Source organism: Tolypothrix sp. VBCCA 56010, from assembly GCF_050875635.1.
Classification (GTDB): domain Bacteria; phylum Cyanobacteriota; class Cyanobacteriia; order Cyanobacteriales; family Nostocaceae; genus Hassallia.
Map to the genome: position 1 here is coordinate 1 of NZ_JBPAOH010000040.1, position 52,580 is coordinate 52,580.

Sequence of the window (52,580 nt, forward strand, 5' to 3'; positions counted from 1 at the left end):
AAAGTGAGAGGAGGGAGGAGGGGGGGAGGGGGGGACAAGGGGAGGGGGAGAAAGAATTATTCTCCTTGTCTCCTTGTCTCCTTGTCTCCTTGTCTCCTTGTCTCCTTGTCTCCCACTCCCCCTCTCCCCCCCTCTCCCTATCCCCCCCTCCCCCCCTCCTCCCTTCGCGTCCTTCGTGCCTAGCCTTCGGCAACGGCAAAGCCGAACGCGGTTCGTTTTCCCTAACTCAAAAACAACTCCTTAATCCCCGTACTACCAATTTCTATCGCCAACGCAGCCAACAAAAAACCCAAAAGCTGAGTAATAATCACCTCACCTTCTGCACCAATCCACTTATCGATATAATTACAGAAGCGCAAAATCAACCAAGTAACAAACATCGCCGACAAAATACCCAGCGTCACGCTTAAATTAGGATTCGCGGCTGACGACATTAACAGCATTACCGTCGTCAGCGTACCGGGTCCGGCTAACAATGGCAAAGCTAGCGGTGTAATTGCTACATCTCTCTCTTCGTCGAGTATAGGAGTATTTAATTCACCCTGAAGCATTTGTAAAGCAATTAATAGCAGCAACAGTCCCCCAGCTATCCGCAAAGACCCCATGCTGACATCTAAATAACTTAAAATAAATTGACCGCCAAAAGCAAAGACCAAAAGAACAGCGATCGCTATCACTACCCCTTTATCTATTACTTTATTTCTTTGCTGCGGTTCCATCCCCTTAGTCAGAACTAAAATTATCGGTATATTACCCACTGCATCCGCAAGAACAAACACAGCAACAAAGGTTTTAACGAAAACAGAAATATCCACAGCAGAGACTTTATCAAGGTTTTCTAACAACCTAACCTCAAACTCGTTGATTATTCCACAACCCGTAGGAAGATTGATATAAGCGTAAGTTTCAGCATGTTCGTTCGTTAGCAAATTCGGGGAAGATAAAGCAATGGGGATAAAGTCTGTCTTTGCAACTACCAAAGTAAAGATATATTTGATAATCTATCCCTGACAACTCCACTATTCGTTATTGGATTTATGAAGTCATACTTAGCCGCCGCTATTCAAATGACCAGTGTGTCAAATCTGGAAAAAAACTTGGCACAGGCAGAAGAATTTATCGATTTAGCCGTCCATCAAGGTGCGGAATTAGTGAGTTTGCCAGAAAATTTTTCGTTTATGGGCGAAGAAAAGGATAAACTTGCTCAAGTTGATGCGATCGCCAAAGAATCGGAAATATTCCTCAAAAAAATGGCGCAGCGCTATCAAGTTACCATTCTCGGCGGCAGCTATCCAGTACCTGTAGATAACATCGGCAAAGTCTACAATACTTCCACACTCATCGACCCCAACGGTCAAGAAATTGCCCACTACCAAAAGGTACATTTATTTGATGTGAATGTCCCAGACGGCAATACTTACCGCGAATCTAGTACGGTAATGGCTGGTCAGCAAATACCCCCGATTTATTTTGACGAAAAACTCGGTAATATCGGACTTTCTGTTTGCTACGATGTCCGCTTTCCGGAACTTTACCGCCATTTATCTCACAAAGGGGCAGATATTCTATTTATTCCGGCAGCTTTCACCGCTTTTACTGGTAAAGATCATTGGCAAGTATTACTACAAGCGCGGGCAATTGAAAACACCGCTTATGTCATCGCACCAGCGCAAACTGGAATAAATTACGCTCGTCGTCAAACCCACGGACACGCGATGATTATCGATCCTTGGGGTACGATTTTAGCCGATGCTGGTGAAAAACCGGGAGTAGCGATCGCCGAAATAAATCCTTCGAGGCTAGAACAAGTACGCCGTCAAATGCCCAGCTTACAACATCGCGTATTTATCTAGCTGGTTATTTGCCAAAATTTACAGTTCGATCGCCTTGTGGGATGGTAAACTCTCAATCTCAACAAAAAACTGGCGTTGCTGAATTAAGTTATGAAATCTCTAATTTCTAGTAGAGACGATCGAGATCGAACGTCAAAAAATGCAAATCAGCAACGTCAAAAAATAAATGCGATCGCACTTGTATGTAAACCAATGAAAACTTCAATTAAGTTTTTTTTCCTTACTGCTGTTGTTTCACTGCTTTGGGCATGTGGTAATGACACCGCACAAACAACTCCCGCTAATTCCCCAACCGCTACAAACTCTAATTCCCCAAACGCTACATCAACTGCTGGCACTAAAATTCAAGTAACTGCCACAGAGATGAAGTTTCAATTATCTCAGTCAACAGTCCCAGCCGGACCGGTGGAATTTGAAACGACTAACAAAGGTAAAATTCCTCACGAAATGGTAGTGATTAAAACAGACTTACCACTAGATAAGCTACCACTTGAAGGCGATAAGCTTGACGAAGATAAAGCCGGAAAAGAAATTGGCGAGATTGAAGAAGACGACCTCAAAAGCGGTGTCACAAAAACACTCAAAGTTAACTTAACCCCCGGTAAATATCTCATCGTCTGCAACTTACCCGGACACTTTAAAGCCGGAATGAGAACCTTCCTCACTGTCCAATAACACCAAAAAACCGGGTAATATTCCAACCCGGTTAAATAATCTTAATATGAAAAACCCGTAGTGAGCGCACAGAGCGCTCATTTTACCTTAAACCTTAGCAGTAGCCTTGGTAACAGCGTTAAGTTCGCCCTTAGCATACTTAGCAGCAAAATCATCCAAAGAGATTTGCTTAATCTTGCTAGCGTTACCAGTGGTACCAAATTGCTGATAGCGTTCAGCACAAACCTTCTGCATATACTTAATCGAAGGTTTGAGGAAGTGACGGGGGTCAAATTCCTTGGGATTTGCAGCCAAAGCTTCACGCACAGCAGCAGTAATCGCCAAACGGTTATCAGTATCGATGTTTACCTTACGTACACCGCTCTTGATACCTTTTTGGATTTCTTCTACAGGTACACCGTAAGTTTCGGGAATTGCACCGCCATACTGGTTGATGATAGCGAGCAAATCTTCGGGAACCGAAGAAGAACCGTGCATTACCAAGTGAGTGTTAGGTAAACGGCTGTGAATTTCTTCGATGCGGCTGATTGCTAAAATTTCTCCGGTCGGCTTGCGGGTAAACTTGTAAGCACCGTGGCTAGTACCAATCGCAACAGCCAAAGCATCTACTTGAGTTTGCTCTACAAAGTCTACTGCTTGGTCGGGGTCAGTTAAAAGTTGATCTCGGTCGAGTTTACCCTCGAAACCGTGACCATCTTCAGCTTCACCCATACCAGATTCGAGAGAACCCAAGCAACCGAGTTCACCTTCAACGCTGGCACCTACAGCGTGAGCTACTTTTACCACTTCGCGGGTAACGTTGACATTGTACTCATAGCTTGCTGGTGACTTCGCATCTTCTTCCAGCGAACCATCCATCATCACGCTGGTGAAGCCGTTACGAATCGCCGAATAGCAAGTTGCAGGGCTGTTACCATGATCTTGGTGCATGGTAATGGGGATATGAGGGTAGGTTTCTACTGCTGCTAAAATCAAGTGGCGTAAGAAGTTTTCCCCAGCATAAGAACGAGCGCCACGAGAAGCTTGTAAAATCACGGGGCTATCTGTCTCTAGAGCAGCCTTCATGATTGCCTGAATCTGCTCCATGTTGTTCACGTTATACGCCGGAATGCCGTAACCGTTTTCAGCCGCGTGATCCAACAGCAGCCGCATTGGTACGAGCGCCATAGATAGTCCTCCTAATGTGGTAGTCAGCTAGTCGGTTTGAGACAAGCGCAATTATTACGCTAATCTTAATAGTTTTTTCAACTTATTAGGAAATTATAACTAGTGTCGGGTGCTAATGCTGAAAAACTTTACCAGCTTCAAGCCTGATTATAAGGGAATGGTGACTGCAAGAAGTCAACTATAAACAATCAAAGGCGATCGCGTAAGTGATAAAAGTTGCCCAACCGTTCTCAAACAAACCCCAAACGCAACATACGAGCGATCGCACTACTGTTACTCAAAATCCGTGAATTAGTCTTTTAATATGGGTCGCCCGGGATTCGAACCCGGAACTAATCGGTTAAAAGCCGAGTACTCTACCGTTGAGTTAGCGACCCGTTGAGTTTTAAACTCGCAACTTTGTCATTCTACCACATCTATCTATAGTTTTGTAAAGGGGTTTAGAAAAAATTTGCTGTCAACTTGATCGATGCCGAACAACTGGCTCCAGGTTCAAGTATAGTCAGGTGTTCGCCAGTATTGATAGAGTTTCGAGCAGCGCTCCACGGTTCCAGACAGTAGAAATCTTTGCCTTTCAGCGTCCAAAAAACCAAAATCGGAAAAGCATCATCGTAATCTAGAGTCAATTTTAACTTGCGGCTGCGGTCTGTCACACTAGCAGATTGACTTGTTAGCTGTTTAAAAGCAACGTCAATTTCATCGCGGTTGAAGTCAAAATTTCCGTTAAAAGAATGTATTTCCTTGGTTTTCTGGTCTTGATACTCACTCGAAGGAATTTCAAATTCTAGCTGAGTTTTATCATTCGTCACAAAGTACGGATGAAACCCAAAAGAAAAAGGCATCGGTGAAGATGATTTATTTGTATAATTCTGCTGAACTTCTAAGATATTACCTTGCATCTGGTAGGTAAAAGCCAGTTCAAAGTCAAAAGGATAAACCGATCTTGTTTGCTCGTTGCTATTGAGGACTACGGTAAGGCTAGCTTTATCTTGAGTCACTTGATTCGTAACATCCCAAGGCAAATCACGAGCAAATCCATGTTGTTTTAGAGTATATTGCTTGCCTTGATAAGTGTAAGTATTATCCGGTAAGTTGCCGCAGATAGGAAATAAAATCGGATTCCCACCTCTAACGCTCAATTCAGGATTAGTAAAGCGTTCCGCATCCAGGTAGAAAATTTCTTCACCATTTACGCGCCATTTGGTGATGATACCACCGCGTTCCGGTACAACCTCTAATTGTGAATTAGTGCTTTCATCCTTGAGGATGTAGGTTTTGTATTGTTGCTCTTGAAGTGCGATCGCAAACATTGCTTTCCTTTATTTATTGATTAGTCAAGTCGAACAGTCGTCTCCTATCAGTTAAGCTATAGCTAATTGGTCATCTCTGTTGCTTATTATGTACCAAGTAGACCGATCCAAAAATGCTAACAATTGCTTTCATTTTCTTCTTGCTTCAACCTGGAAGCGTCGGCGCTACCCAGTCCACAAGCTGACACGACCGATCTGGCCGCCTGCTGCAAATTAATCGCAGCATTTAAATCTCTGTCACATTCAAAACCACAATTCTCACACTGGAAAACTCGTTCTTTTAGTGACAGAGATTGTTTTTTAGTACCACATCTGGAGCAAGTTTTACTACTGGGATAAAACCTATCTAAAACTACTAACTTACTACCATAAAGTTGGGTTTTATATTGCATCTGTCGGCGGAATTCATAAAAACCCATATCGGCAATAGATGCAGCTAATTTACCGTTAGCCATCATCCCTGACACATTCAAATCTTCCATCCCAATCACTGCGTGGTTTTTGCTGATCTGAGTTGTGATTTTATGCAATGTGTCTGTACGGAGATTGGCGATTTTTCGATGTATCCTAGCTACTCCAATAGCGGCTTTTCTGTGGTTATTTGAAGAAAGTTGTTTGTGACGATTAAGCCACTGTAGATGAGCCAGTTTTTTCGAGTATTTCTTATAACTCTTTGCACCGTCAAACACTTGTCCTGATGATGTAATTGCTAGATGATTTATCCCCAAGTCTATTCCTACAAAGTCTACTGATTTAGGGGTTGTGGTGGGTTCTATTTCCATCCGGAATGATATAAACCATCTGTCTGCTTGTCTACTGACTGTGATTGTTTTTGGTTTCAACCCTTTGGGTAAATTCTCATAGGTTTTCATCCATCCAATCACAGGTACTTTGATTTTTCTGTGGTCTACATGAATCTTTCCATCAAGAGTAAAACTATCATGTATACCTTTCTTTTTAAAGTTGGGAAATCCATGAATCTTTTTGAAGAAGGATTTGAAGGCATCAGATAGTTGTTTAAGTGCAAACTGTGGGGCACATTTTGACACCTCATAGTACCAAGGTAATCGTGATTTGATGGATGCTACTAACCATTTATGTAAATCAATCGCTGTGGGGAATTTAATTCTTTCATTAGGATTGGCTTTGTTGTATGACAACACCTGTTGACATAAGGCTAGTCCTTGATTCCATGCGTGTCTAGCGACACCTGCGTGTTTAGCTAATAGCAGGCGTTGGTGTTTGTTGATTTTAAGTTCTGTTTTAAATCCTAATAGCATATATAGGTTACGATACCAGAAACCGGATTTCTTCTGCTACTAGTAAACAAAGTTAATAAAAGTGATTGATTGGTAGTAAAACAGCAACTAGTTATGAACCCTCCTCTTCCTCCAAAAGAAGTTCTACCAACGATGTACGATCTTCCGAGTGAAGATCCAAAGGAGCCAGGTTTGCCCGACGAATTTCATGATTTTCAACCTCAACTGTTGCGAGAAACCTTTCATCCGCCTAATTATCGACCAGATAAGGTGTTCGTCGCCAGCGATTTAAATCTTTATTACGATATACGTCATCCTTTGTGGTACAAGCGTCCTGACTGGTTTGGAGTAGTTGGCAACTCCAAATTATACGAAGATAGAGATTTACGCTTAAGTTATGTAATTTGGCAAGAGGGTGTAAGCCCCTTTGTGGTAGTTGAGTTACTTTCCCCTGGTACAGAAAAAGAAGATTTGGGGCAAACTTTACGCTCTGTAGATGAACCACCGACAAAATGGCAAGTCTATGAGCAAATTCTACGTGTTCCTTATTACATAATCTTTGACCGCTACACAGATAGGTTAAGAGCCTTTATGCTTCAGGCAGACCGTTATGTGGAAATGAACTTAGAAGAAACACGTATTTGGATGCCAACTTTAAAACTAGGTTTAGGACTGTGGCAGGGTACTTATCAAGGCATTGAGCGGCTCTGGTTGCGTTGGTATTATGCCAATGGAAATTGGATATCAACTCCAGGAGAAGAGATGCTACAAGAGCGTCAAAGGACAGTGCAAGAGCGTCAAAGAGCCGAGCAAGAGCGTCAAAGAGCCGATCGCTTGGCAGCGCGTTTAAGAGAATTGGGTATTAACCCGGATGAGGTGTAGGGGAGTGGGGGAGCGGGGGAGTGGGGGGACAAGGGGGCAGGGGGCAGGGGAGGCAGGGGAAGCAGGGGAAGCAGGGGGAGCAGGGGGAGAGGAATTTTACCCAATGCCCCATGCCCCATGCCCCATGCCCCATGCCCAATTCCCTTTTATTCGTCTTCTGCAAAGACAAAGCGATATAATTCGCTGCTATCGGGTTCGGGACTGCTTTCGGCAAATTTCACGGCTTCGGCAATTCTTTCTGTGATTTTGCGATCGATTGCTTTGAGTTCTTCGGCAGAGGCTAAATTTTGCTCTACTAAATGATTAGCTAACTTCTTAATTGGGTCACGAGCAAACCAAAATTCTTTTTCGGCTTGCGATCGCATTTCATCTGGGTCAGCCAATGAGTGACCCCGGAAACGGTAAGTTAAAGCTTCAATTAATGTCGGACCTTCACCAGCACGAGCGCGGGCAACAGCTTCTTCGGCTACTGCTCGCACGGCTAGTACATCCATACCGTCTACTTCCACGCCTACCATGTTGAATACACTGGCTTTTTTGTAAATCTCTGGCTGGGAAGTTGCGCGATCGTGAGCCATACCGATCGCCCATTTATTATTTTCTACCACAAAAAGAATCGGCAGTTTCCATAAAGCCGCCATATTCAATGTCTCGAAAAACTGACCGTTATTTGCCGCACCATCGCCAAAAAAGCAAGCTGTTACTTGGTCTGCGCTTTCATCTTTTAAAACTTCGCGCCGATATTTACTCTGAAAAGCCGCTCCCGCTGCTACAGGAATACCTTCAGCCACAAAAGCATAACCACCCAGCAAGCGATGTTCCGCAGAAAACATGTGCATCGAACCACCGCGTCCTTTACTACAGCCGGTGGCTTTACCAAATAATTCCGCCATTACCTCTTTTGCTGGTACTCCCGCACTCAAAGCATGAACGTGGTCGCGGTAAGTACTGCAAACGTAATCTTCACCCGGTCGCATCGCTTGGATAACACCAGTGGAAACCGCTTCTTGACCGTTGTACAGATGGACAAAACCAAACATTTTGCCTCTATAGTACATCTCGGCGCACTTATCTTCAAAGACGCGCCCTAAAACCATATCTTCGTACAACCGTAACCCAACTTCTTTGGTAATCTGCGCGGATGCTGCCGTAAATGTGGGTAATGTGCGTTCTTGAACCATTATTTTGTTAGTATCCCTGTGGTAAAACTTAAAGTTACTATCTTAGATAAGTTGCTCACATTCGCCGTAAGCTTGTACAAAGATAACGTTGTTAGGAGTTAACAAGTTACAAATTCACTCTCAATGGCTGCTAAAAAGTAAATAGTTTTTAATTTGATTTTTAATTTTCACTGCTCCTTGGAAGTTAGCATCTGCGGAACTTCCGCAGTTTGGACTTTTCACCACTCACCCTTATAGGTTATCAGTCAAAATAGCAAGATTTCTGCATATCGATTAACAATTTAGATAAATTGGCGGCGGCAATTTATATACTTATGTAAATAGTTGTATTTACAACAAAGTTATGATAAACTACGCTACGCTTGTTATCAAGATTAAATTTCTCTAGCGGTGCTTCTCTGTTTTGACTACCGGGGAAAGTTCCTCAGAATTGTTTGCAGGAATACAAACTATCGATCTCACGCTCGATGGTTATATTTATACTCCTGCGAGCAGAAGATTTATGGTACTACGCCGTGGTGTAGTATTGTTTAATGTCTAAAATTGATGACAAATCGGTAAAAAATAAAAATTTAATAATTTAGCAGCAATAAGGCAAAAGATTAAGTAGTATACAAATTTATTTTCACTTCACACTATGAAGGTGTGTCAAGAAGATAATGTGATGGCACGGTTTTACATGCCGGGAATGCTCAAAATGAATGATGTCGATCGTGCAGCAGGGGAAGTAAGCCGTGCGAATTCCGCTAGATTACTACCGAATTTTAGGATTACCGTTGGCGGCAAATGATGAACAATTGCGGCAAGCGTACAGCGATCGCATTGTCCAACTACCGCGACGTGAGTATTCGTCAAGTGCAATCACTTCCAGAAAACAACTTTTAGAAGAAGCGATCGTGGTATTATCAAATCCCAAAGAACGTAGCAGTTACGACCAGCTTTATTTGGCAAACGTCTACGACCCGGAAGGAAGCACGACAACTAGTGCAGTAGCAGTCGAAAATCGCCTGCAAGAGAACAACGGTACTACCGAAGCTAAAAGTCTGGGCATTGACATTTCCCAAGATGAATTAGTTGGTGCTTTACTAATTCTGCAAGAGCTTGGCGAATACGAACTTGTAGTCAAATTAGGTCGTCCCTACCTGGTTAATAAAAATGGATCGGTAAGTGGCGCAAATGTCAATAGTCTGACCAACGAAGAATATTATGAACGTCCAGAACGTCCAGATATTATTCTCACCGTTGCCCTTGCCTGTTTAGAACTCGGTCGTGAAGAATGGCAGCAAGGTCATTATGAAAACGCAGCGCTTTCCTTAGAAACAGGTCAAGATTTGTTAATCAAGGAAAATTTATTTCCCAGCGTGCGATCGGAAATTCAAGCAGACCTTTGTAAATTACGACCATATCGAATTCTAGAATTACTGGCACTACCTCAAGAAAAAACCGCCGAACGACGTCAAGGCTTGGAATTATTACAAAACGTTTTAGAAGAGCGCGGAGGAATTGATGGTACTGGCAATGACCAATCTGGTTTAAATATAGATGACTTTTTGCGATTTATCCAGCAACTACGCTACCACTTAACAGCCGCAGAACAACAGAAAATATTTGAAGCTGAAAGTAAACGTCCCTCGGCAGTCGCTACATATTTGGCTGTGTATGCCTTGATAGCGCGGGGATTTGCTCAACGTCAACCTGCTTTGATTCGTCAAGCAAGGCAAATGCTGACACGTCTGGGCAAGCGTCAGGATGTACATTTAGAACAGTCCTTATGTGCTTTACTTTTGGGGCAAACAGAACTTGCAACTCGTTCTTTAGAACTTAGTCAAGAATACGAAGCTCTAGCTTTTATTCGCGAAAAATCTCAAGACTCTCCTGACATGCTGCCGGGACTGTGCTTGTATGGAGAACGGTGGTTGCATAACGAAGTGTTTCCTCACTTTCGAGATTTGGTAAATAACCAAGCTTCTCTAAAAGAATACTTTGCCGATGAACAGGTGCAAGCTTATTTAGAAGGTTTGCCAACGGAAGTACAAAAAAGCAATGATGTAACTAATCGGCAGTCTTCTTTTGAAACACAAACAAATACTTACCCCCACCGCAGTAATTCAACTGCGAGTTATCGTCACTCCAGCACAACAGAGAACGGGGAAGTTTTAGAAATACCAACTAAAGTAAAATCAGTTCATTCAAACTACTCACCACCCAGCTTTACAACATCTACATCTGTTAATGCAACAGAGCAAAGTAGTGTGGCACAGGTTGCGAGTGGTGAACGTATTGCTTCTAGAACAAATCATAATTTGAATGGTTCGGCATCTGTTAATGCACCCGTTCAAACGAATAAGCGAAGAAGGCGAAAACCCGCTCATTCTCAACCACAGCAAAGTCCTAACACTAAGATAGGAAAAACGCGCTTAGTGTGGATGATATTTGGCTCTTTTGCTGGTATTATAGTTTTGTGGTTTTTGCTCACCACATCTTTTGGATTATTAAAAAATCTGTTTTCGCCTGCACCATCTTTAAAAGGCGAACAGTTGTCTGTGCAACTTAATGAACCACCAATACCGATTCCTGACCCAAATAGCAAGCCACTGTCACCACCAGGAATTTTGACAGAAACCACGGCACAGGAAGTAGTTCAAAGTTGGCTATCTAGTAAATCCGCAGCTTTGGGAGTCAATCACGACGTTGACAGTTTAGATCAGATTTTAATCGGTTCAACTTTATCTAAATGGCAGGCAATTGTTCAACAGGATAAGATTGAAAACCGCTATCGCAAATACACCCACACTGTAAAGGTGGAATCTGTAAAGACAACTGAAACTAACCAAAATAATGCGACGGTAGACGCTACGGTGACTGAGTTAGCAGAGTTTTATGATAACGGGCAAATTAATCAGCAAAAGTCTTATAACGAAAAAGTTCGTGTTAGATATAATTTGGTTCGTGTAGATAATAGCTGGCGCATCAAGGATATGTCAGTTCTCAATAAAACAAGTGAAAGCTAATAAGAGCATTATGACTAAACTCAACCATATATAGTATTTGTAGGGTGCGTTAGCGTTTCGCATAACGCACCCTACTACGTAATATGAAAATAATGTTAAGATATATTAAGAAAAGTTAAATATAGATGTAACTCTTGCTTTCTTCCTTCGGTAAACTCTATTATACTTAAAATCTACGGTAATTCGCTCAAGATGCCGTATATATAAGGTGTATTATGAGCAGATGGCAATTGAGACAATCAGTAGGTAGAGCGATTCTCCTTTGGAGACACTTCGCGATCGCGCAAATGCAGACTTATGTAATGAAAAGTTTGTACTTCATCCAGCTATTGTCTGAACGAATTACCAGAAGCTGGTCAAAAAGGCACGTGCATTTTCTATGTTTATTTGCCGTAGGTGTAGTTTTGAGCATGGCAATAACTGCCTGTGGAAATGCTTCAGCTTCCAATGATATTAAACTGCGGCTGGTTTCCTTTTCTGTTACAAAAGCTGCTCACGACCAAATAATCCCAAAATTTATTCAGAAATGGAAGAAAGAACATAACCAAAACGTCACTTTTGAGACTAATTATGGTGGTTCTGGCGCTCAGGCTGCTGCTGTTATCGGGGGTTTGCAAGAAGCAGATATAGTACACCTAGCGCTTCCCTTGGATGTGAATAAAATCCAACAAGCAGGTTTGATTAAATCAAATTGGGAAAACAGAGCGCCAAGAAATGGTATTGTTAGTAGATCGGTAGCGGCAATTGTTACCCGCGAAGGCAATCCCAAAGGTATTAATACTTGGGCAGACTTAGCAAAAGATGGGGTGAAAGTAATTGCTGCCGATCCGAAAACTTCTGGGATTGCGATTTGGCAATTTTTAGCTTTTTGGGGTTCGGTGACTCAAGCCGGAGGTGACGATGCAACAGCATTAGATTACGTTACCAAAGTTTATAAAAATGCTCCGTTTTTGACAAAAGATGCGCGTGAAGCTAGCGATTTATTTTTCCAAAGAAATGAAGGGGATGTCTTAGTTAACTACGAAAATGAGGTAATTTTAGCGGAAACAAATGGATTGAAATTACCTTATGTTGTACCACCAGTAAATATTTCCATTGACAACCCAGTAGTGGTAGTTGATAAAAATGTCGATAAACATAAAACAAGAGAAGTTGCACAAGCATTTGTTGATTATCTTTATTCAACAGAAGCCCAACGCGAATTTGGTAAATTAAGATATCGTCCTGTCAATCCTACCGTTACCCAAGAAGTCGCATCACAGTATCCCCAAATCGAAACTTTATTTACCGCTCAAGATTTAGGCGGATGGGATATTATTCAGAAAAAATTCTTTGGGGATGGCGCACTTTTTGATCAAGTTAAGGCTAAAAGTAAAGCCTAGATATTATACCAACCATTTTATATATTAAATGTGGGATTGATAAAAGCCGATGAGTTTTACCAATAACTTGAAAAAAAGCCTCGCCTTTATATCTTTGATATTGACATCATACAGCCTAACAGCTTGCAGCAATCAAGGAAGCCAACAACAGGTAAGTATTGATGGTGCTGCGGTAGGTTTTCCTATCTCTCTTGCAGTTGCAGAAGAATACCACAAACAAAACGATAACGCTGTAGTTAGTGTTGCTTCCAGTGGAACTGGTGGGGGTGTTAGCAAATTTTGCGCTGGAGAAATTGATATTGTTGCGGCTTCTCGTACTATTAAAGATGAAGAAGTAGCCAAATGTAAAAAGAAGAAGATTGAATTTGTAGAATTACCTATTGCGTTGGATGGAATCGCCGTAATTGTTAATCGTCAAAATGATTTTGCCAAATGTCTGACGATTGCCGAACTCAAAAAAATGTGGAGTTCTAAATCAGATGGTAAAGTATTAACTTGGAATCAAATTAATCCGAAGTTTCCCAAAGAAAAAATGAAGCTTTACGCTCCAGCTTCGGATACGGGAACATTTGATTATTTTACCCAAGCTATTACAGGTAAAGCCAAAAATAGTCGCACAGATTATACTCCCACTCAAAATCAAAATAACCTTGTTCAAGGAGTTGTAGGTGATAAATATTCTCTTGCTTATGTAGGGATTTCTTATTACATCCAAAACCAAGATAAGCTGAATCTAGTTGCTGTTGAAAGTCCTCAAGGCAAGTGTGAAAAACCTGTTCCAGTTGATAATGTAGTGAAGAATATCTATACACCTTTATCTCGTCCTCTTTTCATCTACGTAAGTAAAAAATCTCTGGATAAAAAACCATCAGTAAAACAGTTTGTCGATTTCTATCTAGAAAATTCTTGGAAATGGGTAGATAGCGTTGGTTATGTAGCGCTACCTGATGAAGCTTACATGAAGGTAAAACAAAAGTTTGCCACAGGTGAAACTGGTACTAAATTTAAAAAAGCAAAACCAGGTCAACCAATCACGAATTTCATTTAATTTTTAGTATCGGGAATTATGCAAGCTACAAATCAAGATAATTTTCACCACTCTAGAGAATCACTAGAAAAGAAAGCATCGGAAGATATCCAAGAAAAAATTGTTGCGGCAATTTTATTTTGCTGTGCTTTAATTTCCATTGTTACTACATTTGGTATTGTCTTCATTATCTTCCAGGTAACATTTGAGTTTTTTCAAGAAGTTTCTTTTGCTGATTTCTTTTTGGATACTAAATGGACTCCTTTATTTGCAGAAAGACATTTTGGCGTTTGGCCGCTGATTAATGGTACGTTATTAACTACAGCGATCGCTATGTCAGTTGCGATTCCTTTAGGTTTATGTTCTGCTATCTATTTAAGTGAATATGCACCACCAAAAGTAGCAGCAATTCTCCGTCCAGCAGTTGAACTTTTAGCAGGGATACCTACAGTTGTTTACGGCTACTTTGCACTGTTATTTGTCACCCCACTGCTCCGGAATTTTCTGCCCTTGGAAATTTTCAACGCTTTAAGTGCGGGGTTAATGATGGGAGTAATGATTACTCCCACAGTTGGTTCTATCAGCTTAGATGCTATCAAAGCAGTACCGCGTTCTTTACGCGAAGGTGCTTACGCTTTAGGTATCACTAAACTCGAATCCATTTTTAAAGTTGTTTTACCAGCAGCACTTTCTGGAATTAGCGCTTCGATTATTTTAGGGATTTCCCGTGCTGTGGGTGAAACCATGACTGTTGTTATAGCTGCCGGACAACAGCCGAAAATAACAGTTAACCTGATGGAATCAGTCGAAACGCTGACAGCATATATGGCGCAAATTTCTGGTGGAGACAGTCCGCGTGGCAGTCTTAATTTTAAAACTTTATACGCTGTAGGTGCTGTTTTGTTTATACTCACCCTGAGTTTAAATATTATTAGTTACTGGATTTCTAATCGCTTTAAAGAAAAGTACGATTAATAAACATGTCTACCACATACAGACCAAACAATCCTCTAGATCGAGAGAGAGAATTTACTGATAATGTCGAAAGTAGAGAAAGCTTAGGTAAAGTCTTTGAAATAATTTTTCTTTTGGGGTTGCTAGTTGGCTTATTTGTTCTAGCTTTGCTAATTTTTGATATCTCTAAAGATGGTTTAGTCAGGTTTTTCAGTCCAGGTTTTTTGACAGAAACTCCTTCGCGTTTTCCAGACCAAGGGGGTATTCGTCCGGCAATAATTGGTAGTATCCTTTTAGGAATTACTGTGATTTTGACTGCTGTACCAATTGGTGTAGGAGCAGCTTTATATCTGGAAGAATACGCACCAAAAACCTGGTGGACAACGATTATCGAGATTAATATAAGCAATTTGGCGGGAGTGCCTTCTATTGTCTATGGGTTGCTAGGTTTAGGAGTTTTCAATTATTTACTAGGATTTGGTCCAACTTTAATTTCTGGTGCGTTGACTTTATCTTTGCTATCTTTACCAGTAATTATTGTGACGGCAAGAGAAGCAATTCGCTCAGTTCCAGATTCTTTAAGAAATGCTTCTTACGGGTTGGGTGTAACCAAATGGCAAACTATTAGCAGTCATGTTTTGCCTTATGCCGTTCCTGGTATTCTCACAGGAGTAATTATTTCTGTATCTCGTGCTATTGGTGATGCAGCTTCTTTGATTGTGGTTGGTGCTGTTAGTTTTCTCACATTTAATCCTGGTTTATTCCAAAGATTTATGGCACTACCCATTCAAATTTTCAGTTATATTACTCGTCCCGAAGCGGGTTTTGCTAACGCTGCTGCCGCAACAATTATTACTTTGATTCTCTTGATTTTGGCTCTGAATGGAATAGCAATTTATGTGAGACAACGCTTTTCTATAGATTAATCAAGCATTTTTCCAGAGGATATAAACACAAATGCACTTACAGTACCTCTGTTTGATAACGATAGAGGTTTAAAAAGCAAATTTGGCAGTTACAGACATTAGGACAGAGAAATAATGACTTATAGCAACAATAAAAGTAGCCAGAGCAATACTACTTTCAGCCAACAAGATGAAGCCGTATTTAATGCTGAGGGTGTAAAAGTATTTTATAGCGGCTTCTTGGCACTTCAAGATGTCTACATGGATATTCCTGATAAGCAAATCATTGCTTTTATTGGACCTTCTGGCTGCGGTAAAAGTACCCTTCTACGTTGCTTTAATCGGATGAATGATTTAATCCCAGGAGCAAAAGTTGAAGGTAGACTAAATTATCGCGATCGCAATATTTACGATCCGAAAATTAATTCAGTTAAATTGCGACGACAAGTAGGAATGGTTTTCCAAAGACCAAATCCTTTTCCCAAGTCAATATACGAAAATATTGCCTTTGGACCGCGTTCTAATGGTTATAAAGGTAATATGGATGAATTAGTCGAAGATTCCCTCAGACGCGCTGCAATATGGAATGAAGTTAAAGACAAACTGAAATCAAAAGGTACAGCTTTATCTGGTGGACAACAGCAACGGTTGTGCATTGCGCGAGCGATCGCCATGAAACCAGATGTATTATTGATGGATGAACCTTGTTCTGCTCTCGACCCAATTTCTAGCCGTCAAGTTGAAGAACTCTGCTTAGAACTGAAGCAACAATACACCATCATCATGGTGACTCACAATATGCAACAAGCTTCGAGGGTAGCAGATTGGACGGCGTTTTTTAATACAGAAACCGATAAACATGGCAAACGCTACGGAAGATTAGTTGAGTTTAGTCCGACAAGGCAAATCTTTGAGTCTCCCAAAACTCAAGAAGCATCAGAATATATTAGTGGACGCTTCGGTTAAGCGATGATTTCTAGGACTTACGCACCATCTGCTGTGAAACCCGGTTTCTTCGTTCGTATTTGGTTGCGAAACAGACGATTTTTGCTAGAAACCGGGTTTCTTTGCGTAAGTCCTGATTTCTACTATGTTACTCCTGTCACGCTCGAAGATTACCTATTTAACGAACCACGAAGACACGAAGGACACGAAGGAAGAAGAAAAAGAAGATAGGTAATCTTGTAGCGGGAAGGGAGTAACTCGCAGTCAAATTTAGATGAATCTCAAAAAGCGCGATCGCGATCGCCTAAACTCTTGCAGTCAAGGCAGTTTTTTGATTGCCGCTGTGTTGGGTAATACAGGTTTTATCGGGTTGGCGATCGCACCTTTTTTAATCGATTTCGATTTTGATTTTGAACCGCAGATAAACGCCGATGGACGCGGATAAAGAAATTTATGCAAGTAACTATCTATAAATAGTTATATGCCGATGTAGTTTAAAGACTAGGTTTGGAGCTAATGTCAGCAAAGGATGACATTAGCTCTCTATTTTGGGGTTGAAAAATGGGCTTTTTCGCCCTAATGTCATGAAAACATAACTTTACGATCCCCAAATGGCTGATAAATTCGTGAAAACGACAAAAACGGGTCTTGAGACCCCTTGATCCCTATGCGGGTTTGTTAGTTAATATTCATTAACAAAGGGACTTTTCCGATCCCAAATAAATGCCGATCGCATTTGTAGGGAATTTCAAAGAAAGTAGACCTTAATTTAAAAACCGACTAAAAAAATCTCAAAACTGGGCAAAAACCACTCCTTCAGGAATAAGAAATTCATCTGGATTGGATGGCATTTATTACACCACTCTTTAGCCAGGGGAAATCATTTACCTTTTAAACTACTGGAGGTCAAAATCATGGCAAAAGAACGCCCACCGCTAGAAGAGATGACACTAAGGCAACTACGTAGAGTTGCTAGCGAATACAGTATCTCTCGCTATAGCCGGATGCGTAAATCGCAATTGCTGGCATCGATTCAAGAAGTTCAGCGCAGTAAAGTTTCGCTCACCCCATCTCGTTCACCGGAGGCACAGGAAACCGTGGAAGCAGCAAAATTTGAATTAGGTCAAATAGATCGTAATGGTGGGTCTTTGGCAGATGTTGATGAAGGACTTGCCGATTTGCCAGCTGGTTACGGAGAAAGCCGGATTGTGCTGATGCCGCGAGATCCTCAGTGGGCTTACACTTACTGGGATGTTTCCAACGAACACAAAGAAGAACTGCGTCGCCAAGGTGGACAACAATTAGCACTGCGGATTTATGATGTTACCGACATCAATATTGAATACCAAAGCCCCCACAGCATTCAAGAATATCCTTCTGATGAATTAGCGCGGGAATGGTATTTACCGGTGCCAGTGAGCGATCGCGATTATGTGCTTGATATCGGTTATCGTTGTGCTGATGGTCGCTGGTTAATATTGGCGCGATCGGCACCAGTACACATTCCTCCCGTCTATCCTTCTGACTGGATTGAAGACGTTTTCATCACAGTCAACTTTGAAGAAGATTTGGCTGGCAAAACCCAGTATGAACTGGTTCCCCCATCCAAGAAAGTTGCCGAAACAACCGCTTATGGCACTGCTTACGCTAACGGTAGCAATCCTATCTATGACCAAATCTTTGGCATGGCTGAATCTGCCGAAGCAATGCGGGTTGCTGGTTCTATATTCGGCTCGATGCATCAAACTTCCGTCCACGAACAAACCATCAGTTCCTACATATTCCCCTCTGGTGTAGGTATGTGGGCAGTTCCCACCACATCTGGTTTAACCATGTCTGGTGTAGGAATGTCCGGTGCTGGCTTCTCTGGAGACGTGCCGATGCGTCCGCGTCAGTTCTGGTTAATTGCTGATGCTGAGTTGATTGTTTACGGTGCAACCGAACCCGATGCTACTGTAACAATTGGTGGTCGTCCGATTAAGCTGAATCCAGATGGTACATTCCGCTTCCAGATGTCCTTCCAGGATGGTTTAATTGACTATCCGATTAAGGCTGTCGCTGTTGATGGTGAACAAACACGGTCAATTCAAATGAAATTTACCCGCGAGACACCATCTCGCAATACCAACACCAAAGATGAAGCTGTTGTTGAGTGGTTCTCTTAATTTTGGATTTTGGATTAACTAAAATCGACATTTAAACTTTTCCCCCGCTATGGTTATGCTGTAGCGGGGGTTTTTATATCATGTTTTTTAATCACACATATTGTAAAGACGTTCCGATGGAACGTCTCTACGACGGTTGCAATGTTTTTATTAATGTTAATTAAGGGGACATGATATCATTGCCATCCGGAAATCAGCAAAACGACGGTGTATTATTTCCTGCTTGTTAATATGTGTGAGGAGAAAAAATGCTGCTTCGTGTGTGGCGATCGCGCTTTATTATCTTTATTGTTGGATGTATCACCTTGTTAATCGCGGTAAGTTTCAGCGTGCGTGTTCTAGCTGAAAATAATTCCACCATCACTCAACATCCAGTAATTGCCGCTCAAGCACCAGATTTAGGACGACATTTCCGAGAATTTAAACTCTCAGGATCGATCTTAATTTACGACTTGAACAAGAACCGCACCTATGAACACAATCCTCAACGTAACGCGACTGCAATGACTCCCGGTTCAACGTTTAAAATTTTTAATGCAATGGTGGCATTAGAAACTGGTATCATGCCCAATGATGTCGCTGTCCTTACCTGGGATGGAATTCGCCGAGATATCGATGTTTGGAATCAGGATACGAATTTGCGTCAAGCTTTCAAAGATTCAACTGTCTGGTTTTATCAAGTTCTCGCACGTCGAGCCGGACATGAGCGGATGCAGCAATTTATCGATAAAGTAGGTTATGGCAACCGTCAGATTGGTACCGCTGAAGATATTGATCGCTTTTGGTTGCAGGGACCATTGAAAATTACACCGGCATCACAGATTGAGTTTTTGCAAAGATTATATCGAAACAAGCTGCCCTTCTCGCAACGGACAATGGATTTGGTTAAAGATATTATGGTGCGAGAACAGACTCCAGATTATACACTGCGGGGAAAAACTGGATGGTTAAACAGCACTAAACCAGAATTGGGTTGGTTTGTCGGCTATTTAGAAAAAAACAAAAATGTCTATTTCTTCGCAACAACCATTGACATGAATAAAGCAACAGACGCACCAGCCAGGATTGAAATTACACGACGCAGCCTGAAAGATTTGGGCTTGCTGTAGAACAGAAGTTTAGTTAAGAAAATTAAATTGTAGGGTGCGTTAGCTGAAAGCGTAACGCACCTTACTTAGACTGTTGATGGTGCCGTACTCTCGCAGCTAACACACCCTACACTGCTTTTACGTTTATTTACATACATTGAATTTTTCTCGCCGACTTACTTAGCGTTTGAGCGCTATGTCAAAAGCTTACTTAATATATCGATGAAAACAAGACTTTTATTCTCTATTTTTGTGGTAGCGATCGCTTTCTTATCTAGCTGTAAAAATTTGCAAGGCAATTCAACAGTTGAAGCTGAAAAAACTTGCTTTGGTGACGATGCAAAATTCAGTCTAGAATTCTTAAAAACTAATAATCAAGGTGATAAAGACTCAAAAGGTATCAATCATGTAATTATTTTTAATCCTAAATCTGAAGAATTAGATTTTAAAGTTAATGTCGGTTTAGCTCATAATCTTTACGCCAAAGATGATAAAGGTAAATTGCTAAAAGAATATATCCCTACACAGTTTCATGAAATCATCGCTAACGAAAATGCCAAATTAAACGGAAAAACACCCATTGCGGCAATTAATGCTGACTATATAGAAACGGATAATAAACCACAAGGTTTAAATATTTCTCGCGGAATAGAGTATTCCGGAATCTTTAAAAATAAACGGTCTTCTTTTGGAATCTCAGGAGGTGAACCGAAAAATCGAACGGCTACAATCCAAGCAGGAAGAAGAAAAAATGATATTCTGAATTACAATTTAGTCGGTGGTAATGGCAGATTTTATCGTCAAGGGCAGTTTAAAGATATTTGCCAAGATTTAGGAGAATTTGCTTGTAAAGAAGCTACTAATCGTTCTTTAGTAGCTACAACTAATAAAGGTTATGTAATTCTGTTGGTTAATGACTCGAAAGCTAATTCAGATATTAGTTTATCTGAAGTTAATCAAGAATTGCTTCCAGATAATTTTGATGATGTTCTTGAGGGAATTGCCAAAAATAATTGTTTAGGTAAAATTAAAGAAGGAATGTTATTTGATGGCGGGATGTCTCCAGGGTTGTATTACAATAACAAAATATATGTAGAAAATGCAGGACCTATAGGTTCAGTATTTTTAATTTATAAAAAATAAAGCGATCGCCTAGCTTATCTGCATAACTGTCTTTAGCAACCTTTTTACTTTTATGATTATGACGACTTATGGAGATACTTAGTTTCACTGGTTTTATTAGAGATATTGTTTATACACCTGTTCTCATACCTAAAATTAAGATTTATGACATAATTAGTTTTAATATTAATCATGTTAAACCATTTGGAATAATAACTTTAGATTCTTGGCAAAATAATATTGCATTTTCTCAATGATGTCAAACATTTAATAATTACGAATAATAATCAGTGATATGGAATTTTGTATAAATAATATTGAGCGAATGCTCAAATTTTATCAAACAAAAGTTATTTTTCCAATAATTACTCTTGGATTAGTCCAAGCTTATTATGAAACAAAACAATATCAATTTTCCGATAAATAAATTAGGATTTGTTATGTAAAAGCTGTAAAATATATGCAAGCTTACTTACAACATAATTTACATATTGGAGGAAAGTATTACGATGCTTATCCTTCTCGAAATTTACCAAAGTATGGTGTAGTCAAAGCAATTGATAATAAATGTTATGAGCTACTCCCACCATATAGCACAAATGCTGAGATACTTATCTCTTGGATTCCCGAAAGAATCAATCAGTATATTACCGATAAATTAGGTTTGATTCCTCAACTGCTAAACTATGAGTACAGACATGAGTTAGCTGTAAATCAAATTGATTTTCTTAACTTAATTAAAGTTCAAATCGAAATAAATCCCACAAATTTTTAAATATTTAGTTTCGCCATAATCAAAGTTCATCTAGAAAAGTTTGCTTGTAAAATTTACCGCGATACTCGCAATAAATGCAAACGATGGAGGGATAGATATTTCTACAAATTTTGGCGTTGTTTACCAAATAAAAAAACTTAAGGTATACAGTTATGATACTGGTGATAACATTTATGAAGAATTAAAGATGAATTTTAAGAAAGAAAGATTGAGTGATGGAAACGTAATTTTGATAATTGATGATATTTCTAAAGAAATTAAAAATTATTTAATTAATATGAAAGTCCAATCAATTAATAAAAATGAAATTTTAAAATTAGCAGAGCAATTTGAAGATGTAGAGGATAGAGAAAAAGTTTTAAGAATTGCTTACGAAGAGTTTGAAAGAGAGTATCTAAGCAATATAAAATGAATTATACAATTTATGGAATAAATTATAATTTTCAGATAATTATAGAGAAGGCTTTTAGCCCATCCGAAGATTTAAAAATGTTTTCGTTTTACATAAATGCTGCTAAAGGCAAAGAATTATTAATCAAAAACTACTCTTGTTCTTTGCCAAAAGATAAACAGAAAAAATTCGAGCAATTGGCATTGGAAGATATACAATCATATGCATCCAATAACTCATGACTTACTCAATACAATAAAAGAGCAGAATATTAGTATTGAGGATTTTTGATGCTAAAAGTCTTTGTTTACGGCACGCTTAAACCAGGTGAAGCAAATTATCAAAGATACTGTGCGCTTCAAGTGGTAGATGCAAAGAAGGCTTACACTTTTGGTCAATTGTTTGCTTTACCGATGGGCTACCCTGCTATGACGCTAGGAGATAATCTCGTCTACGGATATTTACTGACATTTGTTGATGCAAAGGTTTTAAATAACCTAGATATCCTAGAAGATTACCAGCCCTCCAGACAAAGAACTGAAAACCTTTATAATCGACAAGAAGTTGAAATATACGATCTAGAAGGGCGATCGCTTGCTATTGCCTGGGTCTATTTAATGACACCGCAGCAAATTTGTCAACTAAAAGGCAGCCGACTACAGCACGATGGCTGGTGGAGTGGCTGCGGCTTAACAGTTGGCATTATAAAGAGCGGAGTTAACAGTTAACTCCAGAATTAATTTAGTTCCTGTTCAGTCTTTTCTGGTTGAGGTGCAACCCGATCGACTGAATTTTTCGGAGAGGATTCTGCTGTTTTGGGAATGGGGAAGACAGGAGTATTAATAGCAACCATCAGTGGCGAAGCGGCAACAGGCGAAGGCGTCTGTTGTGTCGGTTCGATTGAAGGTTTTAGAGCCATTTGAGTTATACTGGAATCTCCACCTAGCCAGCCAGAAACCGCACTAATGACGCAAGCGGCGACGGCAGTACCTCCACATACCCAGGCTAGCCGGGAACGCCGACGTAAAGAAGCCATTACTTGCTGGACAGTTTCTTCTATTGGCTGTAGTGGCTGTGGTACGGGAAGATTCCGCACGCCTTGCCGTAGCTTTAACAGTCGGGCATACAATACTTGTACTGAGGCATCGTTTGCCAACCATTGTTCAACTTGCTTGCGTTCGGCAGCTGTCACCTCACCATCGAGGTAAGCACTTAATAACTCGAAGCGATCGCGCTTCACCATATCCATAGCACCCGTAGATTCATTGGTTTGTTTAACTCCCTGTATTTGCAAATCTTTATTAGCTTGCAAATCAAAGCGATCGGAAAACTGAGAATCAGTAGTCATCTTAACATTATTACCAATTCCAACACGGGTTAAACGAGCGGACAGGAATGAGAAATTAATCAATTTTTCTCCTGGCGGCAGAAGCACTCTACAATTATCTTAAATTTTATGGAAATCAACCCTTAAATTCTGCCATTGTAGCAGAGGCTGGATAGATAGTGTTAGTTACGAGTCTAAATAATTCTGCAATTGAGTTTGCAATCTGGATCTAGCTCTAGCTATTCTCGATTTAACGGTTCCCAAAGAAACACCAGTGATTTCGGCAATTTCTTCGTATGCCATTCCTTCGATTTCTCTCAGAACAATTGTAGTACGGAATACTTCAGGTAAATCGGCGATCGCGGAGCGCAGTTGCTCGTAAAATTCTCTCGTTGTTAGCTCTTCTTCAGGTCCTGGGGTATCTCCAGCTATTTCCCAATCCATCTCGCCATCCTCTACCGCACGGGGAGCATCAAGCGACAACGGACTAACAACCCGCTTGCGTTTGCGTAACTCATCGTAAAACAAGTTCGTGGCAATACGGCTCAACCAGCCCCGGAATTTAGCTGGCTCTTGCAATCGGTTAACATTCCGATATACTCGAATCCAAACTTCCTGAGCCAAATCAGCTCTGTCAGCCCAATCAGGAGCGAGGTGATATAAAACCCGATCAACTTGAGTCTGAAAGCGGCGCATAAGTTCCGCAAACGCAACACGATCTGGGCGCAGTCCAGTTTGACAGCGCAAAATTAAATCGTGATTAGAGAGCTTGTCAACTTGCACTGAGGTTTCTGGAAGCCTCACATCAACCGTTGACCAGGATACAGGAATCGATTGACTCATAGAACGCACTGACTTTAGAACATTCCTATCTATTAGACCTGCTAATCAGTAAGAAGTTCCTTTGGTGAGTGACGGATTTATGACTGGAACAATAGTAAACTATTATGAACACGCAATGCTAATCGAAGCCATTTTTTGTCACTTTTAATCAAAAATGCTGCTGAATATTTATTTGGTTGTATACACTCTGGGACTTATTTGGTGGATAATTACTTGGAAACAACTAACTGTAAGATAATTAAGGAAGTTATTTCCATTAAAAAATTAGTTATAAATTGGATAATCTCTTATATGGCAAAGGTTTTCGGTAATTTAAATTCTTAATATCTTATCTTTTTCTAGATAGCAAAAAAATATTTAGATATGTTTTTTGGCTATCTAGAAAGCATGGCTATATTGATGACAAAATCAAATGATAATTATTGTTGTTCTCGCTGGGATAGCCGCTTTTTTATCTGTTACCTTTCAGTGGCGAGTTGCACAGCAATGTTACTTAGCAATGTGCAATATTACAAACTGACCATCTACGGTTGACAATTTAGTAGAAAAGTTTCAAGAAAAAGAGGGCGGATTGTCTTCAGGTATGAGAACTTCGCTTATTTTCCGCCCTTGTCGCAAAGTGTCCAAAAGACAAGAAGGCATTTTCTATTCTCTCCTATTTTATCTTTTTTGTGTGCTTATTGTTTCTTTATCTTGCCATTTTCAACTGCTGTAGCTACCATGACTGTTATTTTTTCAGCTTCATTGCCAAAATCGTTAGTGGAGTTTGTGTATGTACGTGATAACTAGTATCAGCATTACTTTGATCGGGTACGCGAACTTGTAAAAAGAAATTAAGGGAAAATGTAATTGTGACCGCTAGCAATAATTTTTCAAACATGATTTTTCTCTCACCCACACCATTAATGATTGATTGCTATAGTTCCAGAGTTCCTGAAAACGAGGTTTTTCACCAAAGTTTTTCTGCTGGAATAACTCGCATAGACTTAGTTTGCCCACTGGTGTTGGGATATTCATAAGGAAACGGATAATTATTTGTGAATTTTTCATAACTGTTCGTACAGAAACAATAAACGCGATGACGATGGGAAGAAATGAATCTGTAGCTCGTATAGTCATGTTGCTCTGTTTTGGCACAGCAATTTTATCTCTGGCTGTGCATTGGCACATGATTGCAGGAAAACGGCAATTTGAGGAGTCAGCCTCTACTAGGTTGCGGCGAGATGCGACAATGGCTTCAGGAGCAGTGAGTGCGTCTGCGTTGTCTTCAATGCCTGCTGCTAAGTCGGGAAAAGTGGAAAAAAATGTAACTAGGGAAGCACAGTTAGCAAAAAATAATTGGTTGGTGGTAGACCAAGCAAAAAAGCCAAAGTTTTTTTTAGCGCAAATCGCTCAACCAAAATCAGTTAATAGCGTGGCTGGCAAATCGCAAGTAGTGGTAGATTTAAGCGATCGCCGCACTTATGTTTATGCTCAAGATGAAGTGATAGCCAGCTACCCAATTGCTGTTGGTAAAAAGGGTTGGGAAACACCCACAGGTTCTTTCCAAGTGATGCACATGCAATACTATCCGGCGTGGCGTCACCCGATTACAGGCAAAGTGTTTGCGGCAGGTACTGATAGCCCTTTGGGAGATAGATGGATTGGTTTTTGGTCAGATGGACGCAATCAAATTGGTTTTCACGGCACACCAGATGTTGAGGTGATAGGAACTGCTATATCTCACGGCTGCTTAAGAATGCGTAATCCTGATGTGCGAATGCTATACAAGCAGGTGGGTTTGGGGACAACTGTGATAGTACGCGAATAAAGGCGCGAAGGCGCGGTAGAGACGTTCGGTGTGGAACGTCTGTACGGTCGGTGCGGAGTTAGGAGTCAAGAGTCAAGAATCAAGAGTCAAGAGCTAATGGACTGTTGACTTTGGATTATTGACTATTATTTTTGTTCAAAGTTAGGCGCACATGCCTGAAGTAAAGTACTGACTTGTTGAAGAATGTCATTACCAGTATTTTTGTTTATGGCTTGCCGTTCTGGGAAGAAATTCGGTCGATCCAAATAACGGGAAATCGCCTCATTTATTTGCTGGGCGATTAATTGCTGAAGTTCTGCGTGAGCGCGTATGCGCTGATAGCTAGCACCTTCTTCTGTGGTTGCATACAGGGGAGGAAGACGGTTGAGGGCATAAGCGGCAATATCTCCGACATCAAGAGAACTTTCGCTAGTAGCTTCAATTTCTGCTATTCTGGCGATCGCCTCGGTCAGTACCAATTCTTCCATAACATTAATGAATTCTTTGCGAGGTACCGCCTCTACCTCACCAGTCAATAGCGCTCCCATTAGCTTATCTAATGCCATGTACTCTTCAATTGAAAGTTCGCTGGCGTTATCACAGATTCGCCCGACTTCTGCTTCCATTGCTGGTGTGAGATAACCATCCTGGAGAGACTGTTCCACAATTTTTTCGATAGTACTCATAAGGCTCATTTTTTTTACGCCACCAAGCAAGGTAGGAACGGTAGCAAATCAATCAATTTTATTTTGCCTAATTGTTGGCAAAATGCAAACAAATTACATAAATATATTAAGTAAAGACATGCGCGATCGCCAGTTGGGTGCGTCCTACCGCCAAAAAGCGGTAAAACGGACGATGACGATCGCGTTTGGGCTATTGAACTCCAGGAGTTCGCCAGGGTGTTGGGTCAACAGATTGCCCGTTGACATATAATCCCCAGTGTAAATGTGGACCTGTGGCAGCGCCTGTTGATCCGACTGCGCCAATGACTTGACCAGGTTGCACCATATCGCCTTCTTTAACATTGATTCGACTCAGGTGCATAAAAATGCTGGTCACTCCTTGACCGTGGTCAATCCCCACTACGTTACCGTGAATCCGGAAACCTTGGGATACTCTACCAACTAAAGCGACTCGTCCAGCGGCTGGGGCAACGACGGGCGAACCGGCTGCACCAGCGTAGTCAACGCCACGATGGTAATAGTCTTTTGCAAATTTACCATTATAGTAGCGACGTACACCATAAATTGTAGAAATTCTTCCGGCGTTTGGTTTGATAAAAGCACCATTCCAATATTTTTCTGGTGTCATTAATGCTTTAAAAGCCGCTACTCGCTTGAGTTCGTATTCTGTGGCATCGATTCCGGCTTTTCCAGGTGGTAGATTAATTCGTTGTACGGGAAATTTGCGATCGCCCACCGGCACAGATAAGTTTTGCACGCTTCCATCCCCGGAAACCCTAAGTGTTCTATTTCCCGCGCTTTCTAATGGTGTTGTCGGCACAAAAGCCCGATATTGATTGGGAGCAATTTCAAATGCTGGGTAAGTTTTTTCTCCACTCGTTACCGTGGGATTACTACCATTAGCCGGATTATCTAAATTAATTATTACTGATAAAGTATCCCCTAAATCGGGTTGACTCGGTGTAACTTTTACTTGCAGGGCATTTACAGGTAATGCCACCACGGGGAAAGCAGCAAACATCCCCATTAATAAACCTGCTGCACGGCGATAGGCTTTTAAGCTTTTGAGAGAAAAACAGAGCAAGTTATTTTGAGAATTACTGGGGCGATCGGCGATAGTCATATTACACAAAAAATCTTAAGCTTTCTGTTGAACAACAGACTAGCCTATTATCTGTAGTGTTTCCAACTCAAGCAGATATTTTTGCATAAGTTGTCCGAAAAAAATTAATAAACTTTTTATGTGTATGAATTTTCTACTTCAAACTAGAAAATGGCTATCTTTAAGCTTGGTAATTACTGCGATTTCAATCACACTGCAACTTTCCACTGTGCAGGCTTTACCAATTGACTACGGTTTCAAGCTGATGCTTTCGGAAACTGGTGTGCAAGTTTACAAAAAAGATGACGCAAAGGGAAATACAGATTATGTTACCGTTGTCAACTTAAAAAAGGGGACTATACGCAATTTAATCGGTACTGAGGGTACTCCTAACGGTACTGTTAAGAAAAAATTAGCAAGGGAATTTTGGCAAGATGCTGTAACACAAAATACTTCAAGGCGAAAGGTAATGGTTGTTGTTAATGCTTCCTTTTTTTCGACGAATGACGATCCAACGGGTATTGCCTTCGGTTTGAAGCTTGGTGGTAGGACGATTAGCTATGGTTATGCGATCGCTAAAGAATATCCCGGACAGATTCGCACGTTTTCTTTCAACCCCGACCAAGGAATTGCTAATATTCAAAGTTACGCAAAAGAGACTTTCGATTCAATGCCAGAGGTTGTAGGTGGACTTGATGCAGTAGCAGATAAGTCTGCTTTCAGTTATTTACCAAGAACGTTTGTTGGGGTGCGCGATCTGGACGGCAATGGTACAAAAGATGTAATTTTTTATTCGAGTAGTTATGCGCGTCAAATTGATGCATCCGATGTTCTCAGGGGGTTTGGTGCAAGTGCAACAGCGATGCTTGACGGTGGTGGAAGCACATTTTTGATTGTAAAGGGAAATTCTTTGATTACGAGGGAGCGTAAAGTACCGCACGCGATCGCAGTTTATGCGGGAAAATAGAAAGTGGGGAGTAGGGAGTAGGGAGTTCTCTGCATACAGCTAGCGGTAAGAAAATGGCGTTGCTGTCTAATTTTTAAGCCTTTATTGTTTTTTCTTGTCACATTAGTTTACCAGATAATGTGAAGAGAGGAAAGCGATCGCTTAATTAATTCAAGCTGATGTAAACAATGTCTTCAACATCGGTCGATAAGTAGTTTTCTCGTTACAAGGCTCTGACTTGTAATGCATTTTAAGAGGCTCTGCCTCCCGTCAAGAGGCAGAGCCTCCCTTAAGCATTCCCACGCAGAGCGTGGAAACGAGAGATAAGGTTAGTTGTCATACAATGCGTGGATTTTGGATTAATCAATATTCACCCCTTTCCTCAAATTTTGTAATCCCTTCAGTCTTGACCTGGCTTTAGATATGTAAAACTTTGTATGCTGAATTAATAGGTCTTAATAGTTCTTTTTAAAAGTGCAAGAAGATTTTAGATTAATAGTTGACTTAGTGTCAGTTTTCGGCGTTGCGGCTTGTGGGGGATTGTTGGCAGCGCTGTTGGGACAACCGGTGTTATTAGGGTATCTCATCGGCGGGATGGTCGTCGGACCAACCGGACTGGGACTGATAAAAGAAGTTATTCAAGTAGAAACTCTGGCACAGTTCGGTGTTGCCTTTTTGTTATTTGCTTTGGGGGTAGAGTTTTCTTTAGCGGAACTGAAAAAAGTTCGGGCGATCGCTCTTGGAGGAGGCACCGCGCAAATTACTCTGACAATTATCGTCACGGTTTTAGTATGTGGCGTCACAGGTGCTTGGGGAGTCTTACCTGCTAAAGGCGTGTTTTTGGGAGCAATTCTTTCTTTGTCTTCTACCGCAGTTGTCCTCAAGTGCTTGATGGAACGCAACGAAACGGAAACGCCCCACGGACAAGTGATGCTGGGTATTTTGGTAGTCCAAGACTTGGCGCTGGGACTAATGATAGCAGTTTTACCAGCCCTCGATCAACCACCAGAATTTATTGGTATAGCAGTATTAACAGCGTTAGCGCGGATTAGCTTATTTGCTGGTGCTGCGATCGCGGCGGGGATTTGGTTGATACCGCCTTTGTTGCGACTGCTTGCCCGTACCGAAAGCCGAGAGCTATTTTTATTAGGAGTGGTGGCACTGTGTTTGGGTATCGCCCTGCTGACAGAACATATGGGGCTTTCGATTGAGATGGGGGCGTTTGTCGCCGGCTTGATGATTTCTGAGGTGGAATACGCCGATCAAACTTTAACTTATGTAGAACCGCTACGGGATATCTTTGCTAGTTTGTTCTTTGCTTCAATTGGGATGTTAATCGACCCGGTGTTTTTATGGAACAATCTAGAATTGATTTTGGGATTGGTAGCGCTGGTATTTGTCGGTAAATTTTTGATTATTACGCCTTTGGTGATGCTGTTTCGCTATCCGTTAAAAACGGCGTTAATCGTTGGCTTGGGACTGGCGCAAATTGGGGAATTTTCCTTTGTGCTTGCTAGTGAAGGGCAAGCGCTGGGGTTGGTATCACGGCAGATATATTTACTGATTTTGGGAACGACAGCGGTAACATTAGTACTTACGCCTTTTGTGCTGCGATTAGTGCCGTTTTTATTCAACTTTGCCGAATCAATGCCTTGGCTGAAACCGTATTTAGACGGAGAAGGTCAACCGCTGGATGTGTCAGATGAGCTACCGATAAAAGACCATGTGGTAGTCTGCGGTTATGGGCGAGTGGGCAGAAATTTGGTGAAGTTGTTGCAGCAACACGATTTGCCTGTGGTGGTAATAGACCAATCAGAAAGTAGAATTCAGCAGTTGCGGGAAGCGGGTGTGCCTTATGTGTATGGTAATTGCGTGAGTTTTCACGTTTTAGAAACGGCGGGAGTAAATAGTGCTAAGGGAATGGCGATCGCACTTCCTGACCCAATGAGTACTCGTCTTTGTTTAAAACGCGCTTTGGAATTATCCCCAGAATTAAATTTGGTTGTTCGCGCTACCAAAGATAAAGATATTGAGGTGCTTTACCAACTCGGTGCCAGAGAAGTTGTCCAACCAGAGTTTGAAGCAAGTTTGGAAATGGCAACTTATTTATTAACAGGCTTAATGTCACCAACTGTCGTACAGCGAGAAATGCAGGAAATTCGCGAACGTCATTATTTAGATTTGCGACCCGAACAGTCAGCATCTGAAGTACAGCGCGATTTACAGCAAGCAACTCAAGATTTAAATCGCCGGTGGTATAGTTTACCATCAGCTTCGCCCTTGGTCGGTATGACTTTAGAAGAAGCGGATATGCGCTATTTAACCGGAGTGAGTTTGATGGCAATTCGCCGCGCCAACGGTGAAGAAATAGATTATCCGCCAACTAATACAATATTGGCAGAAGGCGATCGCCTTTTAATAGTTGGTGCAGATGAAGAATTCGCAGCTTTAGATGAATTCGCCAAAGGTAAAGCTACTGTTCCCGGAGAAAATAGCGCTTGTCAGTGGATAAGTCTCAACGCCGATTCTCCATTTCTCGGTAAAACTTTGGTTAATCTGGATATTCGCCGCGAATACGGCGTACAAGTGCAAGCGATGCGGCGAGATGGCAAATTTATCCGCTTTCCTGATGGAAACATGGACTTGCGAACTCACGACCAAGTGCTTTTGTGCGGTAGTTTAGCGAATTTAAATCAACTACAACACTTGCTGGCACCAGGAAAACCAGTAACGCTGTCTATCCCAATTGTCAAAGCCGGTGAAGCCGAAGCACTCAAAGAGTTTTTACCGATGGATAATTGGCGAGAATAGCACAAATACACACAATAAGCGCAAGATGTAGGGTGCGTTATACGTTAACGCACCCTACGGAAGACTACTTGATATTACATCAAAAAGCGATCGCCTCGCTAGCACCCGAAACGTCCGGGTAGTGCGATCGCCTTTTATATTCCGGAGCGTTAACGCTTACCTAAAAAATCTCTTTTGCCAAGTTCTACACCGCAGTGTCTGAGAATGTCATAGGTTGTTGTGACATGGAAATAAAGGTTTGGCAAAACAAAATATAGGAGAAATGGCATTCCTTGAAAAGATAGGCTGTTTTCACCCATTGTAAGGGTAATTGATTTATCTTCCGAACCATCAATTTGTTCGGGTTTAAATGTGTCTAAATAAGAGATACTTTTCTGAACGCGGTCAATAAGTTCGGGCAATGTAGTTTCATTGTCCTCAAACTTGGGTGCTTCTGTGCCTGCTAATTGTGCGGCACCTATCTTTGCTATGTCAGAGGCAATTTGTACTTGTCTTGACAATGGAAACATATCTGGGAATAGACGACTATTGACCAACACAGAAGAATCTATCTTTTTGGTTTCTGCATATGTAGCACCTTTTTCAAGGATACCTACAAGGTTATTCAGTGAGCGAATACACACTGGTACTGAAGCTTGATACATTGAAATGGTCATTGATATTTCTCCAGAAGTTGTTAGACAGATATACCTCTCGTGGTCTTTTTCAGAAATCAAATATGATTCCTATACTAACTCTTAGGCTTAATATAGGCGATCGCTTGTTTCCAAACTGTTGTCTGCTGACTGTTTTCATCGGCAATACAGATACAGTGTGCATCTTGCCATAAAACTCTTCCCGTCAGCACATCACCAGTCAGCAGCTTAAATTCTACTGGTGTCGTTTGTTTAATCAGGTTTTGAACTTGTTTAATACTGGGTAATGAAGTGTCAAAGTCAGTAATCATTTTTCGTAATGATAGTAGATAGTAGATAGTGGGGCATGGGGCATGGGGCATGGGGCAAGCGGGCATGGGGCATGGGGATTTGAAGAGGGGAAAGGGGAAAGGGGAAAGGGGAAAGGGGAAAGGGGAAAAGCCCATTGCGATAGGGCCCAATGCCCAATGCCCACTCCCCAATGCCCAATGCCCATTGCCCAATGCCCAACAACTAACAACCAGCAACTAACAATTCCTAATCATTAATAATTCATCCTTGGAGAAATGGCAATCGAATTTACTAAGTATCACGGTTTGGGCAATGATTTTATTTTGATTGACAATCGCTCGTCTTCAGTGCCAGTCATTACTCCAGAAGAAGCAATCAAGTTGTGCGATCGCCACTTTGGTATCGGTGCTGATGGTGTGATTTTTGCCTTGCCCGGAGAAAATAACACTGATTATACGATGCGGATTTTCAACTCCGATGGTTCGGAACCAGAAATGTGCGGTAACGGGATTCGGTGTTTTGCGGGCTTTGTGGCTGATTTAGAGGGTGAATCTAGAAATAAAGATAAATACCAAATTCATACCCTTGCTGGCGTAATGACACCTCAACTGATGCCCGATGGACAAGTTAAGGTGGATATGGGTCTTCCCAGGTTACTCGCTGGAGAAATTCCGACAACCTTAGCTAACGCCGACGAAAAGGTAATTAATCATACCTTAGAGGTGGCGGGTAAATCTTGGGATGTCACTTGTGTAAGTACGGGAAATCCGCACTGCATCACCTTTGTAGAAGATGTAGCCGCAATTCCCCTAGAAACAATTGGTCCTTTGTTTGAGCATCACCCAGTTTTTCCCCAACGAATAAATACCGAATTTGTGGAAGTGGTGCGTCGCGACTACGTAAAAATGCGAGTATGGGAAAGAGGTGCGGGTATAACTTTAGCTTGCGGAACGGGTGCTTGTGCAACGTTGGTGGCTGGAGTGTTGACCGGAAAATGCGATCGCACTGCTACTGTTGAACTTCCCGGTGGACCTTTGCTAATTAAATGGGCAGACGACCAACGACTTTATATGACAGGACCAGCTGAAAAAGTTTTCGCAGGCAAATTATAATTTAATAAATTTAATCAACCATCAAGACACTAAGACAAAAAGAAAATATTCAACAAGCGGAAATAATTTCTTTCCGGTCTTTGGTGTCTTGTTTTGTCACGCCTACGCTGCGCGAAGAAGGTTCCATTTAAAAATTCACGCTGAATGTTTGGATGATGAAACTACAGCTTATGCCATCATTGTGTTTATAGACTATCTCATAAATCGCATTCAAACAGGGCGTCAACGTTCAGTATGAACTAACTTTCAGATTAATTATCGTAGTAACGACTTTAGTCGTTTCTTTAAAAACTAAAAAACTTGTATTTATCATAATAATTTATTTTCATTTAACGTAATAGAGCTATTAACCCTAATTACCCAAAAGTATTTTCTGAAAACTGCGCCCTTAACTATGCTTTCGGGTAAGAGTAAAATATAAACATGTAATCTGACAGAATTTTTGTAGATAAAACGCCGATAAAGGTGATTCTAGAGAAATTTTTTAGATGTCGTCCGTACCGATCGCCTGTGCAGCAAACGAGAAATTTCCGTAAAATCATCGTAATGTAAGTGATTCATCCAATCGGGTGAATGCGATCGCATCTATTAGAATTACCCTGAGAGAAGAGGCTAATGTGCCATCATTGCTGAAGCTGATGCTGTAATCCGTCAGTTGCTTGTGTATAAAAAGGTTATAAAGTGAATCAAACTGTGAAATTGCCATATACATCAGATTTTCAACCAAAAGCTTTGCCGCTGTTAGAAAGAATTGCGGCAAATTTACCGGGGATGATTTTTCAATTCCTTCAACAGCAAGATGGTTCGCAATTTGTTGTTTATGCGAGTTCTGGCTGTCGAGAAATGTTTGAATTAGAACCAGAAGCTGTGCAAACAGACTTTCAAATACTACGCAAACTGATTCATCCCCAAGATGTGATCGCTTTTGAAGAATCTGTGAGATATTCTGCTTCTACTCTGACACCTTGGCAATGGGAAGGACGCATTATCACACCTAGTGGTATTAAGTGGATTCAAGGTGCTTCTCGTCCGGAAAGACTAGCAAAAGGTGATATCCTTTGGGATGGCTTGATGATGGATATCACAGACAAAAAGCAAGCGGAATCAAAATTGCGCGAGAGTGAAGCGCGTTATAAAGCAATTTTAGATGTTATTCCCGATTTAATGTTTCGCATCAGTCAAGATGGCGAGTATCTCGATTTTAAAGGTGAAGGAGCAAATCTGGCTATTCCCCCAGAAAACATCATCGGTAACAATTTGCGGGATTTATTGCCTGATGATGTTGCTTTAAAAAGTCTTGATGCGATCGCCAAAACTTTAAAATCTCATACTTTGCAATCTCTAGAATATCAACTATCAACGCATGAAGGTTTGCGAAATTATGAAGCGCGGTTGGTAGTCAGCGGACAAGATGAAGTCTTAGCTCTTGTCCGTGATATTACGGAGCGCAAACAAGCAGAAATTGACTTGCAAAATCTGGCAGAAAAGTTTTCCAAAGCTTTTCGTTGCAGTCCAAATCCAATTACCATCAGCACAGTGGAAGATGGACGCTTCATAGAAGTTAACGACAGTTTTGTGAAACTCTCAGGTTATCAAAAAGAAGAAGCGATTGGACGTACTGCTTTTGAGTTGAATATTTGGGTCAACCAAAGCGATCGCCAAAAATTATTGCAGGAGTTGCATTCCCAAGGAGCAGTTCGCAATCTGGAATTTCAATTTAGAAAAAAGTCCGGCGAACTTGGTTTTGCAATGGTTTGCGCCGAAATAATCGATTTGAATGGGATGCGCTGCATTCTGTCTGTCGCTCATGATATCACACAACGCAAGCGAACAGAAGCGCAATTACAATTGACATCACAACGCGATCGCTTGTTAACGGAAACTTTAGCGCGAATCCGCACTTCTCTAAATTTAGACCAAATTCTCCAAACCACTGTAAACGAAGTTCGGCAATTTTTGCAAGCAGAGCGAGTTTTTATTGGTTTAAATGATGGTAATAAAGAAGGCAGAATTCTCGCAGAATCAGTAGATCCAAAGTATTCATCAGTTATAGACTGCAAGATTAAAGATCCAGTTGTCATGCAAGAAATGAAAAGGCTACTGACAACTAATAAAGTGCGTGTGGTGGAGGATATCGAGCAAATCGATGTATCTCCCAAATTAAAAGCGCATTATCAACAATTTCAAACGCGGGCAACCTTAGCAGTCCCAATTATGTTAAATGGTGAATTCTTTGGAGCGTTGATTGCTAACCAATGCTCTCATCCTCGCCATTGGCATCAAATGGAAATTGATTTACTAAAACAAATGTCAGAACAATTAGCGATCGCAATTCAACAAGCTCAACTATACCAAGAATTGGCAGCACTCAACACCAATTTAGAACAACAAGTAGAAGAACGTACTGCCCAGTTACAGCAGAAAATGCAGGAACTGCAAGAAATCAATCGAGTTAAAGATGTTCTGTTACACACAGTTTCTCACGATATGCGAACTTCAGTCATGGGTAATTTGATGGTGCTAGAGAATTTACTTAAAAGTGGGGGAGTGGGGAGTGGGGAGTGGGGACAAGGGGGACAAGGGGACAAGGGGACAAGGGGACAAGGGGGACAATTCCCAATTTCCAATTCCCAAATCCCCGTATCTCGCTCAATTATCGAACGAATGATACAAGGTAATCAGCGCCTGTTAGCAATGATTAACTCCTTACTAGAACTTCATTGCAGCGAAGAGCAAGGAATTGTGCTGCACCGCGAAATTGTACAATTTGGTACACTGTTGCCGACTGTGATTAGAGATTTGCAGCCAATGCTGTCAGAAAACAATGTTACCTTGAAGAACTTGGTTCCCAAGGATTTACCGTTAATTATGGCAGATTCGACTAAGTTGCAACGAGTTTTGCAAAATTTGTTGACTTATAGTTGGCTGCACAACCCACCCGGATTAAACTTAACTTTGAAAGCGACAGTTGAGGATCGGATGATTCGCGTTCAAATTCAAGATAACGGTGTGGGGATGAACAAGTTAGAATGTGCGAGGCTATTTGATTTGTTTGTCCGCGATCCTCAAGCTCGTTCTTCAACTTGCACAGGCTTAAAATTATATATTTCTCGACAAATAATTAAAGCACATCAAGGTGAAATTGGCGTTAAAAGTAACCCCAAACGCGGTTTAACTTTCTGGTTTACCTTACCTTTGGCAAATTTGCCGACAACGAGCCGCTGATAATGTCACTATAGGAATAATTGACAGTGCAAAATTCAAAAAATTAATTTTTATTTTTTATTTTTGAATTTTTAATTCCCCGTTTGCGTAGCGTCTCACAATGAGAAGGGGTTGACCGAGGTTATGGAAATTGGTCACAGGAAGAAATGAATACCGTCATCAAAAAAGTGCAAAAGTGTTGGAAAACAGCCATATGGGGAAAAATATCAACAACAGATGCAATTTTCGGCGAGTATAGAGCTTGGCGCGATCGCTTTTTGTGGCAAAGGTTACATTTAGGAATCTGGATCGCTATTCTCTGTATATTTACATTTATCTTACGCGACATTTTGCAACAGGTGTTTCACCTGCAAGAAATCCCAAAGATACCGCACGAGATTAAAAATCTCGCTTTAACTATTAATAGCTGCACATTTCTATGTTTATTAGTGTGTTTGTTTTTACATAAAACTAACATTGCGCGTCGTTATCCAGGGCGCCTTTTTTTATGTTTATCCTTTTCTGTTACTTTAGTTGAGCAATCTGTCGCTACCTTCAAAGGTTTCGCTCTCCCCGATCAATTAGCTTGGATTATTGCCTTTTTGACTCAAGCGATGCTGATTCCCATTCGCTGGTATCTGCATCTGGGATCGCAGTTGGGAGTAGTACTTTATTATTTTGTCGTAAATAGCGCCTTAGGGCTGAAACTACCCCCACCATTCAGTCAAGAACCGATATTCGGTGTAACGCTGATTATGTTGATATTTTGGGTATGTTTCATCTGCGATTTAGGAGTATTCTTATACGAAAAATTGCAACGCTCTGAATTTTACGCTCGTAAAGAACTTGAGATTGCTAACGAGAAATTAACCATTACAGAAGCTAAATATCGAAATATCTTTGAAAACGCGGTTGAGGGAATTTTTCAAAGCACTGCTGATGGTCGTTATATTACCGCAAATCCCGCATTAGCACGTATTTATGGCTACGCATCCCCAGAAGAAGTGACGACATTAATTGACATTGAACATCAATTATATGTTGACCCGAATCGCCGTGCTGAGTTTGTCCGCTTAATTGAAAAGTATGGTAGCGTATCCGAGTTTGAATCGCAAATTTATCGTCGCGATGGTAGCATTGTTTGGATATCAGAAAATGCCTATGCAGTTCGCAATTCTAGGGGACAACTGCTTTATTACGAAGGAATGATTGAAGATATCACCAAGCGCAAGCAAGCGGAAGAAGCGCTAAGAGTATTTTTTCATGCAGTTTCCCACGACTTACGCAACCCGGTGCTGGGTACTTTAATGGTGTTGAGGAATTTGCTATCGCGTTCAGAGGACAAAATAGCTGTTTCCCGTTTTATTTTAGAGCGGATGGAACAAAGTAGCGATCGCCAACTTAGTTTAATTAATTCGCTAATGGAAGCTCATATGAGCGAAGTTCAAGGCGTAGCTTTACAACTTCAGCCAGTAGAATTATTGAAAGTCGTAGAAGCAGCGATCGCAGACTTAAAGCCGATGCTAACAGAAAATCAGGCGTTGCTGATAAATCATGTCAGCGCAGATTTACCGATAATAAATGCCGATCCTACCCAATTATGGCGAGTATTCTCTAACTTGATTGTTAATGCAGTCAAACATAATCCCCCAGGATTAACAATTACCATTAATGCCAACGTCGATGATGATAAGATTTGTTGCAGCGTCGTTGATAACGGCGTGGGAATGAGTCAAAAACAAAGCGATCGCTTATTTGACCTTTACTTTCGAGGCACCAGCGCCCGGAATTCTATCAGTTTAGGATTAGGCTTATATCTGTGCAAGCAAATCATCACCGCACATGGCGGCGAAATTGGCGTTAAAAGTGCAATCAATGCCGGGGCAACTTTTTGGTTTACACTACCTATATTTAAAGCTAATACAGCAGATTTCAGATAAATGAGGTACATCCGTAAAACCCAAAACCCGCTCGAAGACGTATCGGTGGAACCTCTCTACGTGTATTTAATAACCCAGATTCCGCACTTCGTTTTGTAATATGCAAATGTAACAAATTTGCAGCTAACGGGACTTAGACATTTTTTGTGGTCAAAAAAGCCTCAAAGCTATACACACCAATTATTTAACCTCGATTACGAGCGATCGCTTCAATTGTCGGTACTTTTCCTTGCAAATGTTGGGGGATCACCTGCGTGGAGCATCTACCGTCATCGGGCATTGGGGGTCAAACCCCGAATACGCAAAAGCCCAAAATACTGTAGGATAAGTCAATTAAAATAATTGAACAAAGTAATGCTAAAATATTTATTGAGAGAATAAATTTAGCTTTACCCCTCAATTCGATGAAGTGCGATCGCTTCTATGCAGCCATCTCAAAATTTAAGCAAATCGAAAGCGATCGCTTCGGGCGATTACTCTGAAAGTGAATTTTACAAATTTTGACCGGTGTAAATCGATCGCACTTCGCCGTTGCGACGCACAACAGCTTCACCCTTACTCACTTCCACTAAAGTCCAACCGCTAGAACCAATGCTTTCACCCACATCGATGCGACGTGTCACCCCATCGATTTTAAACAAAGCCGCAGATTTGTCACCTAACTCTAGCAATCCTTCCAGAGTATTGGTAGTAGCCGCCACAGTTTCCACATATGCCTGTTTTTCTACAATTTTTGGCTCTTTTGGCGTTGGCGCTGACGGTGCTGTGGCTGCGGGTAATTTTGGTGGCGCGGCTTGAAAAGCAGTAACTTTTAACACAGGTAAAGGTTTAGACGGTTGTCGCAAAGTAATCGGTGCAGTTCGCACAGCCACAGGCTTGAGTTCTGTTCGCACCGCAGCCGTCACCATGTTTGCAGGCACGGGTTTGGCTGGTTTGGGGACGGATTTTAAAGCCTTTTTCACTGGTGCCGATTTAGCTGCGTGAGAAACCGCCGTCGGTAAAACTTTCCGAACGCCAGCAATTGGCGGTGGCGCATAGCGCATTGGTTGCGGCGCTTGATATACGGGAATGTAGATCCGCTCGACGATGGTTGTCCGGGGTGCGGCGGGGGGTGTATTATTAGCGGCGAGAACTGGTGGTAAATTACCCCTGGCTGGTAGTTTTACTGTTGGGGTAACATAAGCAAAAGCTGTTTGGGTAGGAATTACCGCAGTAGCGATCGCAGTTTTGGGAGATTTTTGAGAGCTTCTTGCTTCTTGTCTGTCAATGATTGCCAGCGCTCCCAACATATATTGAACTAAATCTGCCTCTACTTCAACTTTGGCAGGCAATTGAGTCTTTAATTTTGGCTGTTGAATCGATTGCTCGATCAATTTAGAATTTATCCGGTAAATTAGTCCAGAGTTGAGCAAAAAGATAATACCAGCGATCGCCACGCCTAAGGTAGCTCCAAAAGACAGCAATTTGCCCCAAGCAATCCGCGCTTTGCGATGCTTTTTACTGACTGATTTAGTTGCACCCGGTGCGCCAACCACAACTTTACTCAATTGCTTTCTATTTTGAGAAGCTGTTTGTATGGGTGGTGATGTTTCGGGTAAAACGATTTGCGATGTTCTCGGCGTGGGGATGACAAATTCTGGATACAGCGCTCTTTGCAAGTCCTCTATACTACTTCGTGATGCGCGACTGCTGTAATGTATTGTTTGGGAAGGCATCCCATTACTATGCAAAATATTGTCAATATCGGCAAACAGTTCATCCATAAAGCCATCAGCATATGACTCTATCGACCAGGGTTCGCTGCCGATCAGTTCTTCTGAGGGTTCCGGAATTATAAGATGGGTGCTGGCTTGTTGTGACATAGCGATTTTAAGTTGTGGCTTTTGGGACGATAGAGTTCGCCTATACTGCCTGAAAGTATGGATTTTGCCTATTTCTATCCAATAAGAGCGTCCAAACTAGACAAGTTGATTGTCTAAGTAGTATGAAATGTCAACTTGAAACCGGAAACTGCTGATAATGCTAGTTTTGAACTAATGTCATCTATCATACCAGTCACTTCCGGTTTCACCCTACTACTATACTCATCCTTTATGAAGTTTATTTTAAGCTAAGGCAGAAAACTCCTTCGGTGTCTTGTTCCTACGTAATTCTAAATATAGTAATAGGGCATTGACATCAGCAGGATTAACACCCCCTATACGTGCTGCTTGTCCGATTGTCAGTGGTTTTACGGAGTTTAACTTTTCCCTTGCTTCTTTAGATAGGGTATCAATCGTTGCGTAGTCTAGATTTGCTGGCAATTGACGGTGTGCTTGGCGGGCTATTTGGTCAATTTGATTTTGTTGGCGTTGTAAATACCCGGAGTACTTAATGTCAATTTCCGCACCTTCTTTTTCCGCAGTTTTTAAGTTGGGGTTGCCGAGTTGATATCTATCGAGGTCAGTGTAATGGAATCCCGGACGCCGTAGCAAGTCAGCCAGAGCGATCGAACCTTTGATTGCTTGTTGCGTACCGGAGGCGATTGCCTGTCCGATTTCTGAGTTTTCTTTCACCCGCGTTGCATACAGCCGTTCTTTTTCCGCAGTAATATTCTCTTGCTTGCGGGTAAATAATTCCCAGCGGCGATCGTCAATCAAACCGATTTCCCGTCCCAAAGGTGTCAGACGTTGGTCGGCATTATCTGACCGCAGCACCAATCGATACTCAGACCTACTCGTAAGCATACGGTAAGGTTCACGCAAATCCTTGGTACACAGGTCATCTAACAGCGTCCCGATGTAACTTTCCTCACGAGAAAAAACAATCATTTCGCGATCGCGCACAAACCGCGCTGCATTAATTCCCGCCACAATTCCTTGGGTTGCGGCTTCTTCATAGCCAGTTGTACCATTAATTTGTCCCGCACAAAATAACCCAGCAACTTTTTTTGTCATTAATGTGGGATAACACTGAGTCGCGGGTAAGTAATCGTACTCAACCGCATAAGCTGGGCGGAGCATAGTACAGTTTTCTAAACCAGGAAGACTCCGCAACATCAAAAGTTGCAAATTTTCGGGCAAACCTGTAGAAAACCCTTGAATGTAAAGTTCCGGAATATCTCGTCCTTCCGGTTCAATAAAGATTTGGTGGCTTTCTTTATCGGCAAAGCGGACAATTTTATCTTCAATACTCGGACAGTATCGCGGTCCTTTGGCTTCCACCCAACCCCCATAAACCGGCGACAAATGCAAATTTTCCCGAATTAGGCGATGAGTTTCCGCCGTCGTCCGGGTAATATAGCAGGGCATTTGTTCTCTTTCTACCCACACATCCGGGTCAAAGCTAAACCACCGGACTTCTTCATCCCCCGGTTGCGCTGACATTTTACTGTAATCTACAGACCGCTTGTCAACTCGTGCCGGCGTTCCCGTCTTTAATCGTCCGGTTTCAAATCCCAAGCGATTGAGAGTTTGTGTCAATCCTTCAGCGGCAAATTCTCCAGCGCGTCCCGCTGCCATCGACTTGTTACCAACCCAAATTCGTCCGCCTAAAAACGTTCCTGTAGTCAAAATCACCGCTTTGCTTTTCAAACCGACCCCAAAGTAAGTTTCAACGCCGATAACTTCATCGTTTGCGCCTAAAACTAAATCCGTCGCCATTGCTTCGCGGATTGTTAAGTTTTCTTGATTTTCGACAATATTTTTCATTAACGCCGCGTATTCCCGCTTGTCAGTTTGAGCGCGTAAAGCCCAAACCGCAGGTCCGCGTGAAGAATTGAGAATCCGCTTTTGGAGGTAGGTGCGATCTGCGATTTTACCGATTTCCCCGCCTAATGCATCCACCTCATGCGTCAACTGAGATTTTGCCGGACCACCCACCGCTGGGTTGCAGGGTTGCCAAGCGATTTTATCCAAGTTAAGTGTCAGCAGCAGGGTACGACAACCCAAGCGGGCGCTAGCGAGGGCTGCTTCGCAACCAGAGTGACCTGCACCGACGACAATGACATCGAAAGCGTCTTGGAATTCAATGGAATTGTGCATGGTCATACTTAAGTATCAGCAAGCTTAGAGTTATTCTTAATATTAACCGATTCAGTGGTTTAATGGTCGTAGGTTGCAGTTCACAATGAATCGTAATAATTATGAATAAATAATAAAAACATTTGTATTAACATAATAGTGAAAAGATAATGAAACGATTTTGGCGAAAAAGTTCTTTTATTACTATTGTTATTTTTCTAGTTTTTGCTTTAGTTGCTAGTAATGGAATTACTCATCGGACATTAAGTACAGATATCCGACAATTGCAAGCTTGTTTAACTGCTCGTTCTTCAGGTAGTTATAGAGATTTAAATAAAGTTTGTCCAAATACATCACAACCAGTCATTTCACCAACTCCAATTACGCCGCAAATACCTGATACAAATTTGCCGGAACCACAGCGTTTTTTGAATGCGATCGCTGACAAATTACCAACAACTCCCCAACCCGGTACTTATGAATATATTTTGTTAAAAGCATACGGTGCGGCATTTGTAAATCAACAACCAGAAATCAAACTACCGCCAAAAGTTATCTTAGCTAACGAGCAAGAAACGAAAGCTTTTCAAACTACTTTAATAATGGGGAAAGTAGATAATACTAATGACTGTTATTTACAAAAATCAGCAGCATCCGCTTTCAATAAAGCCAAATCAGCAGTGAGAATTCCGCTCAAATCTGGTTACGGCGGTAGTGATTGTACTCGCACTTTTGCGACAAATTTAAGATTCTGGCGAAAATACGCTAATAACAATACTTTGGAACGAGTTAGACAAGGTAAAGAAACAGCAATTTTGGGTGTAGTTGCACCACCAGGAGCATCACAACATCTCTGGGGATTAGCGATTGATTTACGTGTTTCCAGTCAAGCGCAAAGACAAGCGTTGAATAAAAATGGTTGGTTTCAAACTGTAGAAAATGACGTTCCACATTGGACTTATGTCGGTTTAACTGAAGAAAATTTACCTAGATTTGGGTTTAAAAACAAAATCGTCAGGGGAACTACTTATTGGGTGACGCCGCTGACATGAATAGGACTTGCCTAAAAGCTGGAGTTTTTGCCAAACAACAAAGCTTACCTTCTTTGATTTGGATAAAGTCGAGCTTAGAGAATACCAAAAAATTAATTATCCAAATTTCTCAAGCGATCGCATTTATATTAGTATAATTTAGTCAGTGCGCTACTTATTACCTTAGACAGATGACGGAATTATGCCTGACTCCGCTGCAAATATAGACCTTTCTGCGCTGAATCTAGACCAAACAACACTAAAGACAATTGAGCAATTACTCAATGATATCGAGTTTCTAATTAATAAAAAACCTCAAGATGCTATCAAACTTTTGTACAAGCTCAAAAGTGAGATTGTACAACTGAAAACTCAAAAAAGCAAACCAGACACTAATATAATACATGTAGGTATTAGCGAATTGAGACAATCTTTTCATGCTCACTGGGGGCTAGTTCAGGCTCAAACCAATAAAAACGCTTGTTCTTACCTGCTTCTTTTTTACGCTGTGGAGTGTGGGTTAAAGAAAATTTGGCTCCAAAAAAATCGGCTAAACAGCACTGCGAAAATTCAGGATCAATCCCTTCTCACAAAAGATGGACATAACTTGGCTGTCTGGATTAAAAAAGCGGGAATATCAGCTCAATCATTAGGTAGTGCAACAATTCCTTGTTTTCATCTTGCTAGGGGTGGCTCCAGTTGGGATGCAGGAAAAGCTCACCAAGCTTGGCGCTATGGTGTTCGGATGAAACCTGAAGATGAAAAAGTCCTAGTTGAGTGGTTAGATAAGCTCTGTAGTAGCATTCAGGAGAATATTAACCGATGATTCCTTTAGATATCCGTCTTTATACTTGGGTTGACGTTGAAGAAGTTTTACTTCGCATTCAGGAACAAGGTAATTGGCCTCAATGGTTAATTTGGGTGCGAGCCTACTGGGATAGTTTAACAATTGGAATTTCTCCCGGTAATCAAGCAGAAGCAAAAAATTGGCTGCGTGAGGTATACGATCCCCGATTCCGAATTGATTCAGAAAATAATGTAGACGGTTTCATTATCTTAGAAAGTCTACAAAGAGTAGAAAAAACTTTACCTATAATTTTAGAAGAAACAGCAGAAGATCCACCGATTCCTAGACTTATACCTAGTTTAGCAAGACCAGGAGTAATTGTTCCCAACCGTCAAGATGGTGAACTTCCACCAAGCTTTTCCGCAGATTTTCCATCAATAGTAGCTTTTCATTCCTTCAAAGGAGGTGTCGGGCGAACAACTAATGCCCTTGCTTTTGCACAGGCTTTAACAGAAGGTGGCTATAGTGTACTACTAGTAGATGGAGATATGGAAGCGCCAGGTATAAGCTGGCTTTTAGAACAAAGATTACCTTCTCCACCTGTATCTTTCGCTGACTTACTAGCTTTGGCTCATGGCGATCCATCTCCAGAAGCAATAGATTCAGTTCAATTAGTTGCCGAACGACTCCAGAGTGCCTTAATTGATAATATTTATATATTGCCTTCATTCCGCTCAAATGAAAGATTTTCTTCCTTAGAAATCAGACCTGAACACCTTATTCAAGGCGCTAAAAATCCGTTTATCCTCACGCAAATACTGGCAGATTTGGGGAAGACTTTAGGTGTAGATGTTGTTTTAGTTGACCTACGCGCTGGACTTTCTGAATTGTCCACAGGGCTGATTTTAGATCCACGAATTTACCGTGTTTTTGTTACAACGTTGAGTGGGCAATCGATTTCAGGTACAGCTAGACTTATAGAGCTTTTGGGAAAAAAAGCGCCTTCTGCACGAGATACAGATCCATTACCAACACTAATTATTAGTCAGGTTCCTGATGAAGTCCAAAATACAGACTTATTCTCGAACCAAGAAAGAAAGCTTCTTGAATCGGCTAAACCATTTATAGGAGAAGACCTACAACTTTTAAGAGTGATTACAGGATTTGCTGATAGTTTGCAGGTCTTACCTTCAACTTGGGAAGAAGTAATTACTAAGCTGAAGCGTTCAGTAATTGTAGATTCTGTACGTCCATTACTGGATTTATTACCCAAAAAAAGTAGTCAAGATATTGAGGAAAGCCTTTTAATCACTGAGGACAGCCCTGTAACTTTAAAATCTCAAAGAGAAACTCTCAGAGACTTTACTCAAAAACGAATATTTGCAGAAACAGCAGAAGCGAAAGATTTTTTATCTACTATTCCTTTACGCCACTTAGCTTCAGACAATAGACACCAAGTCCCAATTACAGTTGTGGTTGGAGCCAAAGGTTCAGGAAAAACTTACACTTTCTTACAAATAATTCGTAGGGAGAACTGGCAAACTTTTGCTGAAGACGCCTGCGCTACTCAAGTCCAGATCAACGCTTTTATTTGTCCTGTTTTAGCACCCATTAACTCTGATAAAGCTATCTCGATTTTGGCAGCAGAAGTTCTGCAAAAGACCGCACTAGCTTTGAGTTTTAATAATCCCTTAGAAATTTATCAAATTCGTGATTATATCAGAAATAGTTATCACCTGAATCTTCACGAAGGTCAGTGGCGAGAACGTTGGTTAGATGTGATTGCTTGGAGTGTTGGATTTCAACCTGAAGAAGAAGGAGCAGGTCGAGCATTGGCTGAACATTTGCTTCACACACAACAGCGATTGCTTGTAGTTATTGATGGTTTGGAAGACCTTTTCCAAGACTTCGCTAAAGAAGAAAATCAACAGACACCACTGAGGGCTTTACTTCAGGAAGTTCCAGAATGGCTTGGACTGTTGCCTGGTCGTCCTCTGGGTATTCTCATTTTTGTGAGACGTGATATGGTGCTGGCTGCTGTACGCCAAAATGCAGCCCAAATGATTGCACGCTATGAGCCTTATGCTCTTAAGTGGAATAGAGAAGAAGCTTTAAGATTGGTAGCTTGGATAACAATGCAGTCCAAAATCATTCCTGAAACTGATATTGAAAAACTTCAGGATATGAGGGAGGAGGAACTGACACAGCTTTTAGTACCTTTATGGGGTAAAAAACTGGGTTCTGATACTTCAAAAGAGGCTGCTTCAGCTAGATTTGTGCTGGCAGCACTTTCTGACTTCAGGGGACAAATTCAGTCACGGGATTTAGTACGTCTTCTTAATTTATCTGCAAAAGCGTCTGTAAATGATACACGTTGGCAAGATCGGATTCTTGTTCCCGCAGGAATTAAAGGTGCTTTACCTGAATGCAGTACAGAGAAAATTAAGGAAATTGAGCTAGAAAATAATGCATTGAAAGATGTGTTTACTAAATTACGCGATATTCTTCAAGAAGAGCGAAAAATTCCTTTCGCCCGCGAGCAACTACGATTATCTGTGGAAGAAATGAAGATATTGGAAGAAAACGGTGTGATTATTCGGGAAAAAGATGATTATTATATGCCCGAAATCTTCCGTTTGGGATTAGACTTTACGCTTACGGCTGTCGGTCGTCCGGCTATTATGTCTTTGGCTCGTCGTGCGGCTAGGCAGGGAAGTTAATATACCAGTTTATCTTAAACGTTGTCTGGTAGCGAGCGAACGGAAAAACAAGGTAAACCGATGTAGAGGGAAATCGTTCTCTAGTAAAGATTTTTGATGACAGGACTTACGCAACTAGCACACAGGTCTCGGAGTTCTTAGTTGTATATATGTTAATCCGAAAATAAGAAAGTTTTGGGTTGTAGATTATCGTATCTTTAATCCTTCGGAAGATGGTTTAACCTACGTTTAACTAAAAGAAACCACGTTAGAGAAATGCTTGTAAACCTTGTTAATCAAAAGCTTTTACCATTTAAGATGATTTTAAGAGATACTTAGTATGCAACAAATTATTTAATGCTTTTTATTGATGAATTGATGGTTCACTCCTGGTAAGCTAGGCATAAATTATCCCACTTCTACATAACGAGCTTCTGCATCTAGTGTCAATTCCTCAAGAGTATCAAGGTAAACTTGAATAGCGTCTTTAATATTTTCTAAAGCTTCTTCTTCTGTTTCTCCCTGTGACCAACATCCAGGTAAAGCAGGACACCAAATAGCATATCCTTCATCACTTTTTTTTAACTTGACTTTATAACGCATATCTCAATTACCATATGAATGTAACTTGATATCTTGTTCAATTATACAAAGAGCGATCGCCTAACTTAATTAAAATATCAACTACGAGGGGCGGCTCGTAAATAATTGCTTCAAATACTACAATAAAAGCACACATCTGACTTCTGGAGTGCTGACAGTGGGCTTATTTGATGATTTGAGTCGGTTTCTCGAAAACCGTTTAGAAGAATTTCTGCGAAATAATCCGCATTTAGAGTTAGAAGCGTTGTTAGAACAACTGCGCGAACAAGAGGCAGACACGCTAAAGTTGATTGCAGATTTACAAGTACAGGAAAAGCGATCGCAAGACGATATTCTCTCCACCGCGCAAGAAATCCAAAGATGGCATATCCGCGTTCAAAAAGCGCAAGCTGCTAACAGACAGGATTTGGTCGCAGCAGCACAAGAACGAGAAGCAGCTTTGTTGCGCGAAGGAAATCAGCGCTGGGGACAAATGCAAGGCTTGAAAGAACGCATTACTCAATCTAAAGAATTACTGCGAAAAATACAAGCACGCCGGCAAGAAGTGCAAACCAAAGCTGCTGAAGCACAGACAGTGCGTGCTAAAGCTCAAACTCAGCAGCGCTTTGAAACAAATGGTTGGTCAAATAAAGCCAGTAGTTATTCTAATACGTTTGACGACTTAGAAGAAAAGTTTTTGCGCTGGGAAACTCAAGATGAGTTGGAACAAATGAAACGGAATATGAAGAAATAAATTGTCATGGGGAGGTGGAGGGGATGGGGATTACTCCCTTTCCGCTACAAGATTACCTATCTTCTTTCTTTTCTTCCTTTGTGTACTTCGTGTCTTTGCGGTTCGTTAAATAGGTATTTTTTGAGCGGGAAGGGAGTAGAATACTCGCTTTAAAATTCGTATTATCGGATCGAGACTGAAGTTCTTAGTACAAAGATGTTTTATTATAAGTAATTAAACGGACATAATATGACTTATTAAGGCTTCTGAGTGGCTCGTACCCCCACATTAACTTTCGATCGCGGCACATTAATTTTACATCCACCAGCGCGGGGCAAAGGTTGGATGGATTACGCTACGTGGGATGATAGAATAGAAAAATTCCGCATTCCGGCGATTCAATATCGACTTTTAGTAGAAGCGCTACAAGCAGAAGAAACTAATTTTATCGATGAAGCGAAAGCATTTCATCCGGTAGAGTTAATTTCTAGTATGGAAATGGAACCCTATCCCCATCAAAGTGAGGCGTTAGCAGCTTGGAAACTGGCAGGAAGACAGGGGGTAGTGGTGCTGCCCACAGCGGCTGGAAAGACTTATCTGGCGCAAATGGCGATGCAAGCAACACCGCGCACAACTTTAATTGTGGTGCCAACTTTAGATTTGATGCATCAGTGGTATGCACATTTGATGGCAGCGTTTCCTGATGCTGAGGTGGGGTTGTTGGGGGGTGGATCGAGAGATAAAACTCCGATACTGGTTGCGACTTACGACAGTGCGGCAATTCACGCGGAAAGCTTGGGGAATAAGTATGCTTTGGTGATTTTTGATGAGTGTCATCATTTGCCAACTGATTTTAATCGAGTGATTGCCGAATATGCGATCGCACCCTATCGACTCGGACTTTCTGCAACACCAGAACGCACTGATGGCAAACACGCTGATTTAAATATCCTTATTGGTAAAGAAGTATATCGCAAACGCGCTGAAGATTTGGCAGGTAAGGCGTTAGCAGAACATGAAGTTGTGCAAATTAAGGTGAAGCTATCGCAAATTGAGCGAGAAAGATACAATCAATTAATTCAAACTCGCAATGATTTTTTGAAGCAATCAAAGATTTCTTTGGGGAGTTTGAAGGGTTGGCAAAATTTTGTGCAAATGAGTGCGCGATCGCCTGCTGGACGTAGAGCTATGTTAGCACACCGTCAAGCGAAAGAAATCGCTTTGGGTACAGATGGAAAGTTGCGAATTCTCACGAATTTACTTGCGGAACATTATCCGGAAAGAATTTTGATTTTTACGGCTGATAATGCGACTGTTTACAGGATTTCTCAAGAGTTGTTAATTCCGGCAATTACTCATCAAACTCCTGTGAAAGAACGCCATGAAATATTAACGAAGTTTCGCGAGGGGGAGTATAAAAGTTTGGTTGCTTCTCATGTGTTGAATGAAGGTGTTGATGTGCCGGCGGCAAGTATTGCGATTATTTTATCGGGTACTGGTTCGGCGAGGGAATATATTCAACGTTTAGGGAGGGTTTTAAGGAAGGGTAATATTGAAAATAAGCAGGCGATTTTATATGAGGTGGTGGCGGAGGATACGAGTGAGGAGAATACTTCGGCAAGGAGGAGGGGGGAGAGGAGTAACGAACCGCGAAGTCGCGAAGTACACGAAGAGAGGAGGGAAAAGAGAGGGAAGTTGCAGGTTATTTATGGAAGTGGTCAGCAAAGTGATTATAAGGCTGCGGAACAGATGGAAATTAAGTATTCGGTTGAGAATAAGAAAAATAAAACTGACGATTCAAATACAACAGATCCAAGAAATTCATTAGAAGACAATATTTTTTAAGTTAACTAAGTCGGCGCTAATATTTCAAGCTATGTTAAGAAATTTAAATGTAGGGTGCGTTAGCTGAAAGCGTAACGCACCGTCAAAAACTCAAGGTGCGTTAGCCTACGGCATAACACACCCTACTTCTAACCACTATCAACTATCAATTACCCACACACAAACTCAGATGTTACCAACAGATTTACTGATTCATCGTCAAAATGGGGAGGAGATAATTCCGAAGAGACTTAAGCTTGATAAGATGACTTTGGAGTTAGCTGTTGAGTTAATTGATTGTTTTCGAGAAGCGGTAGGTAAGACGCAAGGTGTTCTTGAACGTCAGTTGTTGGAGTTGGAGGGTGATACTACTGATTATAAGGTGAAGCGGGGATTGGCTTATATTTTGAAAAGCAGTTTTTGCACGTTTGAGGTGGTGAGTCCTTTGGAACCTCAAATGTTACGAGAAAGGGTGTTTGCTTTATCTGCAAAGTCTGTTTCAAGTCCGCAATCAACGCAGGCTACACTTAGCAAGATTGCTGATGAATTAAGTCACGAGTTTGAGCGGGAAGTTTTACCGCAACAAGTTCATGATGGGTTATATGCTGATTTAAATGAAAATAAGATTTTGATTGCTTTTGATGCACCTACTCCTGAAGATTTGTTACATCGATATAATTTATCTCAAGTGCAGGGTGTGTTTTATCGGGCAAGTCAACTTAGTTTAAATGCTCATCGTAATGTTCCGGGTGAATATAAGCTTTTGTTTCGCTATTTAAAGCTGTTTCAATTGATGGCTTATATTGAGGGTGATGCTGACCACGGATTTACAATTACGATTGATGGTCCGACGAGTTTGTTTAATCCGAGTACGCGATATGGTTTGGCGATCGCTAAACTTATTCCCGCTTTACTTCATGTCACCAGATGGAGTCTTTCTTCTATTCTCCAAACTCGCGATTTTTATACTAATACTTGGAAAACTGGACGTTTCACTCTCAATTCTGAATGCGGTTTGGTGTCTCATTATCCACCTGGCAAGCCTTACGATAGTATGTTGGAAGCGTCTTTTGCTGATAAGTGGGATTCATTAAAAAGTGATTGGGTGTTAGAAAGAGAAGTTGATTTAGTTCCGATTCCTGGTAGTGTGATGATTCCCGATTTTCGTTTGGTACATCCTGATGGACGGACGTTTTTATTAGAAATTGTCGGTTATTGGCGTCCAGAATATTTACAAAAGAAGTTTTCACAGGTGCGACGTGCGGAACGTGATGACTTAATTTTGGCAATTTCCGAAAGATTAAATTTGGAAAAAGCGGGTGTGAAATTAAATGATGTTCCCGCTAGAATTATTTGGTTTAAAGATAAGTTATTGCCGAAGGCAGTATTAGCAGCATTAGAGTAATTATATGAAAACTATTCAAACAATTGCGACGGTAACAGCAGATGGGAAAATTAGCTTGCAGTTACCGACTGATATTCCCGCAGGTGAACATCAAGTGGTGGTGATAATTGATGAAAAGTCTTTGGTAGAGAACGAAGTAATTAAGAAAAAGCGTCCTCCGTTGGATTTTCCTGTACATAATTGCGGTCTTGTGCCTGAAAATCTTTCTTTAAGACGTGAGGATATGTATGATGACTGGGGACGCTAACTCTGTTTTTCTGGACACAAATATTTTGGTGTATGCTAATGTTCCTGAATATCCTTTACACTTGGTTGCTATAAACGCAATTCAAAGTTATGAACAAAGCAGTATTGGAGAAATAATATGAAAGCTATCCAAACAATTGCGACGGTGACAAGTGATGGTAAAATTACCTTGCAATTACCGCCTGATATTCCCCCTGGCGAACATCAAGTGGTGGTGATAATTGATGAAAAATTGTCAGAAAAGGAAGTAATTAAGGAAAAGCGTCCTCCGTTGGATTTTCCTGTGATTCATGTTGATTCTTGGTCTGAGAATCTTTCTCTAAGACGCGAGGATATGTATGGTGATGACGGACGGTAACTCTGTATTTCTGGACACGAATATCCTCGTTTAGGGAGCATCCCATTTTGGCAGATTTACTAGTGATGGCAAAATAGAGGGAAATATATAAGCCGCATATCAAAGTGATGACTCAAGAAAAGCAAGCACGTCTACA

General features: G+C 41.2%; 49 protein-coding genes, 1 tRNA gene and 1 pseudogene. 34 read left to right on the top strand and 17 right to left on the bottom strand.

Annotated elements, in window-relative coordinates; all coding sequences use genetic code 11:
• Together AABK37_RS15760 and AABK37_RS15765 are read right to left on the bottom strand one after the other, a co-directional pair.
• On the bottom strand, nucleotides 1-193 hold a 193-nt coding region (locus AABK37_RS15760), incomplete at its 3' end, for a hypothetical protein (protein WP_432552504.1).
• Between the two features lie 28 nt (nucleotides 194-221).
• Nucleotides 222-815, bottom strand: coding sequence for a MarC family protein (locus AABK37_RS15765; RefSeq protein ID WP_432552548.1), 594 nt, complete (start codon nucleotides 813-815; stop codon nucleotides 222-224).
• 222 nt (nucleotides 816-1,037) lie between these two features.
• Here AABK37_RS15765 and AABK37_RS15770 point away from each other — a divergent pair, with 222 nt between their 5' ends.
• On the top strand, nucleotides 1,038-1,853 hold the full coding sequence (locus tag AABK37_RS15770; protein WP_432552505.1) for a carbon-nitrogen hydrolase family protein: 816 nt from the start codon (nucleotides 1,038-1,040) through the stop codon (nucleotides 1,851-1,853).
• A gap of 90 nt (nucleotides 1,854-1,943) precedes the next feature.
• Complete coding sequence (locus AABK37_RS15775) at nucleotides 1,944-2,528, top strand: plastocyanin/azurin family copper-binding protein (RefSeq protein WP_432552506.1); 585 nt, start codon at nucleotides 1,944-1,946, stop codon at nucleotides 2,526-2,528.
• Between the two features lie 87 nt (nucleotides 2,529-2,615).
• Here the strand turns inward: AABK37_RS15775 and fba are convergent, their stop codons facing one another.
• The 4 genes from fba to AABK37_RS15795 form a co-directional block, all read right to left on the bottom strand.
• A complete protein-coding gene (gene fba, locus AABK37_RS15780) occupies nucleotides 2,616-3,695 on the bottom strand; it encodes a class II fructose-bisphosphate aldolase (RefSeq protein WP_432552507.1) in 1,080 nt (359 codons plus the stop codon).
• A gap of 305 nt (nucleotides 3,696-4,000) precedes the next feature.
• A tRNA-Lys gene (locus AABK37_RS15785) sits at nucleotides 4,001-4,072 on the bottom strand.
• Between the two features lie 63 nt (nucleotides 4,073-4,135).
• Nucleotides 4,136-5,005, bottom strand: coding sequence for an aldose epimerase (locus AABK37_RS15790; protein ID WP_432552508.1), 870 nt, complete (start codon nucleotides 5,003-5,005; stop codon nucleotides 4,136-4,138).
• Between the two features lie 116 nt (nucleotides 5,006-5,121).
• Nucleotides 5,122-6,285, bottom strand: coding sequence for an RNA-guided endonuclease InsQ/TnpB family protein (locus tag AABK37_RS15795; protein WP_432552509.1), 1,164 nt, complete (start codon nucleotides 6,283-6,285; stop codon nucleotides 5,122-5,124).
• A 93-nt stretch (nucleotides 6,286-6,378) separates the two neighbouring features.
• Between AABK37_RS15795 and AABK37_RS15800 the strand changes: the two genes are divergently transcribed.
• Entirely contained in the window at nucleotides 6,379-7,146 is a 768-nt protein-coding gene (locus tag AABK37_RS15800) for a Uma2 family endonuclease (protein ID WP_432552510.1), read from the top strand.
• A gap of 20 nt (nucleotides 7,147-7,166) precedes the next feature.
• The gene (locus tag AABK37_RS15805; protein ID WP_432552511.1) at nucleotides 7,167-7,325 is read left to right on the top strand and encodes a hypothetical protein; all 159 of its coding nucleotides are present in this window, start codon (nucleotides 7,167-7,169) and stop codon (nucleotides 7,323-7,325) included.
• Here AABK37_RS15805 and pdhA read toward each other — a convergent pair.
• Nucleotides 7,293-8,327, bottom strand: a complete 1,035-nt coding sequence (gene pdhA / locus AABK37_RS15810; RefSeq protein WP_432552512.1) for a pyruvate dehydrogenase (acetyl-transferring) E1 component subunit alpha — start codon at nucleotides 8,325-8,327, stop codon at nucleotides 7,293-7,295. The genes AABK37_RS15805 and pdhA overlap by 33 nt on opposite strands.
• A gap of 734 nt (nucleotides 8,328-9,061) precedes the next feature.
• Between pdhA and AABK37_RS15815 the strand changes: the two genes are divergently transcribed.
• The 13 genes from AABK37_RS15815 (at nucleotide 9,062) to AABK37_RS15875 (ending at nucleotide 22,820) form a co-directional block, all read left to right on the top strand.
• Complete coding sequence (locus tag AABK37_RS15815; protein ID WP_432552513.1) at nucleotides 9,062-11,338, top strand: IMS domain-containing protein; 2,277 nt, start codon at nucleotides 9,062-9,064, stop codon at nucleotides 11,336-11,338.
• Nucleotides 11,339-11,553: 215 nt separating this feature from the next.
• Nucleotides 11,554-12,720 (top strand): sulfate ABC transporter substrate-binding protein, encoded by a 1,167-nt coding sequence (locus AABK37_RS15820; protein ID WP_432552514.1) that lies wholly within the window; start codon nucleotides 11,554-11,556, stop codon nucleotides 12,718-12,720.
• 49 nt (nucleotides 12,721-12,769) lie between these two features.
• On the top strand, nucleotides 12,770-13,768 hold the full coding sequence (locus AABK37_RS15825; protein WP_432552515.1) for a PstS family phosphate ABC transporter substrate-binding protein: 999 nt from the start codon (nucleotides 12,770-12,772) through the stop codon (nucleotides 13,766-13,768).
• Between the two features lie 18 nt (nucleotides 13,769-13,786).
• A complete protein-coding gene (gene pstC / locus AABK37_RS15830; protein ID WP_432552516.1) occupies nucleotides 13,787-14,722 on the top strand; it encodes a phosphate ABC transporter permease subunit PstC in 936 nt (311 codons plus the stop codon).
• Between the two features lie 5 nt (nucleotides 14,723-14,727).
• Nucleotides 14,728-15,627: a phosphate ABC transporter permease PstA gene (gene pstA / locus AABK37_RS15835; protein WP_432552517.1), complete on the top strand. Its 900-nt coding sequence runs from the start codon at nucleotides 14,728-14,730 to the stop codon at nucleotides 15,625-15,627.
• 114 nt (nucleotides 15,628-15,741) lie between these two features.
• A complete protein-coding gene (pstB, locus tag AABK37_RS15840) occupies nucleotides 15,742-16,572 on the top strand; it encodes a phosphate ABC transporter ATP-binding protein PstB (RefSeq protein WP_432552518.1) in 831 nt (276 codons plus the stop codon).
• Between the two features lie 253 nt (nucleotides 16,573-16,825).
• Nucleotides 16,826-16,996 carry a hypothetical protein gene (locus AABK37_RS15845; RefSeq protein ID WP_432552551.1) on the top strand — a complete coding sequence of 57 codons (171 nt, stop codon included), beginning with the start codon at nucleotides 16,826-16,828 and terminating at the stop codon, nucleotides 16,994-16,996.
• Between the two features lie 469 nt (nucleotides 16,997-17,465).
• Complete coding sequence (locus AABK37_RS15850) at nucleotides 17,466-18,716, top strand: DUF4912 domain-containing protein (protein WP_432552519.1); 1,251 nt, start codon at nucleotides 17,466-17,468, stop codon at nucleotides 18,714-18,716.
• Between the two features lie 248 nt (nucleotides 18,717-18,964).
• The gene (gene blaOXA / locus AABK37_RS15855; RefSeq protein ID WP_432552520.1) at nucleotides 18,965-19,825 is read left to right on the top strand and encodes a class D beta-lactamase; all 861 of its coding nucleotides are present in this window, start codon (nucleotides 18,965-18,967) and stop codon (nucleotides 19,823-19,825) included.
• Nucleotides 19,826-20,026: 201 nt separating this feature from the next.
• Nucleotides 20,027-20,947 (top strand): phosphodiester glycosidase family protein, encoded by a 921-nt coding sequence (locus AABK37_RS15860; protein WP_432552521.1) that lies wholly within the window; start codon nucleotides 20,027-20,029, stop codon nucleotides 20,945-20,947.
• Between the two features lie 439 nt (nucleotides 20,948-21,386).
• On the top strand, nucleotides 21,387-21,701 hold the full coding sequence (locus AABK37_RS15865; protein ID WP_432552522.1) for a hypothetical protein: 315 nt from the start codon (nucleotides 21,387-21,389) through the stop codon (nucleotides 21,699-21,701).
• A 40-nt stretch (nucleotides 21,702-21,741) separates the two neighbouring features.
• Nucleotides 21,742-22,113, top strand: a complete 372-nt coding sequence (locus AABK37_RS15870) for a hypothetical protein (protein WP_432552523.1) — start codon at nucleotides 21,742-21,744, stop codon at nucleotides 22,111-22,113.
• 269 nt (nucleotides 22,114-22,382) lie between these two features.
• Nucleotides 22,383-22,820: a gamma-glutamylcyclotransferase family protein gene (locus AABK37_RS15875; protein WP_432552524.1), complete on the top strand. Its 438-nt coding sequence runs from the start codon at nucleotides 22,383-22,385 to the stop codon at nucleotides 22,818-22,820.
• 8 nt (nucleotides 22,821-22,828) lie between these two features.
• On the opposite strand, the gene AABK37_RS15880 is transcribed toward AABK37_RS15875, so the two are convergent.
• Both AABK37_RS15880 and AABK37_RS15885 read right to left on the bottom strand, forming a co-directional pair.
• Nucleotides 22,829-23,440, bottom strand: coding sequence for an anti-sigma factor family protein (locus AABK37_RS15880; RefSeq protein WP_432552525.1), 612 nt, complete (start codon nucleotides 23,438-23,440; stop codon nucleotides 22,829-22,831).
• 165 nt (nucleotides 23,441-23,605) lie between these two features.
• The gene (locus AABK37_RS15885; RefSeq protein WP_432552526.1) at nucleotides 23,606-24,262 is read right to left on the bottom strand and encodes a sigma-70 family RNA polymerase sigma factor; all 657 of its coding nucleotides are present in this window, start codon (nucleotides 24,260-24,262) and stop codon (nucleotides 23,606-23,608) included.
• A gap of 1,078 nt (nucleotides 24,263-25,340) precedes the next feature.
• On the opposite strand from AABK37_RS15885, the gene AABK37_RS15890 reads away from it, so the two are divergent.
• On the top strand, nucleotides 25,341-26,072 hold the full coding sequence (locus AABK37_RS15890; protein WP_432552527.1) for a L,D-transpeptidase: 732 nt from the start codon (nucleotides 25,341-25,343) through the stop codon (nucleotides 26,070-26,072).
• A gap of 125 nt (nucleotides 26,073-26,197) precedes the next feature.
• On the opposite strand, the gene AABK37_RS15895 is transcribed toward AABK37_RS15890, so the two are convergent.
• On the bottom strand, nucleotides 26,198-26,746 hold the full coding sequence (locus tag AABK37_RS15895; protein WP_432552528.1) for a late competence development ComFB family protein: 549 nt from the start codon (nucleotides 26,744-26,746) through the stop codon (nucleotides 26,198-26,200).
• A gap of 181 nt (nucleotides 26,747-26,927) precedes the next feature.
• Nucleotides 26,928-27,860: a M23 family metallopeptidase gene (locus tag AABK37_RS15900; RefSeq protein ID WP_432552549.1), complete on the bottom strand. Its 933-nt coding sequence runs from the start codon at nucleotides 27,858-27,860 to the stop codon at nucleotides 26,928-26,930.
• 124 nt (nucleotides 27,861-27,984) lie between these two features.
• On the opposite strand from AABK37_RS15900, the gene AABK37_RS15905 reads away from it, so the two are divergent.
• The gene (locus AABK37_RS15905) at nucleotides 27,985-28,806 is read left to right on the top strand and encodes a phosphodiester glycosidase family protein (protein ID WP_432552529.1); all 822 of its coding nucleotides are present in this window, start codon (nucleotides 27,985-27,987) and stop codon (nucleotides 28,804-28,806) included.
• Between the two features lie 453 nt (nucleotides 28,807-29,259).
• On the top strand, nucleotides 29,260-31,596 hold the full coding sequence (locus AABK37_RS15910) for a cation:proton antiporter domain-containing protein (protein ID WP_432552530.1): 2,337 nt from the start codon (nucleotides 29,260-29,262) through the stop codon (nucleotides 31,594-31,596).
• 149 nt (nucleotides 31,597-31,745) lie between these two features.
• Here the strand turns inward: AABK37_RS15910 and AABK37_RS15915 are convergent, their stop codons facing one another.
• Complete coding sequence (locus tag AABK37_RS15915) at nucleotides 31,746-32,252, bottom strand: DUF1993 domain-containing protein (RefSeq protein ID WP_432552531.1); 507 nt, start codon at nucleotides 32,250-32,252, stop codon at nucleotides 31,746-31,748.
• 74 nt (nucleotides 32,253-32,326) lie between these two features.
• Nucleotides 32,327-32,542, bottom strand: coding sequence for an Hfq-related RNA-binding protein (locus AABK37_RS15920; RefSeq protein WP_432552550.1), 216 nt, complete (start codon nucleotides 32,540-32,542; stop codon nucleotides 32,327-32,329).
• A gap of 42 nt (nucleotides 32,543-32,584) precedes the next feature.
• On the opposite strand from AABK37_RS15920, the gene AABK37_RS15925 reads away from it, so the two are divergent.
• Complete coding sequence (locus tag AABK37_RS15925; RefSeq protein WP_432552532.1) at nucleotides 32,585-32,779, top strand: hypothetical protein; 195 nt, start codon at nucleotides 32,585-32,587, stop codon at nucleotides 32,777-32,779.
• Between the two features lie 18 nt (nucleotides 32,780-32,797).
• A complete protein-coding gene (dapF, locus tag AABK37_RS15930; RefSeq protein WP_432552533.1) occupies nucleotides 32,798-33,634 on the top strand; it encodes a diaminopimelate epimerase in 837 nt (278 codons plus the stop codon).
• Nucleotides 33,635-34,172: 538 nt separating this feature from the next.
• On the opposite strand, the gene AABK37_RS15935 is transcribed toward dapF, so the two are convergent.
• Entirely contained in the window at nucleotides 34,173-34,340 is a 168-nt protein-coding gene (locus AABK37_RS15935; protein ID WP_432552552.1) for a hypothetical protein, read from the bottom strand.
• On the opposite strand from AABK37_RS15935, the gene AABK37_RS15940 reads away from it, so the two are divergent.
• Nucleotides 34,316-36,859: a sensor histidine kinase gene (locus AABK37_RS15940; RefSeq protein WP_432552534.1), complete on the top strand. Its 2,544-nt coding sequence runs from the start codon at nucleotides 34,316-34,318 to the stop codon at nucleotides 36,857-36,859. The two genes, AABK37_RS15935 and AABK37_RS15940, sit on opposite strands and share 25 nt — an antisense overlap.
• Before the next feature lie 146 nt (nucleotides 36,860-37,005).
• Nucleotides 37,006-38,778, top strand: coding sequence for a PAS domain-containing sensor histidine kinase (locus AABK37_RS15945; RefSeq protein ID WP_432552535.1), 1,773 nt, complete (start codon nucleotides 37,006-37,008; stop codon nucleotides 38,776-38,778).
• Nucleotides 38,779-39,269: 491 nt separating this feature from the next.
• Here the strand turns inward: AABK37_RS15945 and AABK37_RS15950 are convergent, their stop codons facing one another.
• On the bottom strand, nucleotides 39,270-40,640 hold the full coding sequence (locus AABK37_RS15950; RefSeq protein WP_432552536.1) for a hypothetical protein: 1,371 nt from the start codon (nucleotides 40,638-40,640) through the stop codon (nucleotides 39,270-39,272).
• A 243-nt stretch (nucleotides 40,641-40,883) separates the two neighbouring features.
• Nucleotides 40,884-42,806, bottom strand: a complete 1,923-nt coding sequence (gene mnmG, locus AABK37_RS15955; protein ID WP_432552537.1) for a tRNA uridine-5-carboxymethylaminomethyl(34) synthesis enzyme MnmG — start codon at nucleotides 42,804-42,806, stop codon at nucleotides 40,884-40,886.
• 143 nt (nucleotides 42,807-42,949) lie between these two features.
• On the opposite strand from mnmG, the gene AABK37_RS15960 reads away from it, so the two are divergent.
• From AABK37_RS15960 to AABK37_RS15980, 5 genes and pseudogenes are all read left to right on the top strand, one after another.
• Nucleotides 42,950-43,831, top strand: a complete 882-nt coding sequence (locus AABK37_RS15960) for a D-alanyl-D-alanine carboxypeptidase family protein (RefSeq protein WP_432552538.1) — start codon at nucleotides 42,950-42,952, stop codon at nucleotides 43,829-43,831.
• Nucleotides 43,828-43,968, top strand: a complete 141-nt coding sequence (locus tag AABK37_RS15965) for a hypothetical protein (RefSeq protein WP_432552539.1) — start codon at nucleotides 43,828-43,830, stop codon at nucleotides 43,966-43,968. Before AABK37_RS15960 ends, AABK37_RS15965 begins: the two co-directional genes overlap by 4 nt.
• 44 nt (nucleotides 43,969-44,012) lie before the next feature.
• Complete coding sequence (locus tag AABK37_RS15970; RefSeq protein WP_432552540.1) at nucleotides 44,013-44,636, top strand: hypothetical protein; 624 nt, start codon at nucleotides 44,013-44,015, stop codon at nucleotides 44,634-44,636.
• On the top strand, nucleotides 44,633-47,317 hold the full coding sequence (locus AABK37_RS15975) for a ParA family protein (RefSeq protein ID WP_432552541.1): 2,685 nt from the start codon (nucleotides 44,633-44,635) through the stop codon (nucleotides 47,315-47,317). Before AABK37_RS15970 ends, AABK37_RS15975 begins: the two co-directional genes overlap by 4 nt.
• 124 nt (nucleotides 47,318-47,441) lie before the next feature.
• Nucleotides 47,442-47,632, top strand: a pseudogene (locus AABK37_RS15980) (IS701 family transposase); the annotation flags it as partial.
• Between the two features lie 72 nt (nucleotides 47,633-47,704).
• On the opposite strand, the gene AABK37_RS15985 reads toward AABK37_RS15980, so the two are convergent.
• The gene (locus AABK37_RS15985) at nucleotides 47,705-47,899 is read right to left on the bottom strand and encodes a type II toxin-antitoxin system HicB family antitoxin (protein ID WP_432552542.1); all 195 of its coding nucleotides are present in this window, start codon (nucleotides 47,897-47,899) and stop codon (nucleotides 47,705-47,707) included.
• Nucleotides 47,900-48,056: 157 nt separating this feature from the next.
• Here AABK37_RS15985 and AABK37_RS15990 point away from each other — a divergent pair, with 157 nt between their 5' ends.
• From AABK37_RS15990 to AABK37_RS16010, 5 genes are all read left to right on the top strand, one after another.
• Nucleotides 48,057-48,632, top strand: coding sequence for a TIGR04376 family protein (locus tag AABK37_RS15990; protein WP_432552543.1), 576 nt, complete (start codon nucleotides 48,057-48,059; stop codon nucleotides 48,630-48,632).
• Nucleotides 48,633-48,881: 249 nt separating this feature from the next.
• A complete protein-coding gene (locus AABK37_RS15995; protein WP_432552544.1) occupies nucleotides 48,882-50,456 on the top strand; it encodes a DEAD/DEAH box helicase family protein in 1,575 nt (524 codons plus the stop codon).
• Nucleotides 50,457-50,625: 169 nt separating this feature from the next.
• Nucleotides 50,626-51,840, top strand: coding sequence for a DUF790 family protein (locus tag AABK37_RS16000; RefSeq protein ID WP_432552545.1), 1,215 nt, complete (start codon nucleotides 50,626-50,628; stop codon nucleotides 51,838-51,840).
• Between the two features lie 4 nt (nucleotides 51,841-51,844).
• Nucleotides 51,845-52,087 (top strand): hypothetical protein, encoded by a 243-nt coding sequence (locus tag AABK37_RS16005; RefSeq protein WP_432552546.1) that lies wholly within the window; start codon nucleotides 51,845-51,847, stop codon nucleotides 52,085-52,087.
• 117 nt (nucleotides 52,088-52,204) lie between these two features.
• Nucleotides 52,205-52,444: a hypothetical protein gene (locus AABK37_RS16010; RefSeq protein WP_432552547.1), complete on the top strand. Its 240-nt coding sequence runs from the start codon at nucleotides 52,205-52,207 to the stop codon at nucleotides 52,442-52,444.
• Nucleotides 52,445-52,580 lie beyond the last annotated feature (136 nt).

What these genes read in the sequence shown, in the direction of transcription:
- AABK37_RS15985 (WP_432552542.1), bottom strand. Translation starts at nt 47,899, where the DNA reads ATGCGTTATAAAGTCAAGTTAAAAAAAAGTGATGAAGGATATGCTATT.
- AABK37_RS15945 (WP_432552535.1), top strand. Translation starts at nt 37,006, where the DNA reads ATGAATACCGTCATCAAAAAAGTGCAAAAGTGTTGGAAAACAGCCATA.
- AABK37_RS15960 (WP_432552538.1), top strand. Translation starts at nt 42,950, where the DNA reads ATGAAACGATTTTGGCGAAAAAGTTCTTTTATTACTATTGTTATTTTT.
- AABK37_RS15915 (WP_432552531.1), bottom strand. Translation starts at nt 32,252, where the DNA reads ATGACCATTTCAATGTATCAAGCTTCAGTACCAGTGTGTATTCGCTCA.
- AABK37_RS15770 (WP_432552505.1), top strand. Translation starts at nt 1,038, where the DNA reads ATGAAGTCATACTTAGCCGCCGCTATTCAAATGACCAGTGTGTCAAAT.
- AABK37_RS15775 (WP_432552506.1), top strand. Translation starts at nt 1,944, where the DNA reads ATGAAATCTCTAATTTCTAGTAGAGACGATCGAGATCGAACGTCAAAA.
- AABK37_RS16005 (WP_432552546.1), top strand. Translation starts at nt 51,845, where the DNA reads ATGAAAACTATTCAAACAATTGCGACGGTAACAGCAGATGGGAAAATT.
- AABK37_RS15880 (WP_432552525.1), bottom strand. Translation starts at nt 23,440, where the DNA reads ATGACTACTGATTCTCAGTTTTCCGATCGCTTTGATTTGCAAGCTAAT.
- AABK37_RS15885 (WP_432552526.1), bottom strand. Translation starts at nt 24,262, where the DNA reads ATGAGTCAATCGATTCCTGTATCCTGGTCAACGGTTGATGTGAGGCTT.
- AABK37_RS15935 (WP_432552552.1), bottom strand. Translation starts at nt 34,340, where the DNA reads ATGGCAATTTCACAGTTTGATTCACTTTATAACCTTTTTATACACAAG.
- AABK37_RS15890 (WP_432552527.1), top strand. Translation starts at nt 25,341, where the DNA reads ATGACGATGGGAAGAAATGAATCTGTAGCTCGTATAGTCATGTTGCTC.
- AABK37_RS15850 (WP_432552519.1), top strand. Translation starts at nt 17,466, where the DNA reads ATGGCAAAAGAACGCCCACCGCTAGAAGAGATGACACTAAGGCAACTA.
- AABK37_RS15895 (WP_432552528.1), bottom strand. Translation starts at nt 26,746, where the DNA reads ATGAGCCTTATGAGTACTATCGAAAAAATTGTGGAACAGTCTCTCCAG.
- pstB (WP_432552518.1), top strand. Translation starts at nt 15,742, where the DNA reads ATGACTTATAGCAACAATAAAAGTAGCCAGAGCAATACTACTTTCAGC.
- fba (WP_432552507.1), bottom strand. Translation starts at nt 3,695, where the DNA reads ATGGCGCTCGTACCAATGCGGCTGCTGTTGGATCACGCGGCTGAAAAC.
- AABK37_RS15970 (WP_432552540.1), top strand. Translation starts at nt 44,013, where the DNA reads ATGCCTGACTCCGCTGCAAATATAGACCTTTCTGCGCTGAATCTAGAC.
- AABK37_RS15900 (WP_432552549.1), bottom strand. Translation starts at nt 27,860, where the DNA reads ATGACTATCGCCGATCGCCCCAGTAATTCTCAAAATAACTTGCTCTGT.
- blaOXA (WP_432552520.1), top strand. Translation starts at nt 18,965, where the DNA reads ATGCTGCTTCGTGTGTGGCGATCGCGCTTTATTATCTTTATTGTTGGA.
- AABK37_RS15825 (WP_432552515.1), top strand. Translation starts at nt 12,770, where the DNA reads ATGAGTTTTACCAATAACTTGAAAAAAAGCCTCGCCTTTATATCTTTG.
- AABK37_RS15795 (WP_432552509.1), bottom strand. Translation starts at nt 6,285, where the DNA reads ATGCTATTAGGATTTAAAACAGAACTTAAAATCAACAAACACCAACGC.
- AABK37_RS15865 (WP_432552522.1), top strand. Translation starts at nt 21,387, where the DNA reads ATGCAAGCTTACTTACAACATAATTTACATATTGGAGGAAAGTATTAC.
- AABK37_RS15905 (WP_432552529.1), top strand. Translation starts at nt 27,985, where the DNA reads ATGAATTTTCTACTTCAAACTAGAAAATGGCTATCTTTAAGCTTGGTA.
- AABK37_RS15800 (WP_432552510.1), top strand. Translation starts at nt 6,379, where the DNA reads ATGAACCCTCCTCTTCCTCCAAAAGAAGTTCTACCAACGATGTACGAT.
- pstA (WP_432552517.1), top strand. Translation starts at nt 14,728, where the DNA reads ATGTCTACCACATACAGACCAAACAATCCTCTAGATCGAGAGAGAGAA.
- AABK37_RS16000 (WP_432552545.1), top strand. Translation starts at nt 50,626, where the DNA reads ATGTTACCAACAGATTTACTGATTCATCGTCAAAATGGGGAGGAGATA.
- mnmG (WP_432552537.1), bottom strand. Translation starts at nt 42,806, where the DNA reads ATGACCATGCACAATTCCATTGAATTCCAAGACGCTTTCGATGTCATT.
- AABK37_RS15790 (WP_432552508.1), bottom strand. Translation starts at nt 5,005, where the DNA reads ATGTTTGCGATCGCACTTCAAGAGCAACAATACAAAACCTACATCCTC.
- AABK37_RS15820 (WP_432552514.1), top strand. Translation starts at nt 11,554, where the DNA reads ATGAGCAGATGGCAATTGAGACAATCAGTAGGTAGAGCGATTCTCCTT.
- AABK37_RS15860 (WP_432552521.1), top strand. Translation starts at nt 20,027, where the DNA reads ATGAAAACAAGACTTTTATTCTCTATTTTTGTGGTAGCGATCGCTTTC.
- AABK37_RS15845 (WP_432552551.1), top strand. Translation starts at nt 16,826, where the DNA reads ATGAATCTCAAAAAGCGCGATCGCGATCGCCTAAACTCTTGCAGTCAA.
- AABK37_RS15920 (WP_432552550.1), bottom strand. Translation starts at nt 32,542, where the DNA reads ATGATTACTGACTTTGACACTTCATTACCCAGTATTAAACAAGTTCAA.
- AABK37_RS15965 (WP_432552539.1), top strand. Translation starts at nt 43,828, where the DNA reads ATGAATAGGACTTGCCTAAAAGCTGGAGTTTTTGCCAAACAACAAAGC.
- pdhA (WP_432552512.1), bottom strand. Translation starts at nt 8,327, where the DNA reads ATGGTTCAAGAACGCACATTACCCACATTTACGGCAGCATCCGCGCAG.
- AABK37_RS16010 (WP_432552547.1), top strand. Translation starts at nt 52,205, where the DNA reads ATGAAAGCTATCCAAACAATTGCGACGGTGACAAGTGATGGTAAAATT.
- dapF (WP_432552533.1), top strand. Translation starts at nt 32,798, where the DNA reads ATGGCAATCGAATTTACTAAGTATCACGGTTTGGGCAATGATTTTATT.
- AABK37_RS15950 (WP_432552536.1), bottom strand. Translation starts at nt 40,640, where the DNA reads ATGTCACAACAAGCCAGCACCCATCTTATAATTCCGGAACCCTCAGAA.
- pstC (WP_432552516.1), top strand. Translation starts at nt 13,787, where the DNA reads ATGCAAGCTACAAATCAAGATAATTTTCACCACTCTAGAGAATCACTA.
- AABK37_RS15975 (WP_432552541.1), top strand. Translation starts at nt 44,633, where the DNA reads ATGATTCCTTTAGATATCCGTCTTTATACTTGGGTTGACGTTGAAGAA.
- AABK37_RS15875 (WP_432552524.1), top strand. Translation starts at nt 22,383, where the DNA reads ATGCTAAAAGTCTTTGTTTACGGCACGCTTAAACCAGGTGAAGCAAAT.
- AABK37_RS15925 (WP_432552532.1), top strand. Translation starts at nt 32,585, where the DNA reads ATGGGGCATGGGGCAAGCGGGCATGGGGCATGGGGATTTGAAGAGGGG.